44 protein-coding genes, 2 tRNA genes and 14 pseudogenes (1 of these 60 cut by a window edge) are annotated in these 47,856 nt (G+C 65.5%); 34 read left to right on the forward strand and 26 right to left on the reverse strand.

Annotation, left to right across the window (positions count from 1 at the left end):
• A protein-coding gene (locus NVV79_RS09105; protein ID WP_303988231.1) for a hypothetical protein crosses the window boundary here: on the forward strand, positions 1–235 show its 3' portion. The gene continues 173 nt to the left of window position 1, outside the view; the window shows 235 of its 408 coding nt (coding positions 174–408); its start codon lies beyond the left edge, outside the window; its stop codon occupies positions 233–235.
• Positions 236–458: 223 nt separating this feature from the next.
• The gene (locus NVV79_RS09110) at positions 459–1,184 is read left to right on the forward strand and encodes a hypothetical protein (protein WP_303988233.1); all 726 of its coding nucleotides are present in this window, start codon (positions 459–461) and stop codon (positions 1,182–1,184) included.
• Positions 1,185–1,337: 153 nt separating this feature from the next.
• On the opposite strand, the gene NVV79_RS09115 is transcribed toward NVV79_RS09110, so the two are convergent.
• Positions 1,338–1,413 (reverse strand) — tRNA-Ala (locus tag NVV79_RS09115).
• Positions 1,414–1,487: 74 nt separating this feature from the next.
• Positions 1,488–2,504 carry an NAD-dependent epimerase/dehydratase family protein gene (locus NVV79_RS09120; RefSeq protein WP_303988236.1) on the reverse strand — a complete coding sequence of 339 codons (1,017 nt, stop codon included), beginning with the start codon at positions 2,502–2,504 and terminating at the stop codon, positions 1,488–1,490.
• A gap of 72 nt (positions 2,505–2,576) precedes the next feature.
• On the opposite strand from NVV79_RS09120, the gene NVV79_RS09125 reads away from it, so the two are divergent.
• The gene (locus tag NVV79_RS09125; RefSeq protein ID WP_303988237.1) at positions 2,577–3,140 is read left to right on the forward strand and encodes a TetR/AcrR family transcriptional regulator; all 564 of its coding nucleotides are present in this window, start codon (positions 2,577–2,579) and stop codon (positions 3,138–3,140) included.
• Between the two features lie 256 nt (positions 3,141–3,396).
• Here NVV79_RS09125 and NVV79_RS09130 read toward each other — a convergent pair whose 3' ends face one another.
• The 3 genes from NVV79_RS09130 to NVV79_RS09140 form a co-directional block, all read right to left on the reverse strand.
• Complete coding sequence (locus NVV79_RS09130; RefSeq protein ID WP_303988239.1) at positions 3,397–4,401, reverse strand: Gfo/Idh/MocA family protein; 1,005 nt, start codon at positions 4,399–4,401, stop codon at positions 3,397–3,399.
• Between the two features lie 286 nt (positions 4,402–4,687).
• Positions 4,688–5,494: a siderophore-interacting protein gene (locus tag NVV79_RS09135; protein WP_303988241.1), complete on the reverse strand. Its 807-nt coding sequence runs from the start codon at positions 5,492–5,494 to the stop codon at positions 4,688–4,690.
• A gap of 109 nt (positions 5,495–5,603) precedes the next feature.
• Positions 5,604–6,923, reverse strand: coding sequence for an NAD(P)H-dependent oxidoreductase (locus NVV79_RS09140; protein WP_303988242.1), 1,320 nt, complete (start codon positions 6,921–6,923; stop codon positions 5,604–5,606).
• 195 nt (positions 6,924–7,118) lie between these two features.
• Between NVV79_RS09140 and NVV79_RS09145 the strand changes: the two genes are divergently transcribed.
• The 6 genes and pseudogenes from NVV79_RS09145 (at position 7,119) to NVV79_RS09165 (ending at position 10,735) form a co-directional block, all read left to right on the forward strand.
• Entirely contained in the window at positions 7,119–7,409 is a 291-nt protein-coding gene (locus tag NVV79_RS09145) for an STAS domain-containing protein (protein ID WP_303988243.1), read from the forward strand.
• The gene (locus NVV79_RS09150) at positions 7,406–7,774 is read left to right on the forward strand and encodes a response regulator (RefSeq protein WP_303988245.1); all 369 of its coding nucleotides are present in this window, start codon (positions 7,406–7,408) and stop codon (positions 7,772–7,774) included. The genes NVV79_RS09145 and NVV79_RS09150 overlap by 4 nt, the downstream gene beginning before the upstream one ends.
• Positions 7,775–7,809: 35 nt before the next feature.
• Positions 7,810–9,183: pseudogene (locus tag NVV79_RS09155) on the forward strand (Hpt domain-containing protein); the annotation flags it as partial.
• 169 nt (positions 9,184–9,352) lie between these two features.
• Positions 9,353–9,940, forward strand: a complete 588-nt coding sequence (locus NVV79_RS22585; RefSeq protein ID WP_369684710.1) for an ATP-binding protein — start codon at positions 9,353–9,355, stop codon at positions 9,938–9,940.
• Positions 9,832–10,186 (forward strand): annotated as a pseudogene (locus NVV79_RS22590) (chemotaxis protein CheW). Before NVV79_RS22585 ends, NVV79_RS22590 begins: the two are co-directional and overlap by 109 nt.
• A gap of 126 nt (positions 10,187–10,312) precedes the next feature.
• On the forward strand, positions 10,313–10,735 hold the full coding sequence (locus NVV79_RS09165; protein WP_303988379.1) for a chemotaxis protein CheW: 423 nt from the start codon (positions 10,313–10,315) through the stop codon (positions 10,733–10,735).
• A gap of 165 nt (positions 10,736–10,900) precedes the next feature.
• Here the strand turns inward: NVV79_RS09165 and NVV79_RS09170 are convergent, their stop codons facing one another.
• Complete coding sequence (locus tag NVV79_RS09170) at positions 10,901–11,245, reverse strand: DUF2934 domain-containing protein (protein WP_303988249.1); 345 nt, start codon at positions 11,243–11,245, stop codon at positions 10,901–10,903.
• Positions 11,246–11,437: 192 nt separating this feature from the next.
• On the opposite strand from NVV79_RS09170, the pseudogene NVV79_RS09175 reads away from it, so the two are divergent.
• From NVV79_RS09175 to NVV79_RS09235, 12 genes and pseudogenes are all read left to right on the forward strand, one after another.
• Positions 11,438–12,792: pseudogene (locus tag NVV79_RS09175) on the forward strand (FAD-containing oxidoreductase).
• 130 nt (positions 12,793–12,922) lie between these two features.
• Positions 12,923–13,252 carry a hypothetical protein gene (locus NVV79_RS09180; protein ID WP_303988251.1) on the forward strand — a complete coding sequence of 110 codons (330 nt, stop codon included), beginning with the start codon at positions 12,923–12,925 and terminating at the stop codon, positions 13,250–13,252.
• Positions 13,253–13,459: 207 nt separating this feature from the next.
• Positions 13,460–14,067: pseudogene (locus NVV79_RS09185) on the forward strand (DUF3422 family protein); the annotation flags it as partial.
• A gap of 74 nt (positions 14,068–14,141) precedes the next feature.
• Positions 14,142–14,642: a DUF3422 family protein gene (locus NVV79_RS09195; RefSeq protein WP_303988257.1), complete on the forward strand. Its 501-nt coding sequence runs from the start codon at positions 14,142–14,144 to the stop codon at positions 14,640–14,642.
• Between the two features lie 133 nt (positions 14,643–14,775).
• A complete protein-coding gene (locus tag NVV79_RS09200) occupies positions 14,776–15,348 on the forward strand; it encodes a cytochrome c family protein (protein ID WP_303988259.1) in 573 nt (190 codons plus the stop codon).
• Between the two features lie 22 nt (positions 15,349–15,370).
• Positions 15,371–15,751: a LysR family transcriptional regulator gene (locus NVV79_RS09205; RefSeq protein WP_303988260.1), complete on the forward strand. Its 381-nt coding sequence runs from the start codon at positions 15,371–15,373 to the stop codon at positions 15,749–15,751.
• Positions 15,748–16,431, forward strand: a complete 684-nt coding sequence (locus tag NVV79_RS09210) for a LysR substrate-binding domain-containing protein (RefSeq protein WP_303988262.1) — start codon at positions 15,748–15,750, stop codon at positions 16,429–16,431. The genes NVV79_RS09205 and NVV79_RS09210 overlap by 4 nt, the downstream gene beginning before the upstream one ends.
• A gap of 244 nt (positions 16,432–16,675) precedes the next feature.
• Positions 16,676–17,332 carry a 3-isopropylmalate dehydratase small subunit gene (gene leuD / locus NVV79_RS09215; protein ID WP_303988264.1) on the forward strand — a complete coding sequence of 219 codons (657 nt, stop codon included), beginning with the start codon at positions 16,676–16,678 and terminating at the stop codon, positions 17,330–17,332.
• Positions 17,326–17,715, forward strand: coding sequence for a RidA family protein (locus NVV79_RS09220; protein WP_303988266.1), 390 nt, complete (start codon positions 17,326–17,328; stop codon positions 17,713–17,715). The genes leuD and NVV79_RS09220 overlap by 7 nt, the downstream gene beginning before the upstream one ends.
• Positions 17,715–18,134: a GNAT family N-acetyltransferase gene (locus tag NVV79_RS09225; RefSeq protein WP_303988268.1), complete on the forward strand. Its 420-nt coding sequence runs from the start codon at positions 17,715–17,717 to the stop codon at positions 18,132–18,134. Before NVV79_RS09220 ends, NVV79_RS09225 begins: the two co-directional genes overlap by 1 nt.
• 23 nt (positions 18,135–18,157) lie before the next feature.
• Positions 18,158–19,256 (forward strand): annotated as a pseudogene (gene leuB, locus NVV79_RS09230) (3-isopropylmalate dehydrogenase).
• 198 nt (positions 19,257–19,454) lie between these two features.
• Positions 19,455–20,864: an aminotransferase class V-fold PLP-dependent enzyme gene (locus NVV79_RS09235; protein ID WP_303988270.1), complete on the forward strand. Its 1,410-nt coding sequence runs from the start codon at positions 19,455–19,457 to the stop codon at positions 20,862–20,864.
• 130 nt (positions 20,865–20,994) lie between these two features.
• Here NVV79_RS09235 and NVV79_RS09240 read toward each other — a convergent pair whose 3' ends face one another.
• Complete coding sequence (locus NVV79_RS09240; RefSeq protein WP_303988272.1) at positions 20,995–21,237, reverse strand: DUF1127 domain-containing protein; 243 nt, start codon at positions 21,235–21,237, stop codon at positions 20,995–20,997.
• A gap of 37 nt (positions 21,238–21,274) precedes the next feature.
• Positions 21,275–22,243, reverse strand: coding sequence for a homocysteine S-methyltransferase family protein (locus NVV79_RS09245; protein WP_303988273.1), 969 nt, complete (start codon positions 22,241–22,243; stop codon positions 21,275–21,277).
• Positions 22,244–22,546: 303 nt separating this feature from the next.
• Between NVV79_RS09245 and NVV79_RS09250 the strand changes: the two genes are divergently transcribed.
• A complete protein-coding gene (locus tag NVV79_RS09250; RefSeq protein ID WP_303988275.1) occupies positions 22,547–23,131 on the forward strand; it encodes a TetR/AcrR family transcriptional regulator in 585 nt (194 codons plus the stop codon).
• Between the two features lie 149 nt (positions 23,132–23,280).
• Here NVV79_RS09250 and NVV79_RS09255 read toward each other — a convergent pair whose 3' ends face one another.
• On the reverse strand, positions 23,281–24,210 hold the full coding sequence (locus NVV79_RS09255; RefSeq protein WP_303988277.1) for an LLM class flavin-dependent oxidoreductase: 930 nt from the start codon (positions 24,208–24,210) through the stop codon (positions 23,281–23,283).
• Positions 24,211–24,436: 226 nt separating this feature from the next.
• On the opposite strand from NVV79_RS09255, the pseudogene NVV79_RS09260 reads away from it, so the two are divergent.
• Positions 24,437–24,997 (forward strand): annotated as a pseudogene (locus NVV79_RS09260) (fasciclin domain-containing protein).
• Between the two features lie 84 nt (positions 24,998–25,081).
• On the opposite strand, the pseudogene NVV79_RS09265 reads toward NVV79_RS09260, so the two are convergent.
• The 8 genes and pseudogenes from NVV79_RS09265 to NVV79_RS09300 all read right to left on the reverse strand — a co-directional run.
• Positions 25,082–26,898 (reverse strand): annotated as a pseudogene (locus NVV79_RS09265) (ABC transporter ATP-binding protein).
• A gap of 566 nt (positions 26,899–27,464) precedes the next feature.
• Positions 27,465–27,878 (reverse strand): hypothetical protein, encoded by a 414-nt coding sequence (locus NVV79_RS09270; RefSeq protein WP_303988380.1) that lies wholly within the window; start codon positions 27,876–27,878, stop codon positions 27,465–27,467.
• Positions 27,859–28,602: pseudogene (locus NVV79_RS09275) on the reverse strand (ammonium transporter); the annotation flags it as partial. The gene NVV79_RS09270 and the pseudogene NVV79_RS09275, both read right to left, overlap by 20 nt.
• Before the next feature lie 596 nt (positions 28,603–29,198).
• A complete protein-coding gene (locus tag NVV79_RS09280; protein WP_303988381.1) occupies positions 29,199–29,519 on the reverse strand; it encodes a hypothetical protein in 321 nt (106 codons plus the stop codon).
• Entirely contained in the window at positions 29,491–29,904 is a 414-nt protein-coding gene (locus NVV79_RS09285; RefSeq protein ID WP_303988383.1) for a hypothetical protein, read from the reverse strand. The genes NVV79_RS09280 and NVV79_RS09285 overlap by 29 nt, the downstream gene beginning before the upstream one ends.
• On the reverse strand, positions 29,823–30,278 hold the full coding sequence (locus NVV79_RS09290; protein WP_303988279.1) for a hypothetical protein: 456 nt from the start codon (positions 30,276–30,278) through the stop codon (positions 29,823–29,825). The genes NVV79_RS09285 and NVV79_RS09290 overlap by 82 nt, the downstream gene beginning before the upstream one ends.
• A 67-nt stretch (positions 30,279–30,345) precedes the next feature.
• Positions 30,346–30,573 (reverse strand): annotated as a pseudogene (locus tag NVV79_RS22595) (ammonia channel protein); the annotation flags it as partial.
• Positions 30,574–30,598: 25 nt separating this feature from the next.
• Positions 30,599–30,934: pseudogene (locus NVV79_RS09300) on the reverse strand (P-II family nitrogen regulator); the annotation flags it as partial.
• A gap of 297 nt (positions 30,935–31,231) precedes the next feature.
• On the opposite strand from NVV79_RS09300, the gene NVV79_RS09305 reads away from it, so the two are divergent.
• Complete coding sequence (locus NVV79_RS09305; protein WP_303988281.1) at positions 31,232–32,449, forward strand: FAD-dependent monooxygenase; 1,218 nt, start codon at positions 31,232–31,234, stop codon at positions 32,447–32,449.
• Here NVV79_RS09305 and NVV79_RS09310 read toward each other — a convergent pair.
• The 5 genes and pseudogenes from NVV79_RS09310 to NVV79_RS22605 all read right to left on the reverse strand — a co-directional run.
• Positions 32,446–32,715, reverse strand: coding sequence for a hypothetical protein (locus NVV79_RS09310; protein ID WP_303988283.1), 270 nt, complete (start codon positions 32,713–32,715; stop codon positions 32,446–32,448). The two genes, NVV79_RS09305 and NVV79_RS09310, sit on opposite strands and share 4 nt — an antisense overlap.
• A 302-nt stretch (positions 32,716–33,017) precedes the next feature.
• Positions 33,018–33,254, reverse strand: coding sequence for a Trm112 family protein (locus NVV79_RS09315; RefSeq protein ID WP_303988285.1), 237 nt, complete (start codon positions 33,252–33,254; stop codon positions 33,018–33,020).
• Entirely contained in the window at positions 33,251–33,916 is a 666-nt protein-coding gene (locus tag NVV79_RS09320; RefSeq protein ID WP_303988287.1) for an LON peptidase substrate-binding domain-containing protein, read from the reverse strand. Before NVV79_RS09320 ends, NVV79_RS09315 begins: the two co-directional genes overlap by 4 nt.
• Positions 33,917–33,924: 8 nt before the next feature.
• Positions 33,925–34,371, reverse strand: a complete 447-nt coding sequence (locus NVV79_RS22600) for a tetratricopeptide repeat protein (protein WP_369684714.1) — start codon at positions 34,369–34,371, stop codon at positions 33,925–33,927.
• Between the two features lie 192 nt (positions 34,372–34,563).
• A pseudogene (locus tag NVV79_RS22605) lies at positions 34,564–34,955 on the reverse strand (thioredoxin family protein); the annotation flags it as partial.
• 121 nt (positions 34,956–35,076) lie between these two features.
• Here NVV79_RS22605 and NVV79_RS09335 point away from each other — a divergent pair.
• The 5 genes from NVV79_RS09335 to NVV79_RS09355 all read left to right on the forward strand — a co-directional run bounded on the left by NVV79_RS09335 (position 35,077) and on the right by NVV79_RS09355 (position 38,694).
• Positions 35,077–35,151 (forward strand) — tRNA-Gly (locus NVV79_RS09335).
• 180 nt (positions 35,152–35,331) lie between these two features.
• Positions 35,332–36,951, forward strand: a complete 1,620-nt coding sequence (locus NVV79_RS09340; protein ID WP_303988292.1) for a dihydroxyacetone kinase subunit DhaK — start codon at positions 35,332–35,334, stop codon at positions 36,949–36,951.
• Positions 36,952–37,067: 116 nt separating this feature from the next.
• Complete coding sequence (locus NVV79_RS09345; protein ID WP_303988294.1) at positions 37,068–37,391, forward strand: hypothetical protein; 324 nt, start codon at positions 37,068–37,070, stop codon at positions 37,389–37,391.
• Positions 37,381–37,524, forward strand: coding sequence for a hypothetical protein (locus tag NVV79_RS09350; RefSeq protein ID WP_303988296.1), 144 nt, complete (start codon positions 37,381–37,383; stop codon positions 37,522–37,524). The genes NVV79_RS09345 and NVV79_RS09350 overlap by 11 nt, the downstream gene beginning before the upstream one ends.
• Positions 37,525–37,935: 411 nt before the next feature.
• Positions 37,936–38,694, forward strand: coding sequence for an NAD(P)-dependent oxidoreductase (locus NVV79_RS09355; RefSeq protein WP_303988298.1), 759 nt, complete (start codon positions 37,936–37,938; stop codon positions 38,692–38,694).
• Positions 38,695–38,931: 237 nt separating this feature from the next.
• On the opposite strand, the pseudogene NVV79_RS09360 reads toward NVV79_RS09355, so the two are convergent.
• Together NVV79_RS09360 and NVV79_RS09365 are read right to left on the reverse strand one after the other, a co-directional pair.
• Positions 38,932–40,082: pseudogene (locus NVV79_RS09360) on the reverse strand (serine hydrolase domain-containing protein).
• A gap of 248 nt (positions 40,083–40,330) precedes the next feature.
• Positions 40,331–41,056, reverse strand: coding sequence for a FadR/GntR family transcriptional regulator (locus NVV79_RS09365; protein WP_303988300.1), 726 nt, complete (start codon positions 41,054–41,056; stop codon positions 40,331–40,333).
• A 141-nt stretch (positions 41,057–41,197) separates the two neighbouring features.
• Between NVV79_RS09365 and NVV79_RS09370 the strand changes: the two are divergent.
• Positions 41,198–42,181, forward strand: a pseudogene (locus NVV79_RS09370) (mannonate dehydratase); the annotation flags it as partial.
• 208 nt (positions 42,182–42,389) lie between these two features.
• On the opposite strand, the gene NVV79_RS09375 reads toward NVV79_RS09370, so the two are convergent.
• On the reverse strand, positions 42,390–42,740 hold the full coding sequence (locus NVV79_RS09375; RefSeq protein ID WP_303988302.1) for a hypothetical protein: 351 nt from the start codon (positions 42,738–42,740) through the stop codon (positions 42,390–42,392).
• 117 nt (positions 42,741–42,857) lie between these two features.
• Positions 42,858–43,762, reverse strand: a pseudogene (gene kdgD / locus NVV79_RS09380) (5-dehydro-4-deoxyglucarate dehydratase).
• Between the two features lie 743 nt (positions 43,763–44,505).
• Between kdgD and NVV79_RS09385 the strand changes: the two are divergent.
• The 4 genes from NVV79_RS09385 to NVV79_RS09400 all read left to right on the forward strand — a co-directional run bounded on the left by NVV79_RS09385 (position 44,506) and on the right by NVV79_RS09400 (position 47,708).
• Positions 44,506–45,603 carry an ABC transporter substrate-binding protein gene (locus tag NVV79_RS09385; RefSeq protein ID WP_369684711.1) on the forward strand — a complete coding sequence of 366 codons (1,098 nt, stop codon included), beginning with the start codon at positions 44,506–44,508 and terminating at the stop codon, positions 45,601–45,603.
• Between the two features lie 764 nt (positions 45,604–46,367).
• Entirely contained in the window at positions 46,368–46,688 is a 321-nt protein-coding gene (locus NVV79_RS22610; protein ID WP_369684715.1) for a carbohydrate ABC transporter permease, read from the forward strand.
• Positions 46,645–46,797 carry a hypothetical protein gene (locus tag NVV79_RS09395; RefSeq protein ID WP_303988308.1) on the forward strand — a complete coding sequence of 51 codons (153 nt, stop codon included), beginning with the start codon at positions 46,645–46,647 and terminating at the stop codon, positions 46,795–46,797. The genes NVV79_RS22610 and NVV79_RS09395 overlap by 44 nt, the downstream gene beginning before the upstream one ends.
• Complete coding sequence (locus NVV79_RS09400) at positions 46,791–47,708, forward strand: carbohydrate ABC transporter permease (RefSeq protein WP_303988310.1); 918 nt, start codon at positions 46,791–46,793, stop codon at positions 47,706–47,708. The genes NVV79_RS09395 and NVV79_RS09400 overlap by 7 nt, the downstream gene beginning before the upstream one ends.
• Positions 47,709–47,856 lie beyond the last annotated feature (148 nt).

Raw genomic sequence — 47,856 nt, forward strand, 5'->3', positions numbered from 1 at the left:
GGACGTGAAGGAAATGCAGATTTCGGCGCAGCGGGTGCTGGCCTACGCTACGTCCATTTTGACTGCAGGGACTAACGGCAGCGACCACTACAATGTTGAATCGGTGGCCGCGGTGATCCGGAAGCGTATTGGCCAACCTGGCGCAAGCAAGTTCCGCCTGGCCCTTATTCCGAAAGAGCAGCGGCGGGCGGCGGCCTTGATGTCCATCGAATATGCTGAGGATGTCGAGGCCTAGGCGGCACTGTTGGAATCGTCGATTTGTTCGAGTGTGCCGCTTTTCGATGTCGTCGGTCACCACTGCGGTAATGTCACCGAGGTATGATCCAGGCTTTGCGCCCGCAATTCCTGGATGCCAAAGTTCCGTGCGGCGTATGACACGCTGCCCTAAGGGCCGCACACAGGTCTAGATTTTTGCCGGCCTCCCGGTCACAACTACCCAGTGACTGCTTGAGGATGCCATGACGCTGAATGAGCCGCCCCAGACGGAGAATGCCGAGCAAGCGGCCCCTAAACTGCAAGACATGGCAGCAGGCTTGACCAAAGTCGTATCTCGAATGTCCCTCAGCGATTTCCTTGCGGCCTGTTCAATGGGACAAAGCTTTGGCCTTCAGCCAACTTTTATTCGTGATGTGCTGCCGGCCGACACTACCGTTGCGTGGTCCGCACTCAATGACCACCAAATTTATATCGTAGTTCAGAATCTTGCAGCCATCTGCGAGCGGCTTGCCTCCGAGATTGAGCGGCGAACTATCGCCATAATGGTGGCCGCCGCTACATCGATGCAGATGGAAGGCGGAGGGTCAAGCAAGCCCCGCGGTGCTCAGGCGACCGCAGCACAACCTGCCCCACAATCCGAGAGGGCCTCTACTCGCGCAAGGCCCACAAAAAAGTATGTGAGCGATATCGGGCTCTATCTTGATGATTTTGAGCGCTGTAGGGAACGAAATTCGGGCAAGGAACGGTGGCAGAACGTAGTCTGCTATTTGTTCTTACTAGCCGCATTAGCTACCGCGCTGCAGAAGCTAATTCCATTTGCGCCGGCTCCACCCCCTTCGTTCCGACACCACCAAAGGGGCGGCTCAAAGCCGTCTCAAACACTTCGAATGCAGATAACAATCCAAACAAAACACTTAGTGCCTAACTCCTTCTGGATGGAGCCGCGATATCAGACGCACAGAATGTAGCTTGGGATGAGTAGGATGTGGGACGCACTCGAGATTAGCTCGCCCCTAGGCATTCAAGCGCGTCCATCCAAACTATAAAGTGGGGACAGAAGTGGGGATGGTCGCTTCGTCGCGACAATTATTGTGACAAAAGAATGGTTTAATAAATCGGAATGGTGGAGCTGAGCGGGATCGAACCGCTGACCTCGTCATTGCGAACGACGCGCTCTCCCAACTGAGCTACAGCCCCGTTCCGACGGATGCTGATATGAACAATAATCAGGGCGAGGGCAAGGGGGGTAAGTGCGCCTTGTTCGCGCTTTTCTAGGCCAGCCCCTGCGCCACCAGCGTTTCGGCCGTCGCCAGGATGGCGTCCGGCGCAGGGATCAGTTCGCGGCCCAGCAGGGCCACGGCGCCGCGCGAATCGAGCTGCTTGGCCAGGCCCAGCTCGCCCAGATTGCCGCGTATGTCGCGATCGAACAGGCCATAGAGCCGCACGGCCCAGTCGGGCATCTGCAGGCGCGGCACGCGCCTGTCGGGATAGCGCGCCGCCACCAGGTCAGCCACCTCTTTGAAGAACAGGGTGCGCTCGCCCATGGGGAAACGCTGGCCGCCGGCCTCGGGCGCCGTCATGGCGGCCACATGGGCCGCGGCCACGTCGCGCACGTCGATAATGGTGATGGGAATGCGCGGCAGGGCCGGCACCGAACCATTGAGCAGGCGCTGGATCAGGATGGGCGAGGTGCCGGGATCCTCGTCGAGCAGCGGCCCGAAAATGCCGCTCGGGTTGATCACGGCCAGGGCGTCGTGGCGGCCGGCGGCGTCCATGATTTCCCAGGCGCGGCGCTCGGCCAGGGTCTTGGATTCCTGGTAGAAATTGACGCCGCGACCATCGAGGTCGGTCCAGTCCCGGGCGGTGAAGGGCGCGGTCCGGCTCTTGTCGTGGCCATAGGCGATGGCCGCCATGGACGAGGTCAGCACGATCCGTTCGGCGCCTGCCGCATTGGCGGCGTCGAGCGCCCGCGTGGTGCCCTCCACGGCCGGGCCGATCAGTGCCATCTTGTCGGCGGGGATTTCGAGCACGAAGGGCGAGGCGGTGTGCTGCACATAGCGGCATCCTTCGGCCGCTTCGCGCCAGCCGGCATCGTCCATCAGGTCCAGTGCCACGAATTCGAGCTTCGACGTGTCGGCGCCGGCCCTGCCCAGCGTGTCGCGCACCTTGTCGGCCCGCTTGAGGTTGCGCAGGCTGCCCCGGACGGTGTAGCCAGCATTGAGCAGTTGGAGGGCGACATGGCCGCCGAGAAAGCCGGATATGCCGGTCAGAAGGACGCGGTCGGTCATCGAATTCTCCCTTACAAACTGAACGATAGATATGCTAATCGTTCAATTTGTTCAAAGTGTGGAGTCGCGAATTTGAGTCAGGCGGCCAGTGACAAGGTGGCGGAAAGGCGGCGGCGCATCCTCGATGCGGCGCGCCTGCTGATGCTGCGCGACGGGCTGCGCGGCACGACGATGGAAGCCATCGCCCGCGAAGCGCGCATCGCCAAGCCGACGCTCTACGCCCAGTTCGCCGACAAGGAAGCGGTGTTTGCCGGCATTCTCGACGAATTGACCGAGGCGCTGGTCTCCGGCTTCGATGCGGGCATGGCCGGGAAGGGCAATGTGGCCCAGCGGATCGGTGCGGCCATGGCCGGCAAATATGGCGCCATCGCCCAGGCCATCGAAGGCTCCCCCTTTGCCGAGGAGCTCTATGCCACCCATAGCCGCGTCTCGACCCATTTCCGCGCGCTCGATGCCCGCATGAACGAGGAAATCGTCGCTGCCCTCAAGGCAGCCGGCGTGGCCGAGCCCAGCGAGCTCAACCGCCTGATCCAGGCCGCCAGCTACGGGGTTGCCCGCAAGATGATCGACGAAGCCACGGTGCGGGCGGCGATCCCCGTGCTGGTAGAGCGGTTGATCGGGCCGGAACTGGCATAAGCCGGTTGTGTGCCTAGCGCTGAACTCCCAAGGGAGTGGTTACTTTGGATGTATGGGCGTTTTCCCCTTCTCCCCTTGTGGGAGAAGGTGCCCGAAGGGCGGATGAGGGGGCACCGCGCTATCCGCCGGCATTGAAGCATAGGGTGGCGCAGCCCCTCACCCGGAAATCCGCTGGACGCGGATTTCCCCCTCTCCCACAAGGGGAGAGGGTTGGCCGACCTTAGGGTGCACGGGGTGGGCGCGGCGAGAAAGAAGCCTAAACCGTCGCCCAGCCCCCGGTCTTCTCGCTTTCGAACACCGCATCGATCACCCGCATCGAGGCAATCGCATCCTCGATGCCCCAGGGCAGCTTCTTCTCGCCCAGCACGGCCAGCGCAAAGGCCTCGGCCTGTTCGGTATATTGATCCACTGCCGGCAGGATTTCCCGCCGGGCCAGCGAGCCGTCGAAGGGCGCGCCGGTATCGACCGTGATGGCGGTGCGCTCATTGGGCGGGGCGTTGAACGGGATGATGACTTCCAGCTTGGCCTTGCTGCCCAGCACCAGCACGCGCTGATGCGGGGTGGCCTGGGTCGAGCAGGTGAAATTGAGCTGCCGACCATTGCCGAAATCGGCGATGACGCTGGCAAGGCGATCGGTGCCGAAGCGCTCGTCGCGCTCCACCAGTGACACTACGCGCTTGGGCTCGGCCTCGAACAGGAAGCGCGCGGCGGTGATGGGGTAGCAGCCGATATCCATGATGCCGCCGCCGCCGATATCGGCCTGGTTGCGCACATTATTGGGGTCGGCATTGAAATAGGTGAAGGCGGCATTGATGGCCCGCACCTCGCCCAACTCGCCCGAGCGGATGATCTCGCGGGCCCTGATCCATTGCGGGTGGAAACGCACCATGAAGGCCTCGAGCACGATGGCTTCGGGCGGGCACTGGCGCAGCGCTTCTGCATCGGCCGCGTTGAGCGCGATGGGCTTTTCGCACAGCACATGCTTGCCGGCCTTGGCTGCCGCCACGGTCATCGGCACATGCAGGTGGTTGGGCAGGGGATTGTAGATGGCGTCGATATCGGGGTCGGCGAACAGCGCCTCATAGGAGCCATAGGACTTGGCAATGCCGAGCTTGTCGGCGGCGGCGCGCGCCTTGCCCAGATCGCGCGAGGCGATGGCCAACACCTCGGAATGTTCCGAGGCCATGATGCCCGGCGTCACCTTCTGCATGCCGATATTGGCGGTGGACAGAATTCCCCAGCGGACCTTTTTGCTGCTCATGACGCACTCCTTTTCGTTGCGCAGAGCTTTAGCGGCGGGGCGAGGAATTGGCTAGTATGGAAGGGTAGGATGTCATGCCCACGCGCCGTGCCCCCTTCTCCCCTCGTGGGAGAAGGTGCCCGAAGGGCGGATGAGGGGGCACCGCGCGATCCGTCAGCATTGAAGCATAGGATGACGCTGCACCCCTCACCCGCAATTTCCTCTGAACGAGTAAATTGCCCCCTCTCCCACAAGGGGCGAGGGGTGGCTCCACTCCAAGGCGTCAACAGGAAACCACAACAAGCCTTCAATGATCCTCATGCGCGTCAGCCACGCCCAGCCGCCAATAGCCGGCGGCCTTGATATATTGCGGGTCGAAGCCGCGCTCATCCTGCAGATGCGCCCGCACTGCCTGCGACATACCGACTTCGCCGGCAATGTAGGCATAGGCAACACCCTCGGGGAAGCGCAGCCCCTTGATGGCATCGAGCACCAGGCTCGTCGTGCCGGCCGCAGCGCCGTTGCGGTGGACGTAAGTCAGCGTCAGGTTGGCCGCGGTTCCAAAGCGCTGTTCCTCGGCGGCGTCCGCCACTTCGATCACCGCGATCACTTTGCTGCCTTCGGGCAGTTCCTCGATGCGGCGGCCGAGGGCGGGCAGGGCGGTTTCGTCGCCGGCCAGCAGATACCAGTCATAGGCAGCGGGCACGACGACCGAGCCGCGCGGCCCGCCGATCACCAGCTTGCTGCCGACCTTGGCTTCGGCGGCCCAGCTCGAGGCGGGGCCGTCGCCATGCAGCACGAAGTCGAGGTCGATCCAGCCCTGGTCCGCGTCCCAGGCACGCGGGGTATAATCGCGCATTTCAGGCCGCTCGCCTTCGGCGAATTCGGCGCCGCGCGGACCGATGGGCACCAGTTTGGGTTCGACGCCTTTGGGGAAGAAGAAGGCCTTGATATGGTCGGCATGGCCGGGCGAGGCGAAGCCCGCCAGGTCGCCGCTGAAGCGGACGCGGCGCATTTTCGGGGTAATATCGGTGATATTTACCGCTTCGAGCAGGCGCATGCGCGTGTCGTGGCGGATGCGTTGCGGGGCGCGCGGATCGATGGAGTCGGACATGCTGATAAATTCCTGAATGTACTAGTCAGGAATTAGTCCGGCAGGCCGCGAAAATCAACCAGTCGAATCCGTCGATGCTAACAGTGTGTTAACCAATTCGGCCCTGATGCTACTGGGTAAGACCCAGCATCCGATCCTGCGCCTGGCGCAGCGCGAAGAGCCGGGTGGAGGTGTCCGGCTGGCTGTTGGCTGATGTCAGCAACTCGCCCTTTTTCACCGGCGCCGTCACCTTGCCGCCCTCCAGCAGCCCCACGGGAACGGCCCCGGCGGCGCGGCTGTCGGATATGGTCATGGTGTAGCTGCGGTAGCAGGTTTCTCCAATGGCATCAAAGGTTTCGCCGGGCGTGAGGTCGCGCTTGGCCACCGCGCAGACCTCGGCCACCGGGTTTGGCAGCGGCACCATATCGGGCTTGCCATAGAGCATGATGCGGGCGCAGGTCAGCGGCACTTCGAGGCTGGTGAGGTGGTAGGGCCGGAAGAAACTGTAATACGGCCCATGCCCGATATGCAGGTCATCCATCCGCTCGATGATGCGCGGATGCTCCGCCTTGACGATCACGAAGACACCCGGTGCCACGCCCTTGCCGATGGTGAAATCGACGACGCCGGATTTGTTGAGAATCCCGCCGTCTTCCTTTGAAATCAATACCTTGGCCATGTCGTCGCGGTCGGCCTTTGGCCCATGCATGCCCGGTACGTCGGGCACCAGCCCGGTGGCATTGGCAATGGCGCACATCTCGACCATGGTCTTGGAGCCATCGACGAATTCCACCAGCATGCGGGGGTTCATGTTGCGGCGGGTGGCCTCTTCCCGATAGTCGTCGGGCACGGCGTCGTGGCGCAGTGGATTGTTCTTGCCCTTGCCGGCGGCGACGATGGGCAGGCCCAAAGTGCTCACGAATTCAATGAGTTCCATGCAGGAGCTGGGCTCGTCCCCGGCGCCGACGGAATAGACCACGCCCAGCCTGTCGGCCTGCGCCTTGAGGTAAGGCCCGATGGTCACATCGGCCTCGACATTCATCATCACCAGATGCTTGCCATGTTCCATGGCGAGCAGGTCGTAATCCGCCGCGACCCCCGGCTTGCCGGTGGCGTCGATGACGACGTCGATATTGTCAGTCGTGACAAGGGTTTCGGCCGAGGTGATGGCGATCTTGCCGGCCTCGATGGCAGCCAGAGCCTGGGCTGGGCTGTCGGCGACCTTGCCTTTGGAATCCTCGCCATAGGCGATGGTCATGGCCTCGAGCGCGGTATGGGGCCGGCGGGTGGCAATGGCCGCCATCTCGATGCCGGCCATCAGGCTCATCTGGGTCACGAGGTCGGTGCCCATCTCGCCCGAGCCGATGACGCCGACACGGATCGGCTTGCCGGTTTCGGCGCGGGCGGCAAGGTCGCGGGCGAGGCCGGTCAGGGCGATATTGGCGGTCATGGTAGGTCCAGATATGAAGTGGCGTGCTTGGGTTACCCCCCTCCCATTGCCCGCGGCAAGGGAAAAGGCACCGCAGGCCGCAGAACGGGCCGCGAGCGGCCTTCGCAGCCGCCCGATCGGCATCAAGGTTAGCACTTCTTAAACCGTTCCCATGGAAACTGCTCATTGGAGAGAACTCCGGGGGCATCACTCGCCATGGTCAGCAAGGCCAAGAAATCCGTCGCTTTGCCAGCGGTCATCGACCTTGATGCGCTGGACGGCATTCGCGACGGCCTGATCGATGCGATCGAGGAGGGGCCGGTCACGGTCACGGCCGATGCCGTCGAACGGGTATCGACCAATGCGCTGTTCATGCTCATCAGCGCCGCCGAGACCGCCCGGAGAAACCATTTTGACTTCGCTATCGAGCAGCCGAGCGCCGCATTGACGGCCGCTATAGCGCGACTGGGGCTGGACGCCCAGTTTTCAGGGATGATGAGAGGATGACGACTTTGCGGGTTCTCACGGTGGACGATTCGAGGACGATCCTCGCCATGCTGCACCACACGCTCAGCAATGCCGGGTTCGAGGTGCTGCAGGCCGAAGACGGCAAGCAGGGGCTCGATGTCCTCAAGACCGAAACGGTCGACGTGGTCATCACCGATATCAACATGCCCGTCATGGACGGCATCGAGTTCATCAAGAATGTGCGGGCCACCGGCATTCACCAGAGCCTGCCCATCCTGATCCTCACCACCGAAACCAGCCAGGACAAGCGCGACCAGGGCAAGGCGGCCGGTGGCACCGGCTGGATCGTCAAGCCCTTCGATCCCGAAAAGCTCATCTCGGTCATCCACCGCGTGGTTCACTAAGCAGTCATAAGAACCCAGAAGGGTTGGGCGTTCGCATGAGCGATCTGGACGATTTCAAAGCCACCTATTTCGATGAATGCTCCGAGCTGCTGACCGAGCTCGAGGAGCAATTCGCCGCGATCGAAGCCGGTGAGCGCGATGCCGACCGCCTCAACGCGGTGTTCCGCGCCATCCATTCGATCAAGGGCGGCGCCGGTGCCTTCGGTTTTTCGGCGCTGGTGGGCTTTGCCCATGCCTATGAAACGCTGCTCGACTATGTGCGCGATGGCCGCATCGAGATGAGCGATGACGTGGTGGCGCTGTGCATCCGCGCCAATGATATTGTGGCCGACCACGTCAAGGCGGCCCAGACCGGCGAGGCCCTGCCCGCCGATTACGGCATGGACGAGAAGGGGCGCTTCGATGCGCTGGCGCGCGGCGATGCCGCCCCCGGTGACGAAGACGGCGAACCGCTCGATGAATTCGACATCGACTTCACTCCGGTCATGGTCAATCTCGATGCGCCCGAGGCGCCTGCTGTCGCGGCAGAAGGGGAAGCGCTGGCCGATGACGCCTTCGAGGCCGCGCCGATGCAGATCGAGCCGGGCCATTGGGAAGTGCGCTTCACGCCGCACCGGGCGCTCTATGCCCGCGCCAACGATCCGCTGCTGCTGTTCCGCGAACTGGCGGCCCTGGGCGAGATGCATGTGCGCCCCGTGCTGGAAGAGATTCCGCCGCTGAGCGATTTCGAGCCCTTTGCGGTCTATTGCTCCTGGGAGATCACCATGATTTCCCCCTCGCTGACCGAAGCGATGATCCGCGAGGTCTTCGAATTCGTCGAGGGCGATTGCGATATTGCGGTGGCGCAGCTTGGCAGCGATGCGACTACGTTCGAGGTGTCACCTGCGCCTGTGCCCGTGATGCCCGAGCCGGCACCGGCGGCGAGCGATGAGCCTGATCCGGCCGACCTTCTGGCGCTGGCCGACGATGAAGTGGCCAGCCTGCTCGATTTCACCGCCGATGCCGATGTTGCGGCCGAAACCCAGTTTGCCCCCGAACCGGAACCCGCGCCCGTCTCCGCACAGGACAGTTTCGAAGAGCCGCCGACGCTCAGCTTTGCCGAACTGGCCGAGACCATCCAGCCCAGCCCCGTCGCCAAGCCGCCGGCGCCTGTTGCTGCGGTGACCCCGCTGCGCGCTGCGGCGCCCTCCGGCGAGGGCGAAGAAAGCGGCGGCAATCGCAGCGTGGGCGTGCAGTCGATCCGCGTCGATCTCGACAAGGTGGACCGCGTGGTCAACATGGTGGGCGAACTGGTCATCACCCAGTCCATGCTGACCCAGCAGATGGATGAGACGCTGCGGGCCCGCTATACCGAGCTGGTGCGCGGCCTCGAAGTGCTGGCGCAGACGACGCGCGGGTTGCAGGATTCGGTGATGGCGATCCGCGCCCAGCCGGTCAAATCGGTGTTTTTCGCGCATGCCGCGCCTGGTGCGCGAGCTGGCGAGCAAGACCGGCAAGAAGATCAAGCTCGAGACCATCGGCGAGAATACCGAAATCGACAAGACGGTGATCGAGCAGCTCAGCGATCCCCTGACGCATATGATCCGCAACTCGGCCGATCACGGCATCGAGACCCCGGAAAAGCGCCTCGGGCGCGGCAAGCAGGAGACGGGCACGATCCGGCTTTCGGCCGAGCAGGCGGGCGGCAATATCCTCATCATCGTCGAGGACGATGGCGGCGGCATCAACCGGGAGAAGGTGCTGCAACTGGCGCGCGACAAGGGTGTGGTTGCGCCGGATGTGAATCCCACTGACGAGCAGATCGATCAACTGATCTTTGCGCCTGGCTTCTCGACGGCCGAGGCGCTGAGCGACATTTCCGGCCGCGGCGTCGGCATGGATGTGGTACTCTCCAACATCAAGAAGATCGGCGGCTCGGTGCATGTGCCGCTCATGGACGGGCAAGGGTTGCCGGATGACGCTGCGCCTGCCGCTGACGCTGGCCGTGCTCGACGTCATGCTGGTGAAGGTCGGCGCGGCGCCCTTATGTGGTGCCGCTCTCCTCGATCGTCGAAACCATCCAGTGCTCGCGCGCCAGCTTCGAGCGGGTGCCATCGGGCGGCCAGGTGCTGCAGGTGCGCGGCGAGTATGTGCAGGTCATCGATCTGGCCAGCCGCTTCGAAATGACACACCGACGCCGAGCGCGAAAACCGGTTCGTGGTGCTGTGCGAAGCCGAGGGCGGGGTCAAGGTAGCGGTGATCGTCGACGACATCATCGGCCAGCAGCAGGTGGTGATCAAATCGCTGGAAGAGAACTTCCAGTCGATGGAGGGCATTGCCGGCGGCACGATCCTGGGCGACGGCAATGTGGCGCTGATCGTCGACGTGCAGGGGCTCAAATCACAGGTTCTCAAGCACAAGAGTGCAGCCTGAGGGGTGCGGAACAGCGTAGCGCCGGCCAGGACCGGCCGGCAGGAAAGGCAGAACAGCATGGAAGCGCTCGGCTTTGCGTGACGACGGGGGTGGCGCGGTGTTGCCGGGCACAACAGCCTGCAGCTGATCGCGTTCTCGATCGGCGAGCAGACCTATGGCGTGGAGATCACCACGGTGCGTGAAATCCGCGCCTGGAACGGGGCGACGCCGCTGCCGAATACGCGCGAGTTCGTGCGCGGCGTGATCAACCTGCGCGGCACCATCGTGCCGATCTTCGATCTGCGCGCCCGCTTCGGCGAAGGCCAGACCTCGCCGACCAAGAACCACGTCGTGGTGGTGATGAGCGTGGGCGAAAAGTGGGTGGGCATTCTCGTCGACGCCGTGAGCGACATTCTCACCGTGTCCAAGGAAGACATCCACAACGTGCCCGAGGGCAACTCGATCGATACCGAGCTGCTCAACGGCATCGTCACCCATGACAGCCGCATGGTCGGCCTGATCGACCTGCATGCCGTGGTCTCGGGCGCGAGCTCCAAGCTCGACGCTTAGTCGGCTTAGGCGAGAAGGCCCCTCACCCGCCGCTACGCGGCGACCTCTCCCCCATAGGGAGAGGTGCCGATGGGGCACGATTTCGCCACCAACACCACCTCTCCCTTGGGGGAGAGGTCGGCCCGAAGGGCCGGGTGAGGGGGCCTTTCCCCGGCACGGTGTTTTCTACTTTGCCGCCGGCACGGCCGCCCGGGGCTTCGTTGCCTTCTTGGGCTTGGCTTCGGCGACCTTGGCCGGCTTGGCCTTGGCCTTCACCTTTTCCTTGGTCGCCTTGGTGGCTTTCACGGCCGGCGGGGCGGCGTTGGCGGTCTTGCCCTTGGTCGCCTTGGCCACGCCGTTGCTGGTCGCTTCTATGAAGGCCTTGGTGGCCTCGGCGTGGGCGCGGCTCCAGTAGTGATCGTGGCCGCCGTCGGGACGGCCATCGGCTTCCCACATGAAATAGGCGCGGTCGCGAATGGCTTCTTCGCTGAGCAGCGAGGCAGCGTCGGTCGACTTGGATTTGGCGGGCATCGTCGTTCCCTCGTGAGCCGGGGGGCGCCGGGATGGCGCACCACCCTGTTGCAGACGTGAGGACAGGCTAGCAGTCCGGCGCGCCGCCGCGAAGGCCCTCCATCGCAGACGAGTCATGAACTTGCGTGGAGGGGAGGTTCCGCCGCGAGCCGTAGCCGACTAAACTCGCGCGCCGAACAGCGGGAGCCAGTCATGAGCCGACCTTACGACGCCATCGTTATCGGGGGCGGGCAGGCGGGGCCGTTCCTTGCGGCGCGGCTCGCGGACGCCGGGCAGCGCGTCGCGCTGATCGAGCGGCGCTTCATGGGCGGCACCTGCGTCAACGACGGCTGCCAGCCGACCAAGACGATGGTCGCCTCGGCCCGGGTTGCCTATCTGGCGCGGCGGGCGGCGGATTTCGGGGTCTCCACCGGGCCGGTCGTCGTCGACATGGCGGCGGTGAAGGCACGCAAGGACAAGATCGTCCGCGCCTCGCGCGAGGGGCTCGACGGCTGGATGGAGAGCACGGCGAACCTGACGGTGCTGCGCGGCTCCGCTGCGTTCACCGGGCCGAACACGGTCGAGGTCAACGGCGTCGAACTCGAGGGAAAGCAGATATTCCTCAATACCGGTGCGCGGCCGGTGGTGCCGGACTGGGCGAAGGACGTGCCCTATCTCACCAACACCTCGCTGCTCGAACTGGATGTGCTGCCGCGGCACCTCGTCATCGTCGGCGGTTCCTACATCGCGCTCGAGTTCGCGCAGATGTTCCGCCGCTTCGGCTCCGAGGTGACGGTGCTGGCGCGCGGCAAGCTGGCGTCGCGCGAGGATGCCGATGTGCGCGACACGATCCGGCAGATCCTCGAGGGCGAGGGCATCACCATCGTCACCGACGCCGGCGAGATGTCGGCCGAGCGGCGTGGTGACGATATCGCGGTGCGCTACGGGGGTGGCGAGGCGGTGGGCAGCCACCTGCTTCTGGCGGTGGGGCGGGTGCCCAATGTCGAGGACCTCAAGCTCGACAAGGCGGGCGTGGCCCTCGATGCCGATGGCTACATCGCGGTCGACGACAAGCTCGGGACCAGCGTGCCGCATATCTACGCGCTGGGCGATGTGAACGGGCGGGGGCGTTCACGCATACCTCCTACAACGACTTCGAGATCGTGGCGCAGAACCTGCTCGACGGCGCCGACCGCAAGGTCAGCGAGCGGGTGCCGGCCTACGCCATGTATATCGACCCGCCGCTCGGCCGGGCCGGGATGTGCGAGGCGGACGTTCGGGCCTCGGGCCGCAAGGCGCTGGTCGCGACCCGGCCGATGACCAGGGTCAGCCGCGCCAACGAGCGGGCCGAGAACCTGGGGTTCATGAAGGTGTTCGCCGATGCCGAGACACGCCAGATCCTCGGGGTCGCGCTGCTCGGCATCGAGGGCGACGAGGTGATGCAGTCGCTGCTTCAGGCGATGAAGGCGGGAACGACCGTCGATACGATCATCGGCACCATGCATGTGCACCCGACGGTGAGCGAACTGGTGCCGACCCTGCTCGCCGACCTGAAACCGCTGGAGTGAACTCTTCATCCTCCCCTGCGAAGCGGGTGAGGATGAAGAAGAGCCCTTCGTTTGCCATGGCGCGGTCATCCAGCCACCAAAATGGCATGGGCAAATTGACTTAGGCGCGGCGCGGATCAATGGTGGCGGAATGGGAGGGGCTCAACTCAGCGATACGGTCGTTTCGTTCCGCCTGAAGCGGGCGGAGGAGTTTGCGCGCCAGTGGCGGGTGAACGCCAAGCGGCTGCAATCGCTCGCCAACAATCCCAAGACGCCGGACTCGGTCCGTGCCGATGCGCTGAGCGAAGCCCGTTCTGCTGCCGAGATCGTCCGGCGCCGGGCCGAGGAGATGGCGCAATTCGCGAGGGCACGCGGCTTCACCACCTGGGAGACCGACCCACTGGTCGCGCCGGTCGTGGTCGAGATCCGCGCGGTCGAGAACGCGCTGACCTACGCCGTCGAGGCCCTGGGCAAGGCTTAGGGCCTGCTCCCCCACGCCGGCTTATCTATCGAATTGGCTCTGGCACCGCCGACGCGACAAACTGACGATTGCGGGCCGGCGCCGCCGTTCACGCTGCCGCGAGACGTGATTTTCGGCCGAGGCGGCCTGGAGCGACAAGTGATCTGGCAGGAGCATCCCTATCGGCGGCTGATCGAGGCGGAAACGCATGCCCGGCCGGTGCTGCCGATGACGCCGCCGATCCGCGTCCGCCGGCTCGGCTTCATGAGCGCGGACGGCGGCGCCGACCTCAGGGCGCTGCACGAGAAGATGGCCGATATCGCCGGGGCCGCGCCGCAAGGTCCGTCCTGGGCGCGCCAGCTCGATTTCGAGCATGACGGGCGGCAGGTGACCTGGGAGTTGCACAACGAGTTCGCGACCATCACCTGGAGTGGCCCGGCCGACGAGTGGGACGACCGGCCGGCAGGCATCGGCCTCGAACTGCACGATGGGCTGCTCGTCGTCCTCGCCACCCGCATCGACGTCATCCCGACCGAGACGGTCGGTGAGAAGGCGCTCGCCGGCTTCAACCAGCTCAGCCTCTGCTATTCCCAGATCTTCGAGGGCGGGGCGGAGGCAGCGACCGATTTCCACGCCGGCAAGGACGGCTACACCCGGTTCGAAGTCGCGGCGGGCGCAGCGGCGAACTCCGTATCGGGGTGATCGTCAGGCGGCTGCTCGAGATCGAGACCTATCGGGTCATGGCCCTGATCGGCCTGCCGCTGGCGCGCGAAATGGGGGGGCGGGTGTCCGACTACGAGCGCCAGCTCGCCTCGATCATGCAGCAGGCGGCCGGCAACGATACGGTCGATGCGCATCATTCGGCGCTCGAGGCGTTGCACAAGCTCTCGGGCGAGATCGAAGCCGGACTGTGGAGGAGACGAGCTTTCGCTTCGCCGCCTCCCAGGCCTATGGCGACGTGCCGAGCGCGGCTGTCGCGGTTGCGCGAGAAGGCGATCGGGAATTCACTACCATCGAGCGCTTCGTCAACAACCGGGCGCAGCCGGCGCTCGCAACGCTCAAGGCGACCGAGAAGCGGCTGGTGGCGCTGACCGAAAAGGTGCAGCGCGGCATCGAACTGCTCGATGCCCGTATCACGCTCGCCATCCAGACGCAGAATCGCTCGGTGCTCGATGCGATCAGCCAGACCGGGCGCAGCCAGTACCGGCTGCAGCTTACCGTCGAAGGCCTGTCGATCATCGCCATCTCGTATTACGCACTGGGCATCCTCGGTTACATCTACGAGGGGCTGCATGACGCGCTGCCGCTGACCAGGGGGCGAGATGCTGGCGGCATCGGCGCCGCTGGTGGTGCTGCTGGTGTTTCTTGCCATACGCCGCATCAGGCGGCAGGCACACTAGAAACACTATGATCTGCATTGGCCAAACCGACCTCCGCCGCTGCCCCGTGCGATGAGGCGCACTGGAAAAGTGCGTGTCGGCGCACGAGTGACAATGCGCGGATAGCGCCTGCCACCCTGGGGTGGCCTGAAGTGGAGTGAGAACATGAAAGTGATGGCCCTTGGTCTCGTCGCGGTTGCCCTGATGGCGGCGCCAGCATTCGCGCAGGGTGACGCCGCGGCCGGCGAGACCGTGTTCGAAAGTGCCAGTCGTGCCATGCGGTCGGCGAAGGCGCCAAGAACAAGGTCAGGCCCGCGCGAGCTGAACAACCTGTTCGGCCGCGTCGCCGGTACCCATGCCGACTTCAAGTATTCCAAGCAGATGGTCGATGCCGGCGCCGGCGGCCTCGTGTGGACGTCCGAGACGCTGCACGAGTTCCTGACCAAGCCGAGGGACTTCGTGAAGGGCACCAAGATGAGCTTTCCGGGCCTCAAGAAGCAGGAAGAGGTCGATAACCTCGTCGCCTACCTGATGACCTTCCAGACCGACCCGGTGCCCGAGGCTGCTGCCCCGCCGCGCAGTAAGCCTCTCAGGCCCATCGGTTTTTCGTTTCGGACGGCTCCCTCGATGAGGGGCCGTCGCCGTTTTAGGCCTACGACTTTGTTCCAATGGGCGAGCAGAGGTGATCGCTGCGACATTCTATTGGCTTATCGAATGTGCCCTATTGTGCTCTCATAGGGGCAAGAAAATCGGGCCTCTCATGGATATCACCCTCAAGCAGATGCAGATCTTCCGCGCCGTCGTGATCGCGGATCGATCACGAAAAGCGTCGCGTCGCGTCGGCCTCAGCCAGCCGTCGATCAGCCAGCAACTCGCCAAGCTCGAGGAGCGGCTGGGTACCCAGCTGATCAACCGCAACCGCACCGGCTCGGTCAACCTGACGCCGTCGGGCGAGTACTGGTTCAAGTTCTCCGACGAGGTGCTGCGCAAGTTCGACCAGGCCATCGACGAGCACGAGAAGCGCTATGTCGACAGCCGGGTGTTCCTCCGGATCGGGCTGGCTCGACGCTGCGCGGCCGGTTCCTCTCCGCGGCGGCGCGCATCGCCAACGACGAGCCGGGCTTTGCCAAGTTCGAGGTGACCTATGCCACGACCAGCAGCGAGCTGGTCGAGCAACTGCGCCTGCACCAGCTCAACTGCGTGATCGTCAACGACGACGCGCTGGCGGAGGATCGCTCGAGCTTTGCCACGGCGCTGCTGTTCAAGGATCCGATGGTGCTGCTGGTGCCGGCGGACGTGCCGGAAGGCGCGATCGAAGGCGCTGAGCAGGGCGTAAAGCCGGCGACCCTGCCGCCCGCCTTCACCCGCTTCGTCGAGATCAATGCCAACGTGCCCATGCGGCCGGTATCGGATGCGTGGTATCGCGCCACGCTGCCGTTCGCGACGCCGACCTTCACCGCCATGACCTATGTGGCGGCGGCCGATATCGTCGCCGAAGGGCTCGCCACTGCGCACGTGCCGTTCTCGCTGCTGCCCAGCCTGCCGGGTTCGGTGCGCAGCCGCATCCGGGTCTATACGCTGGGCGGCATGGACCGCTCGATCGTCCTCGCCATGCCCAAAGCACCTCATGACGCTGCCGGGCTATGCCAACATCTTCAAGCGGCTCACCGACTTCTGCCGCAACGAATACAGCCAGAACATCCCGCGCGAGAGCGTGCAGGAGCTGCCGCCAACCGGAAAAGCCCCGCAGCGAGAGCGGGAAGCGGTGCCGGCCATCGCAGCCGCCGGCAGGGGCTGAAGGATCAAATCTCACGACGGTGAGGTGTCCACCCGATCTCCGCCGTCATTCCCGCGAAAGCGGGGACCCAGTGCCCCAGGCGCCGGCGATGCAACTAGGTTCTCGCTTTCGCGGGAATGACGCCGGGTGTGACTAGCGGCGCCCCGGGGATACACGGTGCCCGTGAACATGGGGAGCATGGCGGGACCGAACGCCTGAGCCCATGTCCGACTTGATCCGGCGGGCCTCATGCGTCATTACACGCCCGACCGAAAGGGGTACTCGCACATGGACAAGTTCACGACGCTGACGGGCGTGGCCGCGCCGCTGCCGATGATCAATATCGACACCGACATGATCATCCCCAAGCAGTACCTCAAGACGATCAAGCGCACCGGTCTCGGCACCGCGCTGTTCGCCGAGATGCGCTACAACGAGGACGGCACCGAGAACCCCGATTTCGTGCTCAACAAGGCCGGCCTATCGCAACGCCAAGATCCTCGTCGCCGGCGACAATTTCGGCTGCGGCTCGTCCGCGAGCACGCGCCGTGGGCGCTGCTCGATTTCGGCATCCGGTGCGTGATCTCGACGAGCTTCGCCGACATTTTCTACAACAACTGCTTCAAGAACGGCATCCTGCCGATCAAGGTGACGCCGGAGCAGCTTGCGCTGCTGCTCGACGATGCCGAGCGCGGCGCCAACGCCGACGCTCACCGTCGACCTCGAAGCCCAGACCATCCGGGGTCCGGATGGCGGCTCGATCCATTTCGACATCGATCCGGCCCGCAAGCAGGTGCTGCTCGAAGGCCTCGACGATATCGCGACGACGCTGAAGTCCGATCCGGCGATCGCCTCGTTCGAAACCAAGATGGCGAACGACCGCCCCCCTGGCTCTGGAGGTCGGACCTCACGGCCAGTTCGAAGCTGAGGAGGCAGGCATGGTGATCCATATCTCGTCGCACTCGCCGTTCGAGGCCAAGATCGGCTACTCGCGCGCCGTGGTCGACGGCAACGCGATCTACGTCTCGGGCACCACCGGCTACGACTACAAGACCATGGTGATGCCCGAGGACGTGCGCGAGCAGGCCCGCAACGCTTTCGCGACCATCGCGCACGCGCTCGAGGAAGCCGGGTCGACCATCAAGGACACGGTCCGCGTCCGCTACTACATCACCGACATGGCCCACTATGACGGGCTGGTCGAAGTCGCCGGCAAGGTGTTCGGCGAGATCCGCCCGGCCGCGACGATGATCGTGTGCGGGCTGACCCGGCCCGAGATGAAGGTCGAAATCGAGGTCACGGCGCGGATCGGCGCGCACGGCCGCTGATGCCCGGCTATAGCGAAAAGCTCGATCCGACCCAGGGCGATATCGACAACGTGCTCGCCGCGATCGTGGCGAGCGAGGAAGGGTCGGGCCGGATGGCGGGCTACCAGCCCTATTCGATCCTGCTGAGCGACGATGACGGCCAGCCCGTGATCGGTGGTCTCTACGGCTACCAGCTGTTCGACTGGCTGTTCATCCAGTATCTGGGCGTGCCGGCTTCCATGCAGGGCAAGGGTGTCGGCCAGGAGCTGATGGCGCGGGCCGAGGCCTGGGCACGCGGGCGTGGCCTCGCCGGCATGTGGCTCGACACCTTCGCCTTCCAGGCCCGCCCCTTCTACGAAAAGCTCGGCTTCTCCGTGTTCGGCGAAATCGAAGACCATCCGCGCGGCTCATCCCGCTACTTCCTCAACAAGCGGTTCTGACCGCCTCAACCACGAGACCAGACATGGCCCAGAAACTCTTCCTCCTGCCCGGCGACGGCATCGGCACCGAGATCATGAAGGAGGTCGAGAAAGTGGTGGCCTGGCTCAACAGCCAGGGCGAGACCGATTTTACGATCGACACCGGCCTCGTCGGTGGGTCGGCCTATGACAAGTACGGCCAGGCCATCTCGGAAGAGGACATGCAGAAGGCGCTGAGCGCCGATGCGGTGATCTTCGGCGCCGTGGGCGGCCCGAAGTGGGACAAGGTGCCGTACGAGCACCGTCCGGAAGCGGGCCTCCTCCGCCTCCGCAAGGATCTGGAAGCTCTTTGCCAACCTCCGCCCCGCCATCTGCTACCCGGCGCTGGCCGATGCATCGTCGCTGAAGCGCGAGCTGGTCGAGGGCCTCGACATCCTGATCGTGCGCGAGCTCACCGGTGGCGTCTATTTCGGCGAGCCCAAGGAGATCACCGATCTCGGCAACGGGCAGAAGCGCGCCGTCGATACCCAGGTCTACGAGACCTATGAGATCGACCGCATCGTGCGTGTCGCCATGGATCTCGCCCGCACTCGCAAGAAGAAGGTGCACTCGGCCGACAAGAAGAACGTCATGAAGTCGGGCGTCCTGTGGGATGAAGTGGCGCAGGCCGTGGCCAAGGACTATGCCGATATCGAGTTCCACCACATCCTCGCCGACAACGCGGCGATGCAGCTGGTGCGCAATCCCAAGCAGTTCGACGTGATGGTGACCGACAACCTGTTCGGCGACATCCTTTCGGATGCGGCCGCCATGCTCACCGGTTCGCTCGGCATGCTGCCCTCGGCCTCGCTCGGCGCGCCCGATCCGGTGACCGGCAAGCGCAAGGCGCTCTACGAGCCCGTGCACGGTTCGGCTCCTGATATCGCCGGCAAGGGCATCGCCAATCCGATCGCCATGCTTGCGAGCTTTGCGATGGCGCTGCGCTACTCGTTCAACATGGTGACGCTGGCCGACCGGCTCGAAGCCGCCATCTCCGACGTGCTCGGCGAGGGCCTGCGCACCGGCGATATCGGCGAACAGAACCGCAAGACCGTCGGCACCGAAGAAATGGGCGCCGCGATCCTGCGCAAGCTGCAGCGCTAGGGCTTACCTGCCCCTCACCCCGACCCTCTCCCCAGAGGGGGAGAGGGGGCGATGTGGCACTGCCGGTGCAAAGTGCGTCCCCTCTCCCCGCCGGGGAGAGGGCCAGGGTGAGGGGCAGTCCCGCACCCTCAGCAAGCTCCATTCATCACCGCTTCACCTACGATATGATCTTGCTCGGGTAACGAGGGAGGTCATCATATGACTTACGATCTACGACACCTGCTGGGTCGTGCGGTGGAGCATGCCGCGACCTATCGCCAATCGCTTACCGAGAATTCCGGCAAGCCGCAGGTCGGCTATTACGACATGCGCGCGGCGCTTGCGGCGCCGTTGCCCGACACCGGCAGCGCGCCCGAAGCCGTGCTCGAGGAACTGGTGCGCGTTGCCGAGCCGGGGCTGATGCCGATGGCCGGCCCGCGCTTTTTCGGCTTTGTCATCGGCGCCTCGCATCCGGCGGGCGTTGCGGCGGACTGGATGGTTTCGGCCTGGGGCCAGAACGCGGGCTACCACACGCCAACTCCCGCAGCCGCGGCGATGGAAGAGATCGCCGAGGGCTGGCTGGTCGATATCCTCGACCTGCCGCAGGGCAGTTCGGTCGGCTTCGTCACCGGAGCGACCGTCGCCAATGCGGTCGGTCTTTCCGCAGCGCGGACCAAGGTGCTGCTCGATGCGGGCTGGGATGTCGATGCCGATGGCCTGTTCGGCGCGCCGGAGGTCACGGTGCTGGTCGGCGACGATGCACATTCCTCGGTATTCTCGGCGCTGCAGATGATCGGCTTCGGCTATCGGCGCGTCACCCGCATTGCAACGGATGGGCAGGGCCGGATGCGGCCGGACTCGCTGGCCGCCGAAATCGGCAAGGCGAGCGGGCCGAAGATCGTCATCGCGCAGGCCGGGCAGATCAACACCGGCGCCTATGACCCGTTCGGCGAGATCGTCGAGATCGCCCATGCGCATCAGGCCTGGGTGCATGTCGACGGCGCGTTCGGGCTCTGGGCCCGCGCCACGCCGGAGCTGAAGCACCTGACCGAGAGCATCGAGGGCGCCGATTCCTGGGTCACCGATGGGCACAAGTGGCTGCAGGTGCCCTATGATTCCGGCTTCGCCATCGTGCGCGACCGCGAGGTGCATCAGCGCGCCATGACGCAGTGGGGCAGCTACCTGCCCTCGATCAACCAGGGCGACCGCGTGCCATCGGCCTTCGTGCCCGAACTGTCGCGCCGCGCCCGCGGCATGCCGGTCTGGGCCATGCTGAAAACGCTCGGCCGGTCGGGTGTCGCCGAGCTGGTCGACAGGCATTGCGGGTTCGCCAAACAGTTTGCTGCGCGGCTCGGCGCCGAGCCGGATATCCGGATCATGAACGAGGTCACGATCAACCAGGTCATCGTCAATTTCGGCGAGGGCGACGCCGCCGTGCGCAAGGCCGCGACCGAGGCGGTGATCGCCCGCGTGCAGCAGGACGGCGTCTGCTTCGTCGGCGGCGCGGCGTGGAAGGGCGACTGGGTGATGCGGATCTCGGTGTCGTCGGGCGAGACGACGGCGGATGACGTGGACATGTCGGCGGATGCGATCATTTCGGCATGGCGGACGGTGCGGGCCAACCGATAGAGACGGCCCCCCCCGGCCTCCCCCATGAAGGGGGAGCTGAAGAGGTGCTTCCATCTTCGATTGTGCCTCAAGCACTCGCCGGCACCTCCCCTTTATGGGGGAGGGTGGGGGGTCGTCTCTCTCAGTCAGCCTACTCCGGCTTGCGCACCGGGTTGAACAGCAGCGACGTATCGCGTCCCTCCAGTGCGTCGATGACGTCCTGGGGCTCGATGCCCATGTCGCGCAGCAGGTAGGCGTCCATGCGGTACAGTTCGCCCAGCGTGATGCGCGTCCGGCGGCTCAGGCGCCACGCTTGGAACCAGCCGGCAAGGATATTCCGGCGCGCCGGACGGGTGGTCGGCACGAAGCGTTCGTCGATATCGAAGGTGGTCATTTGAGCGGTCCTTTACGGCCCCCCGCTCGGTTTTGGGTCAGGGATGCAGGTGGTGATGGCTGCCGGGCAGGCAGGTGTCGCAGATGGCGCCGATATGGCGGTGGTCGGTGCCGCAACAGCCGCCGATGACGCGGATATTGGGCAACAACGGCATCAGGCGGGCATAGCGCTGGGCAAGGTCGGTGATGTCGCCGATGTCGAGCGTGGGCGAGTTGTCGAGCTCGGCATGGCTCATCTTGGACGCGTTGACCCGGAGCCCGCCGATCCGATTCACCCAGCGGCCGGCATGGCGCACCGTTTCGGCGAAATGGATCGGGTGGACGCAGTTGATCATGTAGTAGGCCGGATAGTCGCCGGTCGCGGCGTCGACCTCGTTGATCGCCACTTCGAGCGACTTGCCGCCCGGCAGGTTGCCGTCGGTCTCGAGCGTGAAGCTCAGCACCACCGGCAGGCCGGTGCGCTTGGCCAGCCGGGCGATGCCGACGGCCTCGGGCACATTGGTCAGCGTATAGGCGCTGACATAGTCCGCCTCGCTGTCGGCAAACGCCTCTATCTGATGACCGTGGTAGGATATGGACTCTTCGACCGTCATGCCGGCGATCGTACTGCCAGGCGTCGCGGCGCGGGCCGATGACGCCGGAGGCGATCGAGATCGACGCCCGCGGCCGCGAACTCGCGCTGCATGTCCTTGCAGAACGAGACGGCGGCGATGTTGGCCTCGCGCAGCGCCCTGCATGTCGAGCCCGGCCTTGAACGCCCAGTCCGGGTTGGCGCGCCAGGTATTGGTGTCGAACAGGAAGCCCTGGCCAGCCTTGCGGCAGATCGGGATATAGGCGCGGTAGTAGTCGCGCATCACCTCGCGCCCGGCATCGGTGCCGTTGAGGAGATACACCGACATATCAGGCACTTGCTGGTCGAGATTGAAGATGAGGTGGGTTTCGACGCCGCCATCGGTGACGAACATCTGGCCCTTCTGCTGGGGAAGTTCATGTGCCCGTTGCAGCATGTGGACTCTCCATTTGGCGCTTGATTGTAGCAGGAAACGGAGCTATTGCCTCGTCCCGCGGGTGGCGAGACATATGACGACTTTACTCTCCCAGCGATAGCGGGAACGCGGTAAAGTCTTCAGTCTCGACTGAATTGGTCAGCAGCCAGAACGGTTTAGGGTGATTTTCCACTTGGGGTGGAGATCGTCGCGAGGTCATGAAACCTCGAAAACCGTACTGGAGGTACTGTAAACCGAGAGGGACTGCCCGATGCGCAAAGGCAATGCGACGCGCGAGAGATCCTGGAGATCGCCGAGGCGGCGGTGCTGGCCAAGGGCTTCGGCGCCACGTCGATCGAAGAGCTGATCGCCGAGGCCGGCATCACCAAATCCGGCTTCTTTTATCACTTCAAGGACAAGAACGAGCTGGCGAGCGGGCTGCTCGACCGGCATGGCGAGGCGCTCGACCAGTTGCTGGTCGATGTGTTCGGCCGCGCCGGCGAGTTGAGCGACGACCCCCTGCAATACCTGCTGGTCGGGCTGACGCTGCTGGCCGAGCACATGGCGGAGATGCCCGGCGGGCACCCCGGCTGCATGGTGGCCGCGCTCAGCTACCAGGACCGGCTGTTCGATCGCGACATGCGCGCCCGCATCACCACGATGGTGCGCGACTGGAACGACTTCTTTCGGCGAAAGCTCGACGCCATCGTCGCGGTCTATCCGCCGCGCGAGCCGGTCGATACGGCGCGGCTGGCCCGCATGATCGCCTGTTCCATCGACGGCGGCATCATCATGGGCAAGACACTCGCCGATCCGACCGTCCTGCCCGAGCAGATGCTGATGGCCCGCAACCACGTGAAGCTGCTCTTCCAGCCGGTGGCCGTGCACGTGGTGCGAGAGGCAGCCTGAGCTAACCGATAGAGACGACCCCCTCCCATCCTCCCCCATGAAGGGGGAGGTGCCCTGCCGGTGCGTGAGGCTCGATGAAGACCAAAGCCCTCCTCTTCACCTCCCCCTTCATGGGGGGGAGGTCGGGAGGGGCCGTCTGCGTCAGGCAGTCACCCACCCAACCCAAACGCCTCGGCCAGCAGCCGGAACGAGCGCAGCCGCAGGTCGTAGTCCCACATCGTCGTGGTGATCATCACCTCGTCTGCCCCGGAGTCTGCCACCTTCTTTTCGATCTCGGCCTTCACCGTCTGCGGCGAGCCGACGATCCAGAGCAGGCGCTGGCCCTCGATGATGCGGTTTTCATGCGGGGTGTAGTCGTGGGCTGCCGCGTCCTCGGGCGAGACCAGCTTGCGGATCTGGCCGGAGTGGAACAGGGCCCACATCAGTTCCTGCGAGCGTGCGAGATAGCGCGCCTCTTCGTCGGTCGGGGCGACGAGGGCCGAGAGTGCGATGATGGCGTGCGGCTTGGGAAAGGCGTCGGTGGGCGTGAAGGCGGCGCGATAGGCTTCGAAGGCCGGGGCCGCTGGGGTCTGGCTGAAATGGGCGGCAAAGGCATAGCCGACGCCGAGCTGGCCGGCGGCCTGCGCGCTGGCACCGGACGAGCCGAGCAGCCAGATCGGCGGCAGCGCCACGTTCTCGGGCACGACGCGGATCGGATGGAAGGGATGGTCGGGCGCGAAATTGCCTTCCTCGAAAGCCAGGGCCTCGGCCAGCTCCTGGGCGAAGTATTCGCCGCCGACCGAGCGCAGCGCCTGGAGCGTGCGGCCGTCCGAGCCGCCGGCGCGGCCGATGCCGAGGTCGATGCGGCCGGGGTTCAGCCCGTTGAGCGTGCGGTAGGTTTCGACCACGCGTAGCGGCACATGATTGGGCAGCATGACGCCGCCGGAGCCGAGGCGGATGCGTTTTGTGTTTGCCGCAGACGTGGCGATCAGCACTTCCGGCGAGGACGAGGCGATCGAGGGCATGCCGTGATGCTCGGCGTACCAGAGCGCGGGTGAAGCCGAGTTCGTCGCCGAGCTGGGCGAGGCGGACGATTTCACGCAGCGCGTCGGACGAGGTCGTGCCCTCGGAGACGGGGGCGAGGTCGAGAATGGAGAGGGGGAGGGTCATGCACCTCAGATCGCATTGACTGGTCCCGGTTTCAACCCCCATCGGCAGGTGCCGATGGATCACATATTGCGAAAAATGCAGCAGAGCGAAAACTAACGCGAGCGGGCATCCGTAGCTCCCGGCGGACAGCAGACAGCTGCCACAAGGGAGAACGCCATGAAACTCAGCCTCAAGTCCGTGCTCGCCGTCTCGATCCTCGCATTCGGTGCGCTGACATGCTCGAGGCCTTCGCTGCAACCAAGATGGTTGGCGGGGCGGCGATGTACGACACCAGGAACATCATCGAGAATGCCGTCAACTCCAGGGACCACACGACCCTGGTGGCCGCCGTGAAGGCCGCCGGGCTGGTCGAAGCACTGTCCGGCGCGGGCCCGTTCACGGTGTTCGCGCCGACCAATGCGGCCTTCGCGGCGCTGCCGGCGGGTACCGTCGACACCCTGCTGAAGCCCGAGAACAAGGCGATGCTGGTCAAGATCCTCACGGCCCATGTCGCCGCCGGTGCGTGGTCCTATGAGGACCTGCTGGCCAAGGCGAGAGGAAAACGGCGGCAGCTGGGCGTTCAAGACGCTGAGCGGCGACACGCTCAAGGCGGTCGAACAGGGCGGTCGCGTCTATATCGTCGACGAGAGCGGCGGCATTGCCCGGGTCACGATCACCGACGTGAACCAGTCGAACGGCGTCATCCAGGTGGTCAACAAGGTGCTGCTGCCGAAGTAAGGCGACGCGATTAGCCGTTCGTGAAAGCGGATCACATGGGCCCGATGGCAACAATGCGATGGCGGTCCCCTGTTTCTTCGGTCCTTATTCCGCCGCTTCCAGCCCCTTGATCAGTTCCAGCGCTTGGCGCTCGAACAAGCGGCGGTAGATGCCGCCTTCGCGCTTCACCAACTGCTCGTGCGTGCCTTCTTCCACCACCTTGCCGCCGTCGAAGACCAGCAGGCGATCCAGCGCGCGGACGGTCGAGAGGCGGTGCGCGATCACGATCGTCGTGCGCCCCACCATCAGGCGTTCCATGGCCTGCTGGATCAACAACTCGCTCTCGCTGTCGAGGCTCGAGGTCGCCTCGTCGAGGATCAGCACGCGCGCATCCGACAGGAAGGCGCGGGCGATGGCGACGCGCTGGCGTTCGCCGCCGCTGAGCTTGATGCCGCGCTCGCCGACCAGCGTTTCGTAGCCCTTGGGGAGCTTGGCGATGAAGTCATGCGCGTTGGCGAGCCTCGCCGCTTCCTCGATCTGCGCCCGCGTCGGCTCCGGGCCGGCCATAGGCGATGTTCTCGGCCAGCGAGCGGTGGAACAGGATCGGCTCCTGCTGCACGATGGCGATCTGCCGGCGCAGCGAGGCCTGTTGCACGTCGCGGATATCGACGCCGTCGATGACGATCCTGCCGCCCCTGACGTCGTGGAGGCGCTGGATCAGCTTGACGAAGGTGGTCTTGCCCGAACCGGAATGGCCGACGAGGCCGACCTTTTCGCCTGGCCTGATGTGCACGTCGAGGTCGCGATAGAGCGGCTTCAGATGCGCGCCGTAGTGGAAATCGACATGGTCGAAGTCGATGGCGCCGGCCTTGACGGCCATGGGCCCGGCGCCCGGCTTGTCCTCGATGCCGAGCTTCTGGTCGTCGAGCGCCACCAGTTCTTCCATGTCGTTGACGGCACGCTGCAGGTTGCGGACGTGCTGGCCGATGTCGCGGAGATAGCCCTGCAGGACGAGGAAGGTAGTGATCACGAAGGTCACGTCGCCTGCCGTCGCCGCGCCGCTCTGCCAGAGCAACAGGCCCGAGCCGATGATGGCGCAGCGCAGCATCCACAGCATGGCGCCTGCTGGATGGTGCCGTTGAGCGTGCCGCGGTTCCAGGTGCGCGGTGCGGCTCGCGCCACTTGTCGACGACATGGCGAAGGCGGGTCTCCTCGCGGTCCTCGGCGCCAAAGCCCTTCACCACGATGTTGCAGCTGACCGCATCGGCGAGTGCGCCGCCCATCCTGGTGTCCCAGGCATTGGCGAGGCTCGCGGCCGGTGCGACCCACAGGGTCGAAAGGGTGACGCTGACGGCGATGTAGATCAGCGAACCGACGCCGACGACGAGGCCCATCACCGGCCAGAACAGGCTCAGCATCACCGTGGTGCCGACCAGCATCACCAGCGAGGGCAGGATCGCCATCAGGATGACATCGTTGAGGCTGTCCAGCGCCCACATGCCGCGCGCGTGATCTTGCGCACGGTCGAGCCGGCAAAGGAGTTGGCGTGCCAGTCCGACGAGAAGCGCTGCACGCGGTGGAAGGCGTTCTGGGCGATGTCGCTCATCATGCGCAGGGTCAGGGCGATGATGTTCATGAAGGCGAGCTGGCGGATGATCACCGCACCGGCGCCCAGCGCGATGATGGCGAAGAAAGCGCTCAGTCGCGCCGTTCCAGGCGATCTCGTTGGTGGCGGCGCCGCTGGCGACGGATTCGACCAGCCGTCCGGCAAAGAACGGGGTCAGGATGTCGGCGATCGTTTCGGTGAAGAACAGGCCGATGATCAGGGCAACGCGCCGCGGCTGGTTACGCCAGTGCCCGGCAGCGAAGCGGAGCACCTTGCCATAGGCTTGGCCACGCTGGTTTTTGCTTGGAGAAGCCATGTCGATCGTCCGGACGCTGCTAAGGGAGCCATCCGGTCCCGGAAAAGAGCAAAACTGGAAAGAGCCGGAAGCGCCGGCGGGTTTGAAAAATCGGCTAGCAGGCAATGGTCCTCAAACGGAGGACCGCGGGCGCAAACCTAACGGTGAAGACCGGAGGTGAGCCCTGCGAGGCGAGGTCGGAATGCTGTCATATCGCGCCTCCTGTGGCTGGCCGAAGAAGGCCAGTCATAGAGAGGTTTTGGAATGGCGGCAAGCGGGGGTGGATTTGGAAGCGGTGCCACTCACCGGCGTCATTCCCGCGATTTAATGGGGAACCTGGTGGGATTTTCCAACCTCCACGGTGGCTGAAAGCCTGCACTGGAGTTGCCCGCTTTCGCGGGAATGACGGCGGTGAAGTGACGAAAAGCTGAGTCCTAGACAGCCAGCGCAATTGCTGCCGGGACTAGAATAATTGCGGCGATCAATGCGATCGCGGGAAAATCAATGAACTTTGCCTTGCTCTTGAAAGACATGAGACTTCTCCTTCCGCCCTGACAACGCTGGGCGGAAGGAGGGTGTTCCCGTCCTCAGAACTCGGGTTCGGCCCCGATCGAGTGAATCGAGAGGTCGGCGCCGCGCCGCTGCTGCTCGTCGGTGAGGCGAATGCCGAAGAAGCGGCTGGTAAGCAGGTAGACGACATAACCGGCCGCAAAGGCATAGGCCGATACCGCCAGCGAGCCGAGCAGTTGCACGATCGGGCTGACGCCGCCGATGCCGCCCAGCGTCTCGAGCCCCAGGATGCCGGCGGCGATGCCGCCCCACAGGCCGCACAGCCCGTGCAGCGGCCAGACGCCGAGCACGTCGTCGACCTGCAGCTTCTCCTGCGTCCAGGTGAAGCCCTTGACGAAGATGGCGCCCGCGACCGAGGCCGACGACGAGTGCGCCGATCGGATGGTAGAGGTCGGAGCCGGCGCAGACGGCGACGAGGCCGGCCAGCGCACCGTTATGGGCAAAGCCCGGGTCGCCCCTGCCGATCACCGTGGCAGCGATGATGCCGCCGATCATGGCGAGCAGCGAGTTCATTGCGACAAGGCCGGAAACGCCCGCCACCGACTGGGCCGACATCACGTTGAAGCCGAACCAGCCGACGGCCAGCAGCCAGGTTCCGAGCGCCAGCCAGGGAATCGAGGACGGCGCGAAGGGGCGGCCGTTGGGGCCGTAGCGGCCGGTGCGGGCGCCGATGCGGATCACCGCGGCGAGCGCCAGCCAGCCGCCGAGCGCGTGCACCTGGATCGAGCCGGCGAAATCGTGGAATCGGGCGCCGAACGTTGCTTCGAGCCAGGCCTGGATGCCGTAGTTGCCGTTCCAGACGATGCCTTCGGAGAAGGGGTAGATCAGCCCGACGATCACGGCGGCCGAGAAGACCTGCGGCCAGAACTTCGCGCGCTCGGCAATGCCGCCCGAGATGATGGCGGGCACCGCCGCCGCAAAGGTCGCAAGGAAGAAGAACTTCACGAGGCTGAAGCCCTGGGGGCAAAGCCCGCCGCCCTCGCTGCCCGACAGGGTCGCGGCGCTATGTATGAAGGTCACGCCGTAGGCGACGGTATAGCCGATGAGGAAATAGGCCAGCGTCGAGAAGGCGAAGTCGACGAGGATCTTCACCAGGGCGTTGACCTGGTTCTTGCTCGCGCACCGTCCCCAGTTCGAGGAAGGCGAAGCCGCCATGCATGGCGAAAGACCAGGATTGCGCCGACCAGCACGAAGAATACGTCCAGCCCGGCAGTGGACTGCGTCATCTGAGACCTCCCAAAGACCCGGCTCGCATCCGGGGATTATTCGGAAGGCAACGCAATCAAGGCGCGTGCCACTTCGGGAGGCGGCAGGAGATCACAGCATATTCAGTGAGTTACTATGCCCGTGGCAACAACACCCCACGGCGCGCCGAGCGCGCAATGCACAGAATTTGGGCGGTCAGCGGCCGATCCCTGCCTATTGGGTGGGCAGGACCATGGCTACCTGGCGGGGTAACGTCCGGGCCCGGCGGGCCGGGCATCGGTCCGTTGACCGGGGTGTGCAGCCCACGCGGTTTGCGAGTGGGAAGCCTCTGTGGCGGGCCAAGAGGTACGCGAGCTGCACGCCGCGGTCAGCGGCGATCCGGACTGAGGTATCACCGGGGAGCAGAGGATCGGACCGCAGGGCCCCGACTCGCTCCTGGAGTGGCGCGGACAAGGGGAGGAGGTCCCTGTCCGCGCTCCGGGTTTACCGGCTGGTCGCGCCGTCGAACCGGAAAAGTCTGCAACTCTTCCTGACGGCGCTCCGGGTCAGTTGTAGGCGCGCTCGCCATGGCTCGAGAGGTCGAGGCCATCGCTCTCGGCCGACTCGGGGACGCGGGCGCCGCCGAACACTGCCTTGACGATGAGGATGGCGACCAGGGCCACCACAGCCGACCAGACGATGGCGATACCGACGCCGGTCAGCTGCTTGATGAACTGGCCCCACATCTCGTAGTCGGCCAGCGGGTAGCCGCCGAGCGACGGGCTGGCGACGAATGCCGTACCCAGCGCACCGATGATGCCGCCGACGCCATGGATGCCGAACACGTCGAGTGCGTCGTCATACTTGAACGCCTGCTTCAGCGTCACGACGGCCCACAGGCAGACCACACCGGCGATGGCGCCGAGGACGATCGCCGCCGACCGTACCGGCAAAGCCGGCGGCCGGGGTGATGGCCACGAGGCCGGCGACCGCGCCCGAGGCGAAGCCGAGGAGCGAAGCATGGCCGCGGGTGAACTTCTCAGCCAGGCCCCAGGCGAGGGCCGCAGCGGCCGGCGCGGTGATGGTGTTGAGGAAGGCCTGGGCGGTGAGGCCGTTGGCTTCGAGGTTGGAGCCGGCATTGAAGCCGAACCAGCCGAACCACAGAAGGCCGGTGCCGATGTAGACGAGCGTCAGGTTGTGCGGCGGGATCGGCTCCTTGAGGAAGCCGACGCGCGGCCCGAGGGACGATCGCCGCGACGAGCGCGGCCACACCGGGAGTTGATGTGCACCACGGTGCCGCCGGCGAAGTCGTAGGCGCCGAGGTTGAACAGGTAGCCCGTGCCGGCCCAGACCATGTGCGCGATCGGCAGGTACGAGAAGGTGAACCAGATGGCGAGGAACAGCATCACGGCGCCGAACTTCATGCGTTCGGCGATGCCGCCGACGATGAGGGTGGCGGTGATACAGGCGAAGGTCAGCTGGAACGCGACGAACACCAGCTCGGGCAGCTGGAAGCCGGCCGAGAAGGTGGCGGCGGTCGATCGGTCGATCGTCACGCCGGAGAGGAACAGCTTGGAGAAGTCGCCGATGATGGGCGACAGGCCGCCCTCGGTGCCGCCAAAGGCCAGCGAGTAGCCGTAGGCCACCCAGCAGCAGGGCGATCATGGCGAAGCCGGCCATGACCTGCGACAGGACCGACAGCACGTTCTTGGAGCGCACGAGGCCGCCGTAGAACAGGGCGAGGCCCGGCAGGGTCATCACGATGACGACCATGGTCGAGACCAGCATCCAGGCGGTGTCGCCCTTGTCGATCACGGAGCACGACTTCGGCGACGACTTCGGCTGCAGGGGCAGCGGCGTCCTGCGCGAAGGCGGGCAGTGCGAGAGCAGGCTGGCCAACGCCGCCGCTCCCGGGACTTTTGACATCTTCAAATCTGTCATTGGTGGGTTCTCCAGAGGGGCGGCATAGAGCCGCCGCGCCGGTTTCGCCGGTGCGGATGCGGGTCACGGCCAACAGGTCGAGCACGAAGATCTTGCCGTCGCCGATGCGGCCGGTCTGGGCGCTCTCGCGGATGGCCGAGACGATGGCGTCGGACTGGGCGTCGTCGACGGCGATCTCGATCTTCAGCTTGGGCAGGAAATGCACGGCGTATTCGGTGCCGCGGTAGATTTCCGAATGGCCCTTCTGACGGCCGTAGCCTTTGACTTCGGTCACGGTCATGCCGTGCACGTCGAGCGAGTTGAGGGCCTGACGAACCTCTTCCAGCCGCGACGGTTTGATGATTGCAATCACCAGCTTCATGGATGCCCCTTTCGATCTGGGTCGGCTTGGGTTGGATGTCTCCAATCGGGCAAAACAGACTCAAGCCCCGTGCCAAACTGCTGCCGCATTTGCCAAAGCATTGATTCATAATGGTTTGTTTGATGAGGCAAGCGCGGTGCGGCGGTGCGGCGCCAACCTTACCGCCACGTTAACGCCCTACATTTGAGCAAGAATTGTGCAGACGCCTAAATCGTGTGCAGTCGCGCTGCGGCGCTCCGTCCGCTGGACAGCGCCACTGTGACGGGCCACATAGCGGCAGGCGCGGAGGAACTTCCCATGGCCGGCACCCAGTATGACATCATGATCGTCGGCGGCGGCCCGGTGGGCCTCAGCATGGCGCTGGCGCTCGGCCGCTCGATGAAGGGGATCCGCGTGGCGCTGATAGACCGGCGGCAGTTCGCGGCTTCTCGGGATCAGCGCTCGTGGGCGTTGGCGGCGGGCGTCAGGCGCGTCTTCGTCGAGCTGGGCGTGTGGACCGGCATGGCCATCGGGGCCGAGCCGGTCAGGCAGATGAAGATCACCGATTCCGGCACCGGCGACATCGCGCGCCCGCTGTTCCTGCACTTCGAGGGCGACGTCTCGCCCGGCGAGCCCTTCGCGCATCTCGTGCCGCACGGGCTCGTCATCGAGCAGTTGCTCACTGCGCTCGGTCCCGAGATCGAGATCGTCGCGCCGGTCGAGATCACCGGCTTCACCGCCGATGCGGGCGCCGCGCGGTTGCAGCTCAGCGATGGCCGCACGCTCGCCGCGCCGCTCTGCATCGCAGCCGACGGAGCGCAGTCGTGGCTGCGTAACCAGGCCGGCATCGGCACCATCAACCACGACTACCGGCAGACCGGGCTGGTCGCCACCATCGCGCACGAGTTGGCGCACGAGGGCACGGCCTACGAGCATTTCCGCCCCGCCGGTCCCTTCGCCAGCCTGCCGCTGCCGGGCAACCGCTCCTCGCTGGTCTGGGTGGAGTCGCCGGAGCGCGCCGCCGAACTCAAGACGTGGCCGCAAGATCAGGTCGAAGCCGAGATCGAAGCGGTGATGGGCTCGAGCCTCGGCAAGGTGACGCTCGAGGACAAGCTGCAGTCCTTCCCGTTGCGCCTCCAGGTCGCCAAATCGTTCGTCTCGGAGCGCCTCGCGCTGATCGGCGACGCGGCGCATGTCATCCATCCGGTGGCCGGGCAGGGGCTGAACCTCGGGCTCAAGGATGTCGCGGCGCTGGCGCAGGTCGCGATCGAGGCGCTACGGCTCGGACAGGACCCGGGCGCCGCCGACGTGCTCGAGCGCTACCAGCACTGGCGGCGCTTCGACACCGCGCTGATGGTCGCCGTCACCGACGGCATGGTGCGGCTGTTCTCCAACGACATTGCCCCGGTCCGCGCCATCCGCGACTTCGGCATGGGCCTCGTCGACCGCGTCCCACCGGTGAAGGACTTTCTCATCTCCCGTGCGTCGGGACTTGACCGCAACGGGCCGAAGCTGTTGCGCGGGCTGCCGATCTAGGCCGGCATCGCCCGTTGCGCGCCGAAATAGGCGGCCACGATCAACAGGCTCGAGAGCGCGATGGTGGTGTAGCCGACGAGGCCGCCACCGAACGCGCCGGCCCACAGCAGCGAGCGCACGATGAAGTAGGCGGCGGTGCCGAGCACGATGAACGGGGCCGGGAACCTGAAGATGCCGGCAACGGAGGCGAGGCCAATGCCTATCCACGTCCACTGGTCGGTAAAGCAGTATGCAAAGCTGGCCGAAACCCAGGCGACAGCGTCCATCTGGACCCCCGCGCGGTTGGCGAACGGCATTAAGATACGATTGCGCACTTAACTGCCGAAGCGCATTGCGTCGGCGGGGTTAACGACGGCGATAGCGGATGCAGAAAAAGCGTCCGATCCAGCAAGCAGGTGCCCTCAACCCCTCACCCGTCTCGGCTTCGCGCGATCCACCCTCTCCCCGACGGGGAGAGGAACAAGTGGTGGCCGCCGGACTATCCGGATTCTTCTCCCCGTCGGGGAGAAGGTGGCGCGCAGCGCCGGATGAGGGGGTTAGGCACAGTAGTGGCGGTGCCCGGTGGCCCTCACTCCCGGTGCTGGCCCATATCCTCGGGATCGATCTCGCGCGCCTCGTCCAAACTGAGCATCGGGACGCCGTCGCGGATCGGGAAGGCCAGGTGCGCCGCCACCGAGATCAGTTCGGTCCTGTCGGCCGAGAGTGTCAGCCGCGTCTTGGTCAGCGGGCAGACCAGCATTTCCAGCACCTTCACGTCGACGACGTGGCGCGGGTTGACCGCGGGAGGGCGCGCCGCCTCGGTCAATTGAGCGGTGAGCCGCGGTTGCCGCCCTTGGCCATTTCGAATTCGGCCATGGCGATCAGGGTTTCCGCCCGGGTTTCGAGCGTTGTCGCCTCGAGCAGAGCCTGCTTCTCTGCCGCGCCATAGGGCGCGACCATGGCGCAGAAGTTCACCAGGTCGGCGGTGCCGGTCTTTTCGATCTCGTCCCAGTCGAGGTCGAAATTGCCGAACTCGGCATAGTCGCGCATCATCTTGAGGAAGCGCGGACGGTCCACCGCTTCTTCGCCGAACTCGCGCTCGAAATCTGAGGCATAGGGGGTCGTATCGACCATGGCCCGGCGGAACGGATTCATGGTCGGCATTTCCTTGATCAGCTCGAAGCGGCAGAGCCCCTCGAGGATGACGAAGTAGCGCTCGTTGTCCGTTTCCTCGAACTGCACGATGCGCCCGACCGTGCCGATCTTTTCGAGCGGCACCTTGCCTTCCGGGCTTTCGACCGATGTATCCATCGGCTGGATCAGGCCGATCAGCCGATCGCCCTTCAGCGCGTGGTCGATCATTTCGAGGTAGCGCGGCTCGAAGATGTTGAGCGGGCGACGGGCATAGGGCAGCAGCAGCGCCCCGGTCAGCGGAAACACCGGGATCGAGGCGGGGATGTCGGTCGGCGAGTCTGGACGCTTCAGCACTTTGCCTCCTAGCTGAAGAGCAGCGCCGACAGCAGCCGGCGGCCCTTCAGTGTCGCGGGGTCCTTGGCACCCCAGGCTTCGAACAGCTCGAGCAGCTTCTTGCGCGCGCCATCCTCGTTCCAGGTGCGGTCGCGCTTCATCAGCGCCACCAGGGCCTCGGCGGCCTCGAGGCGCTTGCCCTCGGCATTGTATTTCACCGCGAGATCGAAACGGGCCTGGTGATTGTCCGGATCGGCCTCGACCTCGGCCGCGAGTTCGTCGGTCTCGCTGAGCTCGGCGGCCTCGCCGAGCAGCTTCAGCGACTGGATCAGCGAGTTGTACTCTTCGCCCTTGCGCTCGGCCTCGGGCATCGTGTCCAGCACGGCCTGGGCCTGCTCCGGATCCTCGGCAGTGAAGAAGACCTTGGCCATGCCGATGATCGCGCCCGGATGGTCGGGCTTGTGCTGCAGCACCATGCCGTAGATCTGCGCGGCCTGGTTCAGGTCGCCGAGCTTGAGCGCCTCGCCGGCGGCCTCGACGGCATTCTTGATCTCTTCCTCGATCGATCCGGCGGCGGGCTTGCCCTCCGGTGCGCTCGAAATCACCTTGTCGGCGAAGCGGCGGACCTCGCTCTCGGGGATGGCGCCGAGAAAGGCATCCACCGGGCGGCCGCCGGCAAAGGCGAACACGGCGGGGATAGACTGGATGCCGAGCTGGCCGGCGACACCCGGGTTCTCGTCGATATTGATCTTCACGAGGCGGATCTTGCCGGCTTTCTCGTTGATCACCTTTTCGAGGTTGGGCGTCAGCTGGCGGCAGGGCCGCACCACGGGGCCCAGAAATCGACCAGCACCGGCGCCTCGAGCGAGGCATCGATGACGTCGGCCTTGAAGGCGCGATCGGTCGAATCCTTGATCAGCGCAGCGACCGGCGCCGCGTCGGCGGGAGTGGCGGAAGTGATATCGTTCAGCGACATAATGCTATTGTCCCAGCGAATGGGGGGCTTGGGAAGCCCCGCATCTCCTTGATTTTCCAGTGCGCCCAGGGGTCTCGTGGGCATGGTTTACCACGCATTTCACGAGACCAAAATTGTGGGTTGCCAACCCCGGCTTCGATTGGGCATATAGGCGCCCGTCGACCCGATGCCAAGCGAAAGCGCGGCGCGACGGGCGGCATGGAGTGCGGGTGTAGCTCAGGGGTAGAGCATAACCTTGCCAAGGTTAGGGTCGAGGGTTCGAATCCCTTCGCCCGCTCCATTATCCTCCCGAAATGACCGGGATGCGACAAAGGCCGAGCCAAGTGCTCGGCCTTTCGCATTTCTGGCACCATTTGCGCCCGGTGATCAAAATGCCGCCCCGCGGCGCAGCAAGCGCAAGGCCGGTTGCCTATTGCCGCCGAGTCGGCTGAACTCCGCCCCCGAAACGGGAGGCAGGCCAGTGGCACAGTTCGTCAATCAGCGCGACACCATCGTTCTCGAGGCGGTGGATGGGCTCGTTCGCTCGTCCGGCGGGAGACTGGCGCGGCTCGACGGCTATCCGCACATCAAGGTGGTCGTCCGCGCCGACTGGCAGCGCGACAGGGTGGCGATGGTATCGGGCGGCGGTTCTGGGCACGAGCCGAGCCATGCGGGCTTTGTCGGGCGCGGCATGCTCACGGCGGCGGTGTGCGGCGACATTTTCGCGTCGCCCTCGGTCGATGCGGTGCTCAGCGGCATCCTCGCGGTCACCGGCGACGCCGGGTGCCTGCTCATCGTCAAGAACTATACCGGCGACCGGCTGAACTTCGGCCTTGCCGCCGAACGGGCCCGGGCGCTGGGCAAGCGGGTGAGCATGGTGATCGTCGGCGACGACATCGCACTGCCCGACCTGCCGCAGCCGCGCGGCGTTGCCGGTACGCTGTTCGTCCACAAGATCGCCGGGGCCGTCGCGGAGCAGGGCGGCGATCTCGCGGAGGTCACGCAGGCCGCCGAGCGGGTGATCGCCGGCATGCGCAGCATCGGCATGTCGCTCGATACCTGCACGGTGCCGGGTTCCGAGCGCGAACAGCGCATTCCCGAGGGCATGGCCGAACTCGGCCTCGGCATCCATGGCGAGCCGGGCGTCGAGCAGGTGGCCTTCACCGGCGCGCACGGCGCCATCGCCAGCGTGATCGACAAGCTCGCGCCGACGCTCGCCGCCGGGCCGCAGGTGGTGCTGCTCAACAATCTCGGCGGCACGTCGGCGCTCGAGATGTCGGTGCTCGCCAACGAGCTGGCGACCTCGGCCATCGCCGGCCGGATCAGCCATATCGTCGGGCCGGCCGCCGTGATGACCGCGCTCGACATGCGGGGGTTCTCGGTGTCGGCCATGCCGGCCACGGCCGAGAACCTCGCCGCGTTGCATTTCCCTGTCGCGACACCAGCCTGGCCCGGCATTTCCTCGGTCGGTCCGGTGGCCGTGCAGTCCGTGCCGCAGCTGGTCCCGCCCGTTGCGGTCGCGGTGTCGGACAATCCCGCAGTGCGGCGCCTCGTCGTCGCCGCCTGCGAGGCGCTGATCGCGGCCGCCCCGGATCTCAACGCACTCGACGCCAAGTCCGGCGACGGCGATACTGGGTCGACGCTGGCGCTCGCCGCCCGCGCCCTGCTCGGCGCCGTCGACACGCTGCCGCTCGATGATACCCCGGCGCTGCTCGCCGCTATCGGGCGCATGCTCGGCACCACGATGGGCGGCTCGTCCGGCATCCTCCTCGCGATCTATTTCTCGGCCGCCGCCGACGCGGCAGCGTCGGGTGAGAACGTGGCGGATGCCCTTCGCGCCGGCCTTGCGCGCATGCAACAGGTGGGTGGCGCGCAACCGGGCGGCCGCACCATGATCGACGCGCTCGCCCCGGCGCTCGCGGCCCTCGAGGACGGTATCGCCGCCGCCGCCCGTGCGGCCTTCGTGGGCGCGCAACGCACCGCGACCATGACCCGCGCCAGTTCCGGCCGCGCCGCTTATGTCGGCGCCGCGCAACTGGCAGGCCACGTCGATCCGGGCGCCGAAGCGGTGGCACGGGTATTCGCGGCGCTGGCCAAATAGGCCTGTTCCACGCGCACCCTACCAAGAGCCTAGCCCGCCATCGTTGACTTCACCCTCCTCCCGCCCGGCCAATGTCCCGGTCGGGAGGAGACGACGATGCGACTTGGGATGAGCGGGTGTTTTCTGCCCGCGAACATGAACGAGCTGACGCCGGAAATGTGCCGGCGGGTGCGGGCGGCCGGGTTCTCGGCATCTTCACGCGGTTCCGCGACAATGATCCGCTGACCACGCGGCGCGAAGCCGATGCCGAGCGGCTGAAATCGCTGCTCGCCGACGAGGGCGTGGCGCTGTTCCAGACCACCGGCTACTGGCAGAACCTCGTCACCTCCGACGAGACGGCGCGGGCGCAGTCGGTGAAGGTGCTGCAGGCGGCGCTGAAGCTCTCTGGCTGGATGGGCGGCGCGCGGCATCGACACCGGCCCGGGCTCGATGAATCCTGATGGCCCCTGGTTTCCGCACCCGGACAACTGGACGGCCCAGGCCGAAGCGCAGCTGATCAGGTCGCTGAGGGAATGCGCCAGCGCCGCCGAGGATGCCGGCGTGCTGCTGAGCCTCGAATCGCATTCCTGGTGACGCCGCGCACGGCCGAGATCGCGGCGCGGATCCTCGATGCCGTCGACTCGCCCTGGGTGCGCTGCGACTACGATTCCGGCCAACTGGATCACGCTCGAGACCATCTACAACACCGGCGCAGCGGTGAACGCACCATTTCGACCTCCTCGGCCGGCACATCTGCAGTGCCCATGCCAAGGATGTCTGGGTCGAGAACCGGCTCGCCGATCCACCTGCAGGATGGCTGCCCCGGCAAGGGCGTGATGGACTTTGCGAAGCTGTTCCGGCGCATCGAAGCGCTCGACCCGGACTATCCGGTGATCGCCGAAGGCAATTCGAGCGAGGAACTGCCCGAAGTCGGCGCGCTGTTCCACCGCACCGCCGAAAAAGAGCTCGGCATCCGCATCCTCGATACCGGCGAAAGGCGGCCTGATGCGCGTCCTTCTCGTCGGCGGTGCCGGCCATGTCGGCAAGCTGATCACACCCTATCTCAAGGCAAGGCACACGATCCGCGTGCTCGACCTCGGCGATCCCGGCGATCCGGATATCGAGTACGTGAAGGGCTCGGTGCTCGACCCCGAGGCGATCCGCACGGCGCTTGCCGATGTCGACGTGTTCGTCTGGCTCGCGATGCGCAACGGGCAGGGTGGCATGGTGACCAACCAGAGCCTCGAGGACATCGTCAACAACTACGACCTCAACACCAAGGCGCTGCACCTCTTCCTCTACCTGGCGCAGGAAGCGGGGGTGAAGCGCGGGGTCTATACGAGCTCGATGAGCGTCCACTATCGCGGCCGGCCCTTCTATGCGGCCGAAGCCGACGTACCGCTCGACTCGCCCTCGGTCTACGGGCTCAGCAAGGGGCTGGGCGAAGGGATCTGCGCCTATTTCGCGCGCTGGTTCGGCACCAGCATCATCAGCCTGCGCATCTCGGGTCCGCGCTCGCGCGAAGCCTATCTCAAGGAGCGCCGCAATCCGCCGCAGCGCGCCGGCGACGGCAGCTTCGTCTATCCGCTCGACGAGGAAGACATGGCCAATGCCTATCTCGGCGCCATCGAGACGGTGGCAAAGGCGACGGAACCGGGCTTCGAGGCAGTGTTCATCGTCGCCGACGAAAACGGCGAGGAGCATGATCTCGGCAAGGCGGAACGGCTGATCGGGTGGAAACCGCAGTCGCAGCGGCTGATCTGACTGGGTGTGGTTGCGCTACGCCGCCGCGCCTGCCTCTATCACCGTCATCCGCGGGCTTGACCCGCGGACCCATCCTTGAGCGCGACCCGCACCAACGTATCGGTCCCCGGGTCGAGCCCGGGATGACGACTGAGAGATGCAGGGGAGGACCCTGCGCCAGCCACGCTATGGGCGCTAGCGAGCGCCACCTTCGAAGGGATCGACCGCGGCGTCCTCGCCAGCTCGAAGCTCCCGCTCCTATCTCACCAGTATCTCCCGCAACGCCGTCACCACGCTGTTGCCGCGCTGTTCCGGCGGACTTTCCATGCGGTTGGTTATGTAGGCGAAGCCCACCTTGTGGATGGGGTCGGCGAAGGCCACCTGGCCGCCGGCACCGTCGTGGCCGAAGCTTTTTGGCGTCAGCAGCGGGCGGGGCTCTGCGTCGAGCATGAAGCCCATGCCCCAGCGATACCAGGGCGGGCCATTGGGGTAGATACCCGGGCCGCCCGAGACCTCTCGCGTCGCGCGTTCGATGACATCCGGTCCGACGGTACGAAAGCCCTCGGTCTCTGTCACCGCCGCCGACCAGAAGGTGGCAAGGCCATCGGCTGTGGCGACGCCACCTGCGCCCGGCAATTCGGCGACGACCAGGCGGCGGTCGTTGAAGCCTCCGTTCGGGGTCGCGAGCGTCGTCGGCAGCGCCTTGCCGAAGGTCACCGCCCGCTCGGGCCAATTCGGGTTCGGCACCGGCAGCACCGGCTGGGTTGCCGGGTCCGGCGGAATGACGCTCAGGTGCGCTGGCTCGACATCGTCGTCAATGCCGATCCAGAGATCGGCGCCGAGTGGCCCGGTGATCTCCTTCAGATACGCCCCGGGCATCCTGCCGGTGACGCGGCGCACCATTTCCCGGTCAGCCAGCCATGGGTCAGCGGATGGTAGGCGTAGCCGGAATCCGGCTTGAACAGCGGCCGCTGGGCGGCCAGCGCCGCCACCATGGTCTGCCAGGTGCACAGATCGTCGACGCCGAGGTCTTGCTCAATAGCCAGCAGTCCGGCGCGATGCGACAGGGCCTCGCGCACGGTGATCGCCGCCTTCCCCGCCTGGGCAAATTCCGGCCAGTAGCGGGCGACCGGGGCGTCGTAATCGAGCAGGCCCTGTTCGACGAGGCGGGCGACCAGCAGCGACATCACGCCCTTGGTGCAGGAAAAGATCACGCCCGGCGTGTCCTGTCGCCACGGTCGGCCGGTGCGCGTGTCGGCGGTGCCGCCCCAGAGTTGCGCCACATAGTTGCCGTCGACCCGGATGGCGAGTGACGCCCCCATGCCGGGCCGGCCCGCGAAGCCGCTGGCAAACGCATCCGCCACGCGCTCGAAACCCGGCGCGACCGTGCCGTCAATGGCAATGCTCATGTGGCGTTCCCCCCCGCAATGGGCAGCACTGTGGCCGATCAGTGCGGGGATGGCGATGGGCAGAAGGGATGAGGGACGATGGTGCCCAGGCACCGGGCCCCGCCCACACCTCTCCCTTGGGGGAGAGGTCGGCGCGTAGCGCCGGGTGAGGGGCCTTCTCTGCGCTCGGTGTCCATGGCAAGGCCCCCTCACCCCAGCCCTCTCCCCCAAGGGAGAGGGGGCGATGGAAGCGCTCACAGTGCCAAACCTCACCCCACCGCCGCCGCGTCGTTGGCGATACGCCACTCGCGATAGCGCCGCCGTCCGTCCTCGAGGTGTCGGCGCATGGCGACGCGGGCTTCGTCCGGCTTGCGATCCGAGATGGCGTCGTAGATGCGCTGGTGCTCGCCGGCGATGATCTCGAGGAACTCGGCCTTGCTGCGCTCGTCGATGAAGGTGGCGCCCAGAGCCCGGCGCGGAATCAGGCGCTCGCCGACCTCGTCGACGAACAGGCGGAAGCGGTTGTTGTTGGTCGCATCGGCGATGGCGCGGTGGAAGGCGCGGTCGGCGTCGGTCGCGAGCGTCTTGTCCTTGAAGTGCTTCCTGAACTGCACCAGCGCCTGCGCCATGCGGACCAGGTTGATCTCGGTGCGGCGCTCGGCGGCGAGCCCGGCCGCCTCGACTTCGACCGCGATGCGGATCTCCATGAAGTCGAGGATGTCGCCGATCTCCTCCGGCGCGGCCATGAACAGGGCCATGCCCTTGGCGGCCGGCGGCGGGGCCTCGACATAGACGCCGCTGCCGCGCAGCGAGCGCAGGCGTCCCTCCGCCTTGAGGCTGGCGATGGCCTCGCGCACCACGGTCCGGCTCACCGAAAACTGGCGGCAGAGATCGTCGGCAGCCGGCAGGCGGTCGCCCGGTTTCAGGTGATCGGCCTCGATGAGCCGCAGGAGATCGAGCTTGACCCGATCAGTCAGGTGAAGAGTGGCAGACATTCCCGTGCTTTCCGTAGACTTCGACCGGTCGAACGGGTCGACTTCCACCGCGGTCCGACAGCGAAGTTCCCTACTTCGCTTGCCGCACCGAAAAATCTATCATACTACTTTGAAGAAGTCATAGAACAATGAGGGGGAGACATGTACGTAGGCACCCAGATGGGCGGCGGCCAGCTGGCTGAGGCCGGTGATCGCTATCTCAAGCAGCTTGCCCAACTGGGGGTCAAGCATGTTTGCATCGATCCCGAGGGCGACCCGTGGCAGTGGGATCGCGATATCCTGATGCGGCATCGCGACCGGATGGAGAGCTTCGGGCTCATCCTCGACATGGTGCAGCTGCCGCTGCCGTCATCGGGCATCGAGCGGAACCACCAGGCCCCCGGCATCGTGCTCGGGCGGCCGGGCGAGCGCGACCGCGAGATCGACGGCATCTGCCGCATCATCGAGGCGCTGGCCGAGGCCGGCATCGGGGCGGCCAAGTACAATTTCAACGTGCTGGGCATTCCGCGCACCACGTCCGAGACCGGGCGCGGTGGGCAGGTGCTGTCCACGTGGCGAGCCGACAAGGCCGAGAACGCCGATACGCTGACCATCGCCGGCAAGGTCAGCGCCGACGAGTTCTGGGAGCGCATCACCTATTTCCTCGAGCGGGTCGTGCCGGTCGCGACCACCAACAGGGTGCGCCTCGCCTGCCACCCGCACGACCCGATGACGCCGCCCGGTTTCCGCGGTTTCGAAAAGCGCGTGCTCGGCGATGCCGAGGGGCTGATGAAGTTCGTGCAGATCGCCGAGAGCCCCTATCACGGGCTCAATTTCTGCCAGGGCACGGTGGCCGAGAGCCTCGAAAACCCGCGCGAGGAAATCGGCGAGATCATCCGCTGGTTCGGCAAGCGCAAGAAGATCTTCAACGTCCATTTCCGCAACATCAAGGGCGGGCGCTACTCGTTCACCGAGGAGTTTCCCGATGCGGGCGACATGGACATGCCGGCGGCGCTCAAGATCTATCACGAGGTGGGCTATGACGGCATGATCATGCCCGACCACGTGCCGCATATCGACGCCGCCAACTCCAACGAAACCGCCTTCGCCTTCTGCTTCGGCTACATCATCGCCTGCTTCCAGGCGAATGGTTGGGATCCGTACGGCGACGGCATTTCGGGGCGGTTCGCGGTAGGGTATCGCCGAGAGGGCGTCCCCCCCTCCGCCGGGCTGGCGCCGGCACCTCCCCGCCCCGCGGGGGGAGGACCGAATGGGGCGAGATCGTGCCACAGCAAATCCTCCCCCGCGGGGCGGGGGAGGTGTCAGGCGTCAGCCTGACGGAGGGGGCGTCGATCTATCGGATACCGCCCTGGGCAGCAGCCTTCTGCGGCTTGGCGGGCTTTGCCGTCCGGGCCACCAGCAGCTTGTGCGTTTCGGCGACGCTGATGCGGAACGCCACCAGCAGGTCGCGCAGGCAGCCGACGCGTATGGCGTCGAAGCCGCTGAGGCCGGGGGCGACGCCGGCGATGGCCTCGAGCTCGTCATCGAGGCTCGACAGCAGTTTTTCTGCACGGGCAAGATGTCGCTTGGTCACGCGACCGGTGCCGGTCGCAAGTTCACGCAGACGATCGGCGTCGTCTTCCCAATCGGAGTACGACAGGCCGTCAATCACCAGCTGCGACTGGGTGGGCCGTTCTACTGTCATCGGCTACTCAATTACTACTTACGCAATGTCCGGCAGCCACCAAAGTGGCTACCGATCATGGCAGAAGATAGAATGGAACACCGATTGTCTACCCGACCCGCCGGGTAAGGTTATTTCTCAGGCGTGGGCGGCGATCAGGCCGCGCAGCACTTCACGCTCGCTGGCATCGAGTTCGGTCAGCGGGGTGCGGACCTTGCCGGCACCGTGACCGACGAGCTCGGCGCCGGCCTTGATCATCGATACGGCATAACCGCGCTTCTTGTCCCTCAGCTCGATCAGCGGCAGGTAGAAGCTCTTCATCAGCGCATCGATCGTGGAATTGTCGCGCTGGCGCACGGCCCGGTAGAAGCGCAGGGCCAGCTCGGGCACGAAGTTGAACACGGCCGACGAATAGGTGGTGACGCCCATTTCGAGATAGGGCTGGGCGAAGACCTCGGCCGTCGGCAGGCCGCCGACATGCACCACGCGGTCGCCCATGCGGTGGGCGATGCGCTGCATCAGCTGCAGGTCGCCGATGCCGTCCTTGTAGCCGATCAGGTTAGGGCAGGTTTCCGCCAGCTTCTCGAGCCCGGCGGGAGAGGGCGGGAATTGTCGCGGGCGTAGTAGATGACGCCGATGCCGACGGCATTGCAGATCGCCTGCATGTGGGCGATGACGCCCGCCTCCTCGGCGAACATCAGGTAGTGGGGCAGCACCAGGATACCGGCAGCGCCGGCCGCCTCGGCGCGCCGGGCGAGGTCGACGGCCATGCGCGTGCCGTAGCCGACACCGGCCAGCACCGGCACGTCCTTGTGGCTGTTCTCGACCGCGGTGCGGATCACCGCGTCGTACTCGTCATAGCCGATGGAGAAGAACTCGCCGGTGCCGCCGGCGGCGAACTGTCCGGCTGCCTCGTAGGACGAGAGCCACTGCAGGCGCTGGGCGTAGCCAGCCGCATAGAACTCGCCGTCGGCGCCGAAATCGGTGACCGGAAACGACAGCAGCCCCGAGCCGATCTTGGTCTTGATCTCGTCAAACGTCATCGGTGCTCTCCCGTCCGCATCGGAAATTAGTATGATTACTTTCGACTATCACCGCCGACGCACGGGTGTCAACGCGACGCAAGTGGCTTTCCGCCGCCGCGTTTTTGCCACAGGCAGTATGATTGGTCGTTGACAGCGCCCGGATAGAACTACAGATTGACGTACGTTCGGCATCAGAACTTGAGAAGCCGGCGACCGGGCAACGTTCCGGAGGAGGGAGGGCGACGTGCAGCACACGATGTGTGTCCATTTCATTTCGTCCAGCCGCGGCCAACGAGGGTCACGGCAGCCATTCCCATTGCACAAATTGCCAGGCGACTTGCCGTGCCAGGAGGACGCATCGCTTTGACGATCTGACAGTCTCGTTTGGAGACCCGGCGCGCGGTTGAGGGACTGGCCGTCGGGATACGAGAAGAAAATGTGGAGGAGACATTCATGACCAAAGACAAATTCAGCCGCCGCGACATTCTGCGGGGGCTCGGCGGCGGTAGGCGCCGGCATCGTGCTGGGCGCGAACGGATTGCCCGTTTTCGCCCAGGATGCGCCCAAGCCCGACGAGGCCCTGCCGGTCGGCGACAAGAGCAAGCTGACCGTCATTCACCGCACCGAGTATTTCGAGGCGGCGCAGACGGCCTTCCGCGACACGGTGCAGGCCTTTGCCGATTCCAAGGGCGTCCAGCTCGACATCTCGACCACCAACCCGGAATCGTTCGGCGACTTCCTCGGCAAGACCGACTGCCGCGGTGAAGGCCGGAAACCCGCCGGATTTCGCCTACACCTCGAACGTTTCGATCAGCCAGCTGCACATTCTCGACCTCGTCGAGGACGTGACCGACGTGGTCGACGAGGCGATCGCCAAGTACGGCGCCATCATGCCGGGCCTCAACGCCGCCAAGACGGCGCAGTTCGACGGGCGCTGGAAGGCCATCCCGCTGATCGGCACGACAACGGGCTACTACGCCCGCGGCGACAAGCTCAAGGAAAAGGGCATCGACCCGGCATCGCTCAAGACCATCGTCGATCGCCGCGAAGCGGCGCTGGCGATCTCGGGCCCGGATTTCTACGGCTGGGGCTTCACGCCCAACCAGTCGGGTGACGGCTTCGGCTTCCTGATTGCCGTGGTGCAGGCGTTCGGTGGTCACTTCACCGACGAAGCCGGCCAGGTGGTGACCTTCGATACGCCGGAGACGGTCGCGGCCTTCGAGTTCCTGCGCGAAACCTACGACCGCAACGGCAAGTATGCCGCCATGCTGCCGCCGGGTGTCGAAAGCTGGAACGACACGGGCAACAACGAAGCGTACCTGGCGGGCCAGATCGGCTTCACCCAGAACGCCTTCTCGATCTATGCCCAGGCCAAGCGTGACAACAATCCGGTCTATCCGAACACGCTGCTGCTGCAGGCCCCCGCTGCGATCAACGGCGACAGCCGCGATGGCGGCAACGTCGGCGGCTGGATGACCATCTTCAAGGGGGCGCCGAACGTGGCGCTCGCCAAGGAGCTGGCGCTCAACCTGCTCGATCCGGCCAACTTCTCCAAGATCGCGGCGCTGGGCAGCGTGCTGTTCACACCGGCCTACCAGAACCTGTGGACGCCGGAACTGCTTGCTGCAGAACCGAACCTTGCGACCATCAAGCAGGCGGTGGATGTGCAGGATCCGTTCCTCGGCCAGTCCTGGCCGGCGAACCCGAACGCCGGTGTCGACGCCATCCGCGCCCAGGGCGTGCTGGAGCAGTCGGTCGGCAACGTCATCTCCGGTCGCATGTCGCCCGCCGATGCCGTCAAGGATGCGCACAACAAGATGCGCGACATCTTCGAAGAAGGCGGCATGCCGCAGCCGTAAGGGCAGCGATGCCTCGAGGCGGGGACGGTCAGCCGCCCTCCGCCCATATCCCCGCGCCGGATGAGGTTGTCACATCGTGATGCCCGGCCGCGCCAACTCCTGCACCCGAGCCACCAGGGTGCTTCAGCTGGAAGGAGGCTTGACCATGGACAAGCGTATCACTCTCGACATGCCCGTCAGCGGCACAAGCACTGCCGCGCGTCCGCGGTTCAAGCTCAAGAACATCCTGGGGCGCGACTGGCGCATCGCCTACCTGTTCGTGCTGCCCATGGTCCTGCTGATGGCGGGCCTGATCTTCTGGCCGTTCATTTCGGCCATCCTGATGTCGATGACCACCTTCAACTTCAACACCGGCGACACGGTGCAGGTGGGCTTGCGCAACTATCAGCGGCTCTACACGAACTCGGACTACCTGCTGAGCCTCAGCAACACGATCAACTTCACCTTCTGGTCGCTGAGCATCAAGTTCGTGACCGGCATGACCATCGCCATGATCCTTCATTCCAAGCTGCCCTGGCGCAACCTGATGTCGGCGATCATGCTGCTGCCCTGGATCGTGCCCGAGATCGTCACGGCGCTCGCCTGGAAGTCGATCTACGACCCGCTGTTCGGCGGCCTGAACCCGATCCTGCAGGGCATGGGCGTCATCGACAAGCCGCTGGGCTGGCTGTCGGATTCGAACCTCGCGCTCGGCAGCGTCATCGCGGTGAACGTGGAAGGGCATTCCGTTCTTCACCCTGCTGCTGCTGGCCGGCCTCAAGGCCATCGATACCGAGCTCTACGAATCGGCCGAAGTCGACGGCGCCAACGCGGTGCAGCGCTTCCGCTACGTCACCCTGCCGGGCATGCGCTACGTCATCCTCGTGGTGCTGCTGCTGAGCTTCATCTCGACCTTCAACCAGTTCGGCCTCATCTTCCTGATGACCGGCGGCGGCCCCGTCGGGCGCCACGCGCCTCTATTCGATCCTCGCCTACGAGAAGGCGATCGGCTCGCTGCAATACGGCCCGGGTTCGGCGATTGCGCTGTCCGTCGCGCCGCTGATGGCCTTCCTCATCTACCTGCTGAGCAAGTATATGCGGCATGACGAGCGGGCCGCGGGCGTGCAGAAGAAGGGGCTGGGCATCGGCAAGTTCTTCGGCGCCCTGTTCAGCCGTGTGCTCGATGTCTTCTTCTGGCCGTTCTCGACATGTTGAACCGTGGCATCGAAAGCCTCGGCCAGGCGCTGCGCAAGCGCATGACCGGCTCGGCAGCAAAGCCCGTGTTCAAGCCCAAGGAGCGCGAGCGGATGGGCATCGGCCTGCGCATCCTGATCCTGTTGCCGATCATGGTGTTCGTGCTGTTCCTGTTCTACTGGGTGATGATCACCTCGTTCAAGACCACCAGCCAGATCAGCCAGCGGCAGTCGATCTTCTGGCCCAACCCGCCGACGCTGAGCCAGTACCAGGAGCTGCTGTTCGGCTCGCCGTTCCTCCACTGGCTGGGCAACTCGGTGCTGATCGCGGCGCTCTCGACGGTCATCTCGGTCGCCATCGCGGCACTCGCGGCCTATGCGCTGACCCGGCTGAAGTTCCTTGGGGCGGGGCTGCTGACCACGGCGATCCTGATCACCTACCTGTTGCCGGGTACGCTGATCTTCATTCCGCTCTACCAGACGCTGAGCGATCTCGGGCTGATCAACAGCTACGGTGCGCTGCTGACCACGTATCCGACGTTCCTCGTTCCCTTCGCCACCTGGGTGCTGATCGCCTACTTCCGTTCGATCCCGGTGGAGCTCGAAGAGGCCGCGATGATCGACGGGGCGAGCCGGCTCTATGCCTTCGTGCGCATCACGCAGCGCCGGCGGCGCCGGCCCTGCTCTCGGTCGCGCTCTTCGCCTTCACCAACGCGTGTGGAACGAGTTCCTGTTCGCCTTCGTGTTCATCACGTCGGAATCGCTCATGACCCTGCCGATCGCCTGCAGTCCATGGTGGTGGGCGATATCCCGCCCTGGGGCGAACTGATGGCGGCCCTCGCTGCTGACCGCAATCCCTGTGGCGATCCTCTACATGTACGCCCAGAGGTTCCTCTCGTCGGCGGACTGACCGTGGGCGCGGTGAAGGGGTAGGGATCCCGCGTCCTCCCCTTTCCCGGACCCTCTCCCCAGCGGGGAGAGGGGGATGCAAGACGAACTGGCTGTGCCACATCGCCCCCTCTCCCTGTTGGGGAGAGGGCTGGGGTGCGGGGCAGTAGCGGAGCACTCCATTGCCATCCAC

This window comes from Devosia ginsengisoli (genome assembly GCF_024707105.1).
In the GTDB taxonomy this organism is placed as follows: Bacteria; Pseudomonadota; Alphaproteobacteria; order Rhizobiales; family Devosiaceae; genus Devosia; species Devosia ginsengisoli_A.

Bases quoted from the DNA above. Each gene is read 5' to 3' on its own strand.
- NVV79_RS09110 (WP_303988233.1), top strand. From the start codon at position 459: ATGACGCTGAATGAGCCGCCCCAGACGGAGAATGCCGAGCAAGCGGCC.
- NVV79_RS09120 (WP_303988236.1), bottom strand. From the start codon at position 2,504: ATGACCGACCGCGTCCTTCTGACCGGCATATCCGGCTTTCTCGGCGGC.
- NVV79_RS09130 (WP_303988239.1), bottom strand. From the start codon at position 4,401: ATGAGCAGCAAAAAGGTCCGCTGGGGAATTCTGTCCACCGCCAATATC.
- NVV79_RS09135 (WP_303988241.1), bottom strand. From the start codon at position 5,494: ATGTCCGACTCCATCGATCCGCGCGCCCCGCAACGCATCCGCCACGAC.
- NVV79_RS09140 (WP_303988242.1), bottom strand. From the start codon at position 6,923: ATGACCGCCAATATCGCCCTGACCGGCCTCGCCCGCGACCTTGCCGCC.
- NVV79_RS09145 (WP_303988243.1), top strand. From the start codon at position 7,119: ATGGTCAGCAAGGCCAAGAAATCCGTCGCTTTGCCAGCGGTCATCGAC.
- NVV79_RS09150 (WP_303988245.1), top strand. From the start codon at position 7,406: ATGACGACTTTGCGGGTTCTCACGGTGGACGATTCGAGGACGATCCTC.
- NVV79_RS22585 (WP_369684710.1), top strand. From the start codon at position 9,353: ATGATCCGCAACTCGGCCGATCACGGCATCGAGACCCCGGAAAAGCGC.
- NVV79_RS09170 (WP_303988249.1), bottom strand. From the start codon at position 11,245: ATGCCCGCCAAATCCAAGTCGACCGACGCTGCCTCGCTGCTCAGCGAA.
- NVV79_RS09180 (WP_303988251.1), top strand. From the start codon at position 12,923: ATGGGAGGGGCTCAACTCAGCGATACGGTCGTTTCGTTCCGCCTGAAG.
- NVV79_RS09200 (WP_303988259.1), top strand. From the start codon at position 14,776: ATGAAAGTGATGGCCCTTGGTCTCGTCGCGGTTGCCCTGATGGCGGCG.
- NVV79_RS09205 (WP_303988260.1), top strand. From the start codon at position 15,371: ATGGATATCACCCTCAAGCAGATGCAGATCTTCCGCGCCGTCGTGATC.
- leuD (WP_303988264.1), top strand. From the start codon at position 16,676: ATGGACAAGTTCACGACGCTGACGGGCGTGGCCGCGCCGCTGCCGATG.
- NVV79_RS09220 (WP_303988266.1), top strand. From the start codon at position 17,326: ATGGTGATCCATATCTCGTCGCACTCGCCGTTCGAGGCCAAGATCGGC.
- NVV79_RS09225 (WP_303988268.1), top strand. From the start codon at position 17,715: ATGCCCGGCTATAGCGAAAAGCTCGATCCGACCCAGGGCGATATCGAC.
- NVV79_RS09235 (WP_303988270.1), top strand. From the start codon at position 19,455: ATGACTTACGATCTACGACACCTGCTGGGTCGTGCGGTGGAGCATGCC.
- NVV79_RS09240 (WP_303988272.1), bottom strand. From the start codon at position 21,237: ATGACCACCTTCGATATCGACGAACGCTTCGTGCCGACCACCCGTCCG.
- NVV79_RS09245 (WP_303988273.1), bottom strand. From the start codon at position 22,243: ATGCTGCAACGGGCACATGAACTTCCCCAGCAGAAGGGCCAGATGTTC.
- NVV79_RS09305 (WP_303988281.1), top strand. From the start codon at position 31,232: ATGGCCGGCACCCAGTATGACATCATGATCGTCGGCGGCGGCCCGGTG.
- NVV79_RS09310 (WP_303988283.1), bottom strand. From the start codon at position 32,715: ATGGACGCTGTCGCCTGGGTTTCGGCCAGCTTTGCATACTGCTTTACC.
- NVV79_RS22600 (WP_369684714.1), bottom strand. From the start codon at position 34,371: ATGGTGCTGCAGCACAAGCCCGACCATCCGGGCGCGATCATCGGCATG.
- NVV79_RS09350 (WP_303988296.1), top strand. From the start codon at position 37,381: ATGAATCCTGATGGCCCCTGGTTTCCGCACCCGGACAACTGGACGGCC.
- NVV79_RS09355 (WP_303988298.1), top strand. From the start codon at position 37,936: ATGCGCGTCCTTCTCGTCGGCGGTGCCGGCCATGTCGGCAAGCTGATC.
- NVV79_RS09365 (WP_303988300.1), bottom strand. From the start codon at position 41,056: ATGTCTGCCACTCTTCACCTGACTGATCGGGTCAAGCTCGATCTCCTG.
- NVV79_RS09375 (WP_303988302.1), bottom strand. From the start codon at position 42,740: ATGACAGTAGAACGGCCCACCCAGTCGCAGCTGGTGATTGACGGCCTG.
- NVV79_RS09395 (WP_303988308.1), top strand. From the start codon at position 46,645: ATGGCCTTCCTCATCTACCTGCTGAGCAAGTATATGCGGCATGACGAG.
- NVV79_RS09400 (WP_303988310.1), top strand. From the start codon at position 46,791: ATGTTGAACCGTGGCATCGAAAGCCTCGGCCAGGCGCTGCGCAAGCGC.